Source organism: Paraglaciecola sp., from assembly GCF_030730205.1.
Classification (GTDB): Bacteria; Pseudomonadota; Gammaproteobacteria; order Enterobacterales; family Alteromonadaceae; genus Paraglaciecola.
In genome coordinates this window covers 1-57,671 of record NZ_JANQVQ010000316.1, presented here as the reverse complement: position 1 = coordinate 57,671, position 57,671 = coordinate 1, and the positions used below count along the sequence as shown (strand labels likewise).

Below are 57,671 nucleotides of genomic sequence, written 5' to 3'. Positions count from 1 at the left end.
ATTGCCTATAAAGCCTTGGTGCGTCATTTGGAGCCGGGTCAAACGGGCATTTTCTTAGGAACGGCTCACCCTGCTAAATTCCGTGAGACAGTTGAAAATGTATTAGGACAGCCTATTAGTTTACCGCAACCTTTAGCGGAGTGTGCTGGCAAAGAGAGCTTCTCTGTTGATTTAGCGAACGACTACGAGGCTTTAAAAGCACATCTCTTTGCACTTTTAGGCTAAGTTACATGGCGACATGGGAAGCGTTATTAGCAGCAGAAAAGCAGCACGCTTATTTTCAGCATATAATCACCTATGTCGCTGCGCAACGAGCAGCTGGAAAGTGCATTTTTCCAGCGCAAGCTGATGTATTTAACGCATTTAAAGTCACTGAAATTAACAAGGTCAAAGTCGTTATACTAGGACAAGATCCTTATCACGGTCCCAAACAAGCACATGGTTTAAGTTTTTCAGTTTTACCTGGCGTTAAGCCACCTCCTTCCTTAGCGAATATCTATAAAGAATTGCTCAACGACGTAACAGGTTTTGCTTTACCATCTCATGGTTATTTGCAGTCTTGGGCAGAACAAGGAGTGCTGTTATTAAATACGGTCCTAACAGTAGAGCAGGGTAAGGCGCATTCACACAGTAAAATTGGTTGGGAAAGGTTTACCGATAAAGTGATTGAGCTACTCAATGAGCACACTTGTGGTACGGTATTTTTATTGTGGGGCAGTCATGCTCAGAAAAAAGGGGCAGCGATAGATGCGAACAAACATCATGTACTGCATGCCCCGCATCCTTCACCCTTGTCAGCGTATCGCGGTTTTTTTGGCTGCAAACACTTCTCACAGACCAATCAACTGCTGCTTGAACAAGGTAAATCAGCCATTAATTGGCAAGTATAACGGCTACAGATTTTAAAGTTCTGCTTAACGTTTGTGAATAATCACCGCGGTACGTAAACGCTCTTTTCCAAAACAAGACATGCTATAGAAATCTTGTTTCGCAATGGGAATATGTTGACAATCTAAAGACTCAACGTCGTGATCATCAGGGTCAGGATCATGAACATACAAATAGTCTTCATCAATTTCTGTGACACATACCCAATGTGGCGCTTTTTTGTCGTCCAATTGATAGGTGCTAATTAAACTAATGACACTGGCCCCTTGTCGAATATGAAATTCAAGATCTTCGGGGCTGACATCTGTAAAACGAACCTCAATATTGGCCTCTTCTACTTGACTACGGAACTGGTGTTCGACGGCTTGCATGATGTCTTTTTTGTGTTGACTGCGTACTCCCCCAATAAATAAGGGACCGGTGAGATTGACGTAAACTAGTACTTCAAAGCCTCTTTTGTTTGCCGCTAAGGCCAGGCCATAAGGATGGCAACCACCGTGGCCTGAGGTCATGTAAATGGTGGTAGCTTCTCGCCAAATATCCAGTTCAAGCGCTTGATTTAAGTTAACTTTCTCATCAATTTTAGCCATGGCCATCATTAGTGAAGACGGACCACAAGTAAACTCTGTGGTTTGTTGATACCAAGGATACGATGTTAGTTGTTGCAACGATTGCTTCTGGCGTACGTTTTTTTGCATGCGCAAGGCATCAGTATTGTCTTCATAATAGGCTTCATAACTACCAAAAATTTTGTAGCCGAGCCCCTTGTACAAATTAATCGCGGTTTCGTTATTTTTTGCCACTTCTAAACGAATAAACAATTTACCGGCTTCTAAGGTTTGTTGTTCCAGGGTAAGCAACAGCCTTTTACCGATGCCTAGTCCTCGAATCTCGCTATCAACCGCAATGGAATACAGACGCGCCAAATGCGTTCCTTTACGCATAATGATCAGGCCATATGCCACCACAACTTGCTTAATCAAGATCACTTGAAACACACAGTTAGGTGCCTTCAGCCAATGTTGAAAACTGCGTTTACTAAGACGGTCGCCGGCAAAACAACGATTTTCCAATGCCATTAATTGAGCCAAGTCCGAGTATTTTGCATCTCGGACTTCTATCGTTTGGGTAGGTGTTACCACCTCAGCCAAATGTTGGTTGAGTGCTTGCAATCTAGCGGCCTCGGTATTCAAGGCGATCTGCAAACTCTTGCATGATGACACGATATAGCTCGTCACCTAAGTACTTGTCTTCAATTTTACTGTCTAGGTTAGGGTTGTCATTGACTTCGATAACGTAAACTTTGTCATTAACTTGTTTTAAGTCAACACCATACAAGCCATTGCCAACAATCTCACAAGACTTAATCGCAGTGGCTAATACTGCTCGAGGGACTTCAAAGGTTGGGATCGTTTCAAAGTTACCGGCATTGTTGCGCTTAGAGCCATGGTTATAAATTTGCCAGTGGTTACGCGCCATAAAATAACGACAAGCATAGATCGCACGACCGTTTAGTACACCAATGCGCCAATCGTATTCGGTATACAAGTACTCTTGAATTAGCACTAAAGCCGATTGCTTAAGCATCATATCTAACTTGCTGGTTAATTCGCTTCTGTCCTTCGCTTTAAAAACACCTAGCGAAAACGAACTCTCTGGCAACTTAAGCACGATAGGGTAACTAAACTCCGTCTCTAAGCGGTCAATGGTCGCAGGGTCAGATTTAGACACAAAGTGCGTTTTAGGTGCAGAAATATTGTGGTAGCTAAAAGCATCGTGCAAAAACACCTTATTGCAGCAACGTAAGATAGACGTAGGATCGTCCATCACCACCATGCCCTCTTTTTCACCTTTGCGGGCTAATTCATAGGTATGGTGCTTGATCGAGGTTGTCTCACGAATAAATAACGCGTCATATTGGTATAACTGAGCACTTTGTGCGGCAGTAAATACTTCGGCATTAATCCCCACTTTATTGGCTGCTTTTATAAACAACTGAATTGCCTTGGCATCGCTTGGCGGTGTTTTTTCATCAGGGTTGACTAATATGCCCATATCCCAGCGAGCGCGCTTCCGACCTGGAGGGTTACGCCACACTTTTAAAGTGAAATGTTCTAAGCTGGCAGTAAATTGGTCCCAAAGTTCAGGGGCAATTTCATTCACGCCAATCGCACTACAAATAAGTTGAGTTTGATGCGCATCGCGAGCAACAGACAGCTTTAAAATAGGCGCCGGAAACTTTTCAAAAGCGAATTTAGCTAACTTGCGTAGCGATTCGTTTTTTGTCCAGCCAAAAAATACCAAGAATTCTTTTTCGTCAGCACTGATCACCGCAGGTATTTGACTTTTGCTTAAGGGAATTTCGACCCATTCTTGATCTTTAGGCGGCATTAACGACAAGTCATTAATGGTATTTACGCTGGGTAATACTTTATGTTGGCGAGCTTCGGCCAGTAAGGAGCAGTAATAGCCTTGGCTTAAGTATTTTTCCGTATCGCACAAGTTAATAATACGAATTTTAGGCTCGCCGGCTTTTGGATATTCAGCCAGATATTGCTCAAAATTAACAATGGTTAATTCGCTATCAGGTAAGTTGAGTGGATGGTCGACAACAACTAAGGTTTTAAACATGTTTTACCTTTTTTAGAAGCAGATTAGAGGCTGCAAATAGAACAACAGAAATTTGCGCGAATACTACTCTTATTAAGCGTAGCAATATGCAGGTAGTTGAACAAAATTTTTTCATCATGACGTTCAATTTATTTCACTTTGCTTTTACGCACAGTGTTTTAGAATCAAGTGGTGTTAGCAACCTTTGATAAATGTTATGGGCAAAGATAATCGCGTTAGTTTAGACGAATTTGATGAAGATGATTTTGATGCTTCAGCAAAAGATAAAAAATCCGCTAAAGTTCGAGCAGAGCTTGAGAAAAAACAGCGGGAAAAAAGACAAAAGAATATTGAGTCAAAAAATAAACACCTCACAGCCGAGTAGCAATTAAACGTTTCACCGTTTTTTCTATTTGATTGTTTTGGTGAGTTTTGAGTGCTCGGTTATAAGGCGCATCAACAGGTAACTGTTTGATGCGCCTTTTGTGTAAATGGCCAAAATTTTTGGCTTATTTGGTGTTTTTTTATTGCGGAGAAAGCATGAAAACTGTTGCATTATTGTTTGTAGGGTTATTAAGTTTTTCTTTGTATGCCGACGAAAAACCAGCGGCCGACGAAGCATTGTTGAAAGAGTTAAAGCAGTTCTGTACAGAAATGGCAGAAGACGATGGTATTGCGGCAGATAAACTAGCTGCTTATCTACTCAGCTGCGTTAACGAAGAACTGGAGTCAGAAGGTTATGCTCCAGTGAAGAAGTTGTAAGACTGATTCTAAAATACTGAACAATACTTAACGTGAGCAGAGTAATTCAGCATGTTAAGTATTGTATTTCAGGCCTATTCAAGGTATGAATTACTTATCAACTCAGCAACAAGCTTTATCTATGGACGTGCGTTTCCTTGTTACCTTTCTTGAAGTGGTGAAAACACGCCATTTTGGTAAGACAGCAGAAAATCTTTATCTTACTCCTTCCGCGGTCAGTGCTCGAATTAAGCAGTTAGAAGAGTACTTCAACAGTCCTCTATTTATTCGCAATCGTAATAGTATCCAACTGACGGTAGCAGGCCAAAAGTTAGTGCCTTTTGCTGAAAATTTAGCCGCGACCTTAAATGATGCTGTTAAAGCTATCAATAATTTTAATGTACAACACATTGCATTAGCCGGCACACCTAATGCGTGGGAGTTGTACCTAAGCAACGCCTTAACCTGCATCAGTGAATACTTTCCGGCATTGACCGTGCGAGCTGAAATCATGACCAATGATTTATTGTTGCGCCAATTGCATAACCGCACTATTGATTTAGCCGTGGTAAGTGAGCCCCTCAAGTCTGAGCAGATCGAAACGTTACCCTTATTAAACGTGCCGCTTGCTCTTTATGTTAAGCAGTTTGGTGAAGAGGACCTTGAGTCTATGGCCAAACGTTATATTAGTCTAGATTGGCACGGTAAGGCTCGTGAAGAGGTTGAAAAGCTTTTTCCTAAAGCCAAAGAGGCGAAATTTAATACCAGTTCCATTCGAATCGCCTTGGATTTATTGTTAACTCAAGGGGGCATGGCCTTATTACCAGTTACCATTGCTGAAGAGTATGTGCTCAAGGGTCTTTTGACTAAGTTAGACGATTGCGGTGAGTTTAATTGCTCACTCCAAATTGCTTTTTTGAAAGAAGTTAATCATGTTGGTTTGGCCGAGTTCATTGAATTTTTATTGAACCTTCCAAAACAAGAAGAGGTCATTGCGCTAAATCACTAGCACTCATGCTGGCATTACTGCATTTTAGCGCTTGTTAAGAGAGGAATACCTAATGCGTGTGGTATTTTTATGCCTATTGCTCGTATTGATCTGGGGCTGCCAATCAACGAACGGCCAGGTCGCTCAAGAAAAAATAGTAGTGGGTGAACTAAGTTCTGCCGAATTATTGTCTGCCTATCCCGCTTTTGAGGCTGAATACCACGCTTACCAACCCACTGCTGCAGAGCTATCAGCAGCGGCGAAGTTAAACGGCTTAAAAGTAGTGGTGTTGTTTGGTACTTGGTGTCATGACAGCGAGCGAGAAGTACCTCGCTTACTTAAATTGTTTGATCTTGTCGGGCTAAGCCAAGACAATCTGCAGCTTATAGGCGTTAATCAAAATAAACAGGAGCCCAGCGGTCTGTATCGACGTTTGGATTTACGCTTCACTCCCACCATTATCCTATTTGATGGGGACAAAGAATTAGGCCGTATTATTGAGAAACCAGATAACAATATTGCTCAGGACTTAGCCGCCATCCTCGCTAAGTAAGGGCTTGATTCGGGACACGAGCGTTATATATTTAAAAGGAAATCTACGCTCCAGCAAAGCTAACATTCATGCATTGAACCTAAGCTTCTGATACATAGACGATAGACGTCACGCGACTTGCTTATTTTACTATTTCGGTGCGCGTTAAGAAATGCCTCAGTACCGTGTACAGTTCTTCTAATTGAGTGGGCTTACCCAGTACTTGATCGGCGCCTATCGAAAGATAGTGACTCACATCGCGTTGACTCACATTTGCGGTTAGCATCACGATGGGCTGGTCCATTCCTTGTGCTCTTAGTTGTTGTATTGCCGTGACGCCGTCCATTATTGGCATTTGTACATCCATCAAAATGAGGTCGGGCAGGAAGGTTTGGTAAGCTTCTAGGGCTTCTTCTCCATTATTAACCAAACAAATCTTTGCTTGGGTGTCTTCTAGCATTAGTTTGATTATTTCTTGGTTAATCATATTGTCTTCAGCGATCAAAATGCGTTTGTCTTGCAAGTTAGGAGGCCTTTCATCTTTTATTTGAACGCTTGGTTCAGGGTGTGTGACGACCACCTGTTGAAGCTCAACATTAAAGGTAAAACATGAACCAACACCAGGCTCACTGACCACCGAAAATTCGCCGTGCATAAGCTCCACAAGTTTTTTACAAATAACGAGCCCTAAGCCTGTTCCGCCAAACTCTCTGGTGGTTGAAGCATCAGCCTGTTTAAACGGGGTAAACAACAATTTAAGTTGCGATGGGCTAATGCCAATACCTTGATCGCTGATACTGCATTGCAGAAGATGACGGCCTTCTTTAAGACAATAGTGTGCCTCAAATGAAATGCATCCTTTGGCAGTAAATTTAACGGCGTTAGAGAGCAAATTATACAAGATTTGGCTTATTCTAAGGCTGTCGCTCGACCACAGCATATTAAGTTGTTCGTCAATACGCACATTAAACACGAGGCCTTTTTCTTGACAGTTTGCGCGGCTTAAATCACACACATCTTCTATTAATAGTTTTGGATTGAATGCTACGTGTTCGATTTCCAGTTGCTCGGCTTCAATTTTTGATAAATCAAGAATATCGTTGAGGATACGCATTAAATTGCCACCTGACGTAATTGCCGTATCCAGCATTTTAGCTTGTCGAGGATCAGTTATTTGCTGCTCTAATAATTGCAAAACGCCAAGGACCCCGTTCATAGGTGTGCGTATTTCGTGACTCATGTTGGCCAAAAACTGCGATTTTAATTTGTCTGAACTTTCGGCTTTGAGCCGCGCTTCTTGCAAATCAAATATTTGATTACTGATCTGCAGCGCCATTTTTTTTAATGCGTCGTGAATCTGGTGAAACTCTATAAAAGGATTCTGTTCGGCAGGAAGCTTGTAATTCCCTTTTGCGATTTGATGGCTAAGTTGCACCATTTCTCGAATAGGCGTATTAAGTTTTTGCATCCAAACCCGTAAAAAATAATAAGTCACAACAAAGATAATCAATAGCGCTAACAATGTGACGGCGATATTCTGATAAACGGCTAAGAAGTAATTGGACGTTTGGTGATAATTAATGACACTAAGTGGCATTGGCCGATCGTTTATCCAAATAGGTAGCTCGAGTAAAAACGGATTGTTGGCATAGGTTTTTGTTTCAACATCAATGGTTGAGAGAGTCTGTTCTCGACTACTCAGTACGTTGTATTCTTGTGATGATAAATCCGTACTTTTTGTCGAAGATACCTGTAACAACTGTTCTTGTGATAGCACCACAAATAGCATTGAGTTGGTTTCCATCGGGTTAATAATGGATTCGGTCTCTCTTTGTAAACGGGTGATAAATACAAGATGCCCAGTATCAAGGCTGGTGGAAGTCTGTTGCAGATTGAGCATTGCAACATCAAAATAATGCAGTTCAGGAAGGTTAGAGGCATGGTGTGTATTCGCCAATTTCCGTTGCACAATTTGCTGAAGTTCGGGGGATTTAGCGCGCAGTGTTACTAGGGGATAACCTGATACAACAAAGCCTTTTTCATCCATAATGAAGGCACTTTCTATACCATCATAGTGCTGTACAAATTGTTGTAAGCTTTTATCAACAAACTGCGAATACAAAATATTTTTTGCTACTTCAGCGAGCCCTTTATTCTGGCTTAGCTCGATAGTTGCGTATTGATAGCGGGTTAACTTTCCGTTGATATCTGAAGCGACGGCATACCCCCTTGACTGAATCGCATTTTTCATCAAGGTGGTTTCAGCTCGGTAAGCCATTATTAAAGAGTAAGAGATCACCAAAATAATAGGGATCAGAATAAACAAGCCAACTTGCCTAAATAACAATTGGATGAAGGGAATCTGTTTCATCGTGCATCACTCGCCGTCGTTTGAGTCGACTCTTCGGCTAGATGCTGCATAAGCTCTGTTGCTTGTTTGGCATCAACAACACCCGCAGCATACCGTTTAAATCCGATGGATATCGCTTCCCATACTACGGCCATCTTAAAATTATTGGGCATTGGCTCTGATTGGTTAAGCAAATCAATAACAATTTGAACATTGCTACTGGCTTGCATTTCAATCTTGTTCAATACCAAGGAATTGACCGGTAGAGCATTGAGCTGATGCCACAACGCTTGTTGCACTTGCTCTGTTTGCATAAAATTTGCTAATGCCAATAGGGCTTCGCGCTTATTACCTGTTAACGAATGGTTTAGAAAAGCCAATACATGTGAGGTGAAGTAAGATCGCATAGGCTGGCCGTTAATGGCTGGCAACGGTGCAATCCCCAACTTACTGCCAAGACGCGTGCTAAGTTGTCGAAAGGACCAAAATCCGGAAATTAAATAGGCATTTTGCTCTCGCTCAAATTTGTCGATACCACATTGATAGTCACATTGTTCATCAACGACACCTGTAACAGCCAAGTTCCAATAAAATTGAATAGCCCTCTGCATTTCGGGGGTGTTGAGCTGAATCTGTTCCCCAATTAAGGGCAGTGTTTGCATGGCAGTAATAGTGGGGATCAACCAATACATTTCGTTAAAGCTCCACGCTATAATGCTATTACCTTGCTTTATGGCTTGCTGCTGCGAACGTAATTCGGGCCAATGAGTGGCCGGGGATGTGACCATACTTTTGTTATAATACAGTACGAGGTGATTGCCTGCGATAATGGGGATACCAAGATACTTTCCATCTACCATAGCGCTTTTTTTGAATCGCTCGCCAATATTTTTGTTTAATACACTCGGTTTAATTTCACTTAGTTGCAAATAAGGAAGACCAAGAAAATCACCTGGAATCAAGGCTACATCAGGTAAATCTGTATTTGCATGCTTTAATAACTGTGCCTTTAGGTCCGCGTTGTCAAAAATACGGGTGTTGATCTCGTATCCTGTTTGTTGGGTAAAGGTGTTCAATATGTCGAGTAGGGCGGTGTTTTCATGTCCGATAACAATCGATATGGTTTGCTTGGAAGCGGCAAAGGTATGAGTTGACGACAACACCGTGACCATTGATATGATGAGTAAGGGGAGGCAATACAAACGCATGTTTATCTTTCAACTTCGCAATAAGATGGCCCTAGCCTAACACAAAATTTCTTAGCGCTGTGTAGAGGAGAAGATTGCACAAGCCGCGCCTAGGTTAATGCGTCAGCATAAGCAAAAAGGGCGGGGTTACCGCCAGTATGCCAAAAGAGGACCTTAGCTGATGCGGGTATCTGGCCACTCCGAACAAGATGGATTAGACCCGCCATAGCGCGGCCAGTATATACGGGATCAAGTAAAATCCCCTCACTTTGGGCTAGTAGACTAATGGCTTCTTGTTCTGCGCTGCCTACCACGCCATAACCTTGACCGATATAATCATCGCGTAGGTCGAGGTCATGCAAGTCAAATCGCTCGGTTAAATCGAGCTGCTGTGCCGTTTCATTCGCAATATCGACAATAACTTGTTTGAAAGGTTTGTTGGCATTTTCGTCTTTGTCTATATTAATTCCCACGATTTGGTAATCTTGTTGCACTAGGCTCTTGCCAACCATCATGCCAGCGTGGGTTGCACCAGAAGATGAGGCAAATACGATGTGGCTAATAGAGGTGTTTGCCAACTGCTGTTGTAATTCTTGCATGGCGTTAACATAACCCAGGGCGCCTACTTTATTTGAGCCACCATAAGGCACCACATAAGGTGTTAAGCCTTGCTGTTTTAGGCGTGCAACGAGGTCAGGGATGCCTTCTCCTTTTCGGTTTTCACCTTGCCAATGAATGGTACTGCCTAGCAAATAATCCAGCAATAAGTTGCCATTTACCTTGGAAGGTTTGTGGCCACCTAACAATAAATGACAGGGTAATGAAAGTAAGGCTGCTGCGGCCGCTGTTTGACGACAATGATTGGACTGTATTGCGCCAGCGGTAATAATGCAGTCGCAGCCTTGGCTGACTGCCTCTGCTAATAAATATTCTAGCTTACGGGTTTTATTGCCGCCCATGGCAAGTCCAGTCAAATCGTCACGCTTAATGTAAATGTCAACTGCGCCTAACGCAGCGCTAAAATTGGGTAGAGCATGAAAAGGCGTGGGGAAAAAACCTAGTGCTTGTCGATTAAACCGTTGCATAAGCGCTCTCATTTAGCATTAGTACGCTACTCTATAGCGGATTATTATTGGATATGGGTTTAGCCATTTGCTCGGCATTTAGAATTGTCACCTCACGTTGCGGGAATGGCATATGTATATCATGGGCTTTGAGGGTTTCCAAAATACTGAGCATTAAATCTCCCCCCACCCGGTTTTTGCCGTCATCGACACCTTGCATCCAAAATTCTACAAACATATTGATGCCAGAATCGCCGAAACTGTCAATTTCACAGTCTGGACGTTCTTCAAAAGGCACGTCCTCACCGCTAATCACTTGTGGGTGCTCCGCAACGACGACTTTGATTATTTCCACCATCGCTCGCACGTCGGTTGCATAGGGTACTGAGAAGTCAACTCGATAGCGCTGTTTGGGATCTTTGTGAGTCCAATTAATAAATTGAGACGAGATAAACATTTCATTGGGTACCACGATATCTTTACCATCGTAGGTCTCTAATACGGCGTAGCGCATACGAAACTCTCTGACAAACCCCTTGGTGTTATCATCCAATTGCACATAATCACCTACCGTCAATGACCGGTCTAATAAGATGATGATCCCTGAAATGAAGTTTGAGGCAATCGATTGCAAGCCGAGGCCAAGGCCCACGCCCACCGCGCCGCCAAATACTGCCAATGTGGTCAGGTTTATGCCCATTACGTTGAGTAAAAGCAAAAATACGACACAAAATAGGGCGACCTCAAAAAGTTTAGAAAACACCTCTCGAGTCGGAACATCAAGATGTTCTTGTTTGCGAATAATGTCCTTACCCAGGCTACTTGATGCTCGGCCCAACCAAAAAAGTAAGGTGCCAAAAATTAGCACACGTAAGACCCCATAAGCTGAAACACTTACGTTGCCCACATTTAGCGAGACATCTTCAAGCTCAGCAATAAAAATTGGTAAATAGCCTAATAAGTGCAAGATCAGCGTTGGTAAACCTACCCATCTAAATAAATTTGCGGCAAATCGATGGGTAACAAAGGCCTGAATGCAAAAGTGGAAAAACAGGATGACCGCAATAAAATAAGCGGTATTAATGACCCACGCGGTGTGCGCAGTGTGGCCGCTAATTTCAGTGGATACCCGTAACATGATGATGGATAACAAAGGATAAATAATGCCGCCTAAACGAAAGGCCAGTTTATGTAAAGGGTGGGCGGTCTCTGGCGGTTGATGATTTGTGACACCAATGTGATTGCGGATTTTTTTTGCTAACAAAAAGGCCAAAAGGTAAACCAATAAGACGATAGCAATTTGTAAGTAAGTAAATGGCGTGCTGAGGGTTTGTTGCACTAATAACAAGCTGTGCTCAAAATATTGTTTAATCAGATCAGTGTTCATCTTTTCGCTTACTTTGACATCTTTACACCATATTACTACGTCATTGAGGCATAATCATGTTTAGAATACTCAGTGATACATTGAGTAAACGCATTCACCCAATAATCCACAGGAGTCATTATGACCAAGGCTAGTTTACGTGTACTTTACCCTCATCCCACCGACGCAGAAAAATTTGACCAAGACTATCAGCAACATCTTGCCTTATTTCATGAAAAGACCAAGATACCTAAAGATAAACCGCCGTATACCGTGAGTAAATTCCATGCTACTCCTTTGGGAAATGCGGCGTATTATCAAATGTTTAGCTTACCATTTGATTCGATGGAGGCCTTACAACAAACAATGATGAGTGCAGAGATGCAATCAGTGGCTGCTGATGCGGTTAAAATTTCCACAGGTGGTCAACCAGTTGTACTTATTGCAAGTGATCAGTAATTATTGAAGGTAAGCTGGGTGAAAGATTCTGTAGGTGTCTTGCGCAGCATCGCGATTCTGGAAGGAACGAAGGGCTGCTTAGCTTTTATGGTTGCTATTGGCTTACACACCTTAGCGGGTGAAAACGTGCAAAGTATTGCAGAAAGCTTAGTGCGCCACCTCCACCTGAATCCCGCAAGTCACTATCCACATATTTTGATTGAAGCTTCCAGTCAGGTTACGTCCAGTAATATTCGTCTGATTGCTGCTGGTGTACTGTTGTATACCCTTATCCGGTTTATAGAAGCGTATGGTTTATGGCATCAAAAGCGGTGGACTGAGTGGTTTGCTTTAGTTAGTGGTGGAATTTACATTCCGTTTGAAATTCGAGAAATGTACCTGCATGTTAACCTTTTCACGCTCGGCGCATTTAGCCTAAATGTGCTTGTGGTGTCATACCTTGTGTGGCTTATATTTAAGCCACACAAAGAAAAAGATTAACTATGATGAAATGAACAGTCGGTGTTAGGCGACAGAACTCATGTCGTTTACCGATTTTAATTTTAGCAAGGAAGTAAATGAGTCGTGATAGGATAATAAAGCCAGCTTCTCTTTGTCCGTCATCCAGTTTAATGCTTCCAGTTGAGATTGCGCATCAGCAATTTTATATTCAGCGCTAATTTTATCGATAGGCGGATATCCGCGTTTTGGTGCCGGTGGTACTTGCGTCATTGAAAAATGCGACGCCCACAATGGTTGTTGTTGTAACAGTTGCTCAAAACTTAACTCGTGAGTGACTTTAGAAAAGTCGTCCACGTATTCGTCACGTTTATGCATTATTTCCGGTACATCAACTTCTTCTGGGATAGACAGCAAGCCACAAAATCTCAAAAATTTGGCTAACCACTTACTGCCACTTAAGGCAGAAAGTGGGATCGAAAATACCAGTCCTACCAGCGTTGGTGCCAACCAAAGTAATAAGGGGGGCGAGTAATAGTACAATACTGCAGTCATGACCAAGCCAATGAGCGTATGCCAAATATGTTGGCCAAATAATTGAGCCCACGGTAGACCGTTATATTGCCTTTGTTGGGTCGACCAACCTGAATCCCTACCTCTGAAAATATCAAGAATGTGCTTACTGTGGATCAGCATAAAAATAGGCGCATACAAGACTGAAAATATGATTTCAACACAGGCGCCCAGAATCAGCCTGATGACCCCTAAGGGGCGACGTAAAGAGGGAGTAAATATCGCGCGGGTAATACCTAAAATTTTCGGTACTAATAAGATCCCCATAGTAAAAACAAACAGTTGCACCATGCGTTCAGAATCAAAGACCGGCCAATGGGGAAACAAGCTCATTTCATCGGAAAAATATTCGACGTTAATGTAGTGAATTTGAATAGCCATCACAATACCAATCATGATTAAGGCAAACCAAATAGGCGAGGCCATATAGCCCATAATCCCGGTTAACATATGAAAACGATTTGGCCAGCGTAATCCTTTAGCCGACAAAACAGCCAAATGCTGAATATTACCTTGTGCCCAACGTCTATCGCGGATTGCCACATCAGATAAACTAGGTGGACTTTCTTCCCATGAGCCTTTCAGTAAAGGCAACATGCGCACAGACCACCCCGCTCTGCGGATAAGCGCGGCTTCAACAAAATCATGAGATAAAATGTCGCCGCTGAAGGGTTTTTGCCCACCTAAAGTTGGTAAACCTGCAGCTTGAGAAAATGCACTGACTCGGATAATGGCATTGTGACCCCAATAGTTGCCGTCATCGCCTTGCCAAGCTGTTATGCCGTTAGCCACGATAGGGCCATAAATTGTGCCAGCAAACTGCTGAAGGCGAGCAAATAGTGTATCGCCGCGATACAAACAAGGCAGCGTTTGAATAATGCCACTACGCTCATCTGCGGCCATCTCTTTCATTAACTGAACTAGAGTGTTTGCACACAATAAACTATCGGCATCAAGCACTAACATATAATCATAACGACCGCCCCAGCGACTCACAAACTCATGCACGTTACCGGCTTTTTTAGCTTTGTTGTCAAAGCGGCGGCGATACCAAACCTGCATCTGGCCTTGGAGAGCTTGTTGAAGTTTTTTTACTGCAGCGGTCTCTTTAAGCCATACATCAGGTTTATTAGAATCAGAAATAATAAAAATTTCAAATTGTTCACCGAAACCTTGTGCAGCTAAGGCTTTGCCCATACTCAATAGTGCTGCGCAAGTTTGCGCGGCGTCTTCATTGTAAATAGGCATAAGCAAGGCCGTTTTTTTGCCGCTCAGATCACTGTCTATTTTACTGTAGTCTTTGATAGGGCAAATAAACCCTGCGATTGCACCGCAAGCGGCCAGCGCAATCCACACGAAGGTTAGAGCAAAAAAGCCAACCATTAACCACTGCAAAAAGGTTACGTCGACTTGAGACACGATCAATATCATCTGATACGTAGCAAATATCGTGAGAGCGCTTGCACCACCAAAGGTGATTAATCGCGCTAGCCAAGTTGACCAAGACTGCGCTGCATATTTCACCTTTTTATGCTGAGAAAAATCTTGTGGTGGCATATGCAAGGGGCATTCAGTCGGGATGGCTCCTTGGGGTTCTTTGTTGGCTTCATCCACGGTTATCGGTTCCATCTGTAAAGCCATGTTTCACCCCATGCTTTGTCTTTTGATGATAATGATACGCGCAGTTCTGAAAGATCTTCTCTGCCTGGTTCAAACTTAACAACCACACGGTATAAACCAGTTTTATCCATAAATTTCTGAATTGTACCCACTATTTTGCCGGTACTGGCTGAGGCGCTTACCACCACATCATCGGGTAAATTCAACGAGCTGTAGTCGATAACAAAATCTCTGACGGTCTCACTGCCTAGCGCTTTACCGGTAGCGGTAGATAAGATGCGCCCCCCCTTATCTTCCACAGCAAAAACTGAGCCCCAAGAAATTTTGTATTGAAACGAATAAGCACGATTTGCTTTCATCGGTTCAGAGGGTTGCCAAAAAGCGACAATGTTGTCGTGAATTTCTGAGTTGGTAGGAATTTCGACTAATTCAACGTGGCCTGGACCCCAATTGCCAATAGGCTCAACCCAGGCAGAAGGTCGCGCTTCATAATGGGCTTCCATATCCTCAAAATCTGTAAACTTGCGGTGACGTTGGAACAAACCAAACCCTTTCAGTGTTTTATCACCAAAAGCTGAAACTTGTAATTTGCGTGGATTAGTTAATGGACGCCAAATACGTTCATTTTGACTATTGATCATGAACAAGCCGTCTGAATCATGCACTGCTGGTCTGGTGTCGTCAAAACGAGTGCGGTTAACCCCATTGTATAAAAACATCGAAGTTAAGGGGCCAATGCCAAAAGAATCAATTTGTTTTCTTGGATACAAGGCACTGTTCACTTCGATTTCGGTATTTTCGCCAGGCGTGGCTTTAAAGGTAAATGCACCAGTGAGTGACGCGCTTTCTAACAGAGCATGGATCACGATAGACTGACCTTGTTCTTTAGGCCGTTCAATCCAAAACTCGGTAAATACTGGAAATTCTTCACCAGTGGGCTTTGCCGTGTTTACTGCCAACCCTCGGGCTGATAAGCCATACCAATTGTCTTTACCTAAGCCTCTAAAATAGGTGCCGCCTTGGTACACCAAAAACTCATCCCATACATCTGGTTTATTGATGGGCGTGGTCAATTTAAAACCAGAATACCCTTCAGCTTGCGTTTCTTTGGCCGCTTTTTGTTCTTTGTCGTAGTTAAAAATATCACTGGTGTACAAAATGCGCCGAGATGTGCCGCCCACCACTAAATTCAATTTAACCGGTGTTTTGAACAAGAAGCCTGGATGCATAGGGCTGAGACGAAAATTACGATCTTCATTTTTCCACACGCTTGCACCACGTTGAAATTGGATTTTTCGATAGTCATCATAATTTAAATTATTGAGTGGGCTGTCTGGTGCTAATTTAGGCTCAACAAATTCTTTAGCAGCAAGCTCTTTGGCTTTTTCTTCAAGCCACTGGCGGTTAAATTTATGAGTGGGTCTGTCGTCTTGCGCAAAAGTCAGGGTCGATGTAAGTAAAACAAAGACGCAAAGAAGCACTGTTTGAATGGATTTGCTGATCAAAATAAAGGTTCCTAAATTATGATTGTGAGTAATCTGCGTGAGTGATGGTGATCTTTACCTCTAAGGCACAAAACCAACACAGGTATCTTTAGCTTTGCTAAGCACAAGCTATACCACTTTTTATATTTCTTTTTTAACGGTTTAACACTGCGTCGCTAAGCAGCAACGTAATGGGGCTGTCCAATAGGGCGTTAGAGGGGACAATGTCAATAAGACTGAAAAATAACGCTTTTTTAGATTCTCGCTGCCATAAAAATAGTACACTTTGTCTCTAATTGGCTACATAGAATCGTCGCAAAACGTCAACGTTTAACAGGCCACACACCTGCTTTTAACACTTTAAATTGCTTTGAGTTTATTCGCGGGTAAATCTTACTGAGTGACTCTCCTGTCATAAGTAAAATTTACCCAACGAAGCTAGGACAATTTATTTTTGAAGTCCTCGTAGGTGAATTTACGCACTAATTCAAAGCTACCGTTTTTGCGTAAAATGCCAATAGAGGGATGTTCAACACCGTTAAAAAAGGTTGTTTTAACCATGGTGTAATGGATCATGTCTTCAAAGATTATTCGTTCACCAATTTGCAGCTCATGGTCGAAACTGTATAGGTCGATTGCATCACCGGTTAAACAAGAGTTTCCGCCAAAGCGATAAGTATGGGCTTTTTCTCCGGCTTTACCCGCCCCACGAACTTCAGGACGATAAGGCATTTCGAGTACATCAGGCATGTGTGCCGTCGCTGACATATCGACAATGGCAATTTTGTCGCGGTTTTCGACTATATCAATCACTTCACACACTAATGGACCCGTTTGCCACGCCACAGCTGAGCCAGGCTCTAAGATCACGTTTAAGTGTGGATAACGAGCCTTAAAAGCTTTTAATACGCCGATAAGATGTTCAACATCGTAGCCTTTCTTCGTCATCAAATGACCGCCACCAAAGTTGATCCATTTTAACTGGCCAAAGTACTGAGAGAATTTCTTTTCAACTGCAAGAATAGTCCGTTCGGTAGCAAAGGAGTCACATTCACATAAGTTGTGTATATGAAAACCTTCTATACCAGTTAAATCTGCACCAACGAGATCTTTAGCAAGAATACCAAAACGTGAACCCGGCGCGCTGGGGTCGTACAATTCGGTTTCGGCTTCGCGGTGCTCTGCGTTTAAACGAATACCTGGCGATACATCAGAGGCCAAAATTTGTTGTTTATAACGCTGCCACTGACCAAGGCTATTAAATGAGATGTGGTCAACTAAGTCTACTAACTGATCAATATCTGCAGGTTTAAAGGCCGGCGAAAAAGCATGCACTTGTTTGCCTATGGTTTCTTTACCTAATCGTGCTTCCCACACCGCACTGGCAGTTGAACCTTGTAGATATTGTTTGACTAAATCGAAGGTAGACCACATGGAAAAGCCCTTAAGTGCCAAAATGATTTCGACACCACTTTCGTCCTGTACTCGTTGCATTAATTGTAAATTGGCTTCGAGTTTAGCTTCTTCACACACATAGCAGGGCGAGGGGATCGCAGGGTTTAACATCGGGTCGGCGGCATCAACAGTCATTTATATGTCCACTTTAATGGTGTAATTCATTAAAAATCAAAGGGCAGGGTCACTGAATGACGCTGCCCTAATTGCTTTTGCAAAAAAGCGTTAACTTACTTTTTAAACGGGCTCTGTTCTACTTCAATGACATGCCATGGTAGGCCGTGTACATTGAGTAATTCCATAAAGGGATCAGGATCGAATTGCTCCATGTTCCACACACCTGCTTTTTTCCAAGTACCATTTAACATTAAAGCCGCGCCTATCATAGCAGGTACGCCTGTAGTGTAAGATACGGCTTGAGCGCCTACTTCTTCATAACAAGCAGCGTGGTCACAGTTGTTATAAATAAAGATAGTCTTTTCTTTGCCATCTTTGATACCGGTAATATAAGTACCGATACAGGTCATGCCTGAGTAGCCTTCGGCTAAGGTGCCAGGGTTAGGCAATACCGCTTTCAAAAACTCTAAAGGTACGATTTGCTGACCTTGGAAATCGATAGGCGCAATACTGGTCATGCCTATGCCTTCTAATACACGTAAGTGAGTTAGATAAGCTTCGCCAAAAGTCATCCAGAAACGGGCACGTTTCAGCGTTGGAAAGTGTTTAACGATAGATTCTAATTCTTCATGAAACATCAAATATGAAGCGCGTACACCGATGTTTTGATAATCCAGGTCTTCACGTACGCTCAGTGGATCGGTTTCTTTCCACTCACCATTTTCCCAAAAACGACCACGTTGGGTAATTTCACGAATATTGATTTCAGGATTGAAGTTAGTGGCGAAAGCTTTGCCGTGATCACCCCCGTTACAATCGACGATATCTAAATAATGGATTTCATCAAAATAGTGTTTGGCTGCATAAGCGGTATAAACGTTAGTCACACCGGGATCAAAACCGCTGCCCAATAAAGCCATTAAACCAGCTTTTTCGAACTTTTCTTGGTAAGCCCACTGCCAAGAATATTCAAATTTAGCCACATCTTTAGGTTCGTAATTGGCTGTATCTAAATAATGTACGCCAGTTTCTAAACAGGCATCCATGATGGCTAAATCTTGGTAAGGTAAGGCTAAGTTTACCACTAAGTCAGGTTTGACTTGCTCAATTACCTTAACCACTTCACTGGCGTGATCTGCGTCAACAGCAAAGACCCCTTTGATGCGGTCTGCGCCAATTTCTTTTTGTAGCGCTTCGCATTTTGACACGGTGCGACTTGCTAAGTAAATTTCGTCAAAAAACTCAGGTAAACGCGCACATTTTTTGACAGTTACAGCAGCAACGCCGCCAGCACCAATGATCAATACACGAGACATAAGATGATCCTTTTAGTTTTTAAGATATAAAAAACGCGCATGCTATCAGTAAATTTGTAGCATGCAATAGCTGCAATAAAATAGGTGGTTTTATTGGCTATTTCCAGTTTAACCACGGGATTGTTGTAGTGCTTGATTATGACATAGTGATGTCATCACTGCATTGATTCTCTGCTCTACCGAGCCCGATACGATAATATGTGGGATGTGTTTTTCTATTAAATAGGCTTTGATAAAGGCTTGAAATTCATGTCTGTTAGCGTCCCCAGAGCGTTCCCACGTATCGTCGTAGGGAATTTCATCACCGCATAGCACAACGAGGTCGTAACGCTGCCATGATGCTTGCGCAAGTTGCTCAAGTTCAGGCAAGGCGTCGCCATGATAATGCAGGGCAAAGTGCCAAGTCGTAAACGCATTGGTATCACACAATAACACGTCATTGGCCTTGTCGAGCGCTTCGTCTTCCCAGCGAACTTGAGTTTGCGCAATATGCAATAATTGCTCAGGACTTAGGCGTCGGTCTACCTGATGTTCTAACCAATACTCTCGACCATATTCTGCCACGGTGAGGGTGTGAAGCTTTTTGGCTAGCGCTTCACACAGGGTGGTTTTTCCGGTGGATGGTCCGCCGAGGAAAACGATTTTTTTTATCATGACTCTACTTTATGGTTGAAAAGTGTGATGGCTCTAGCGTTCATTAAATCATTGAATACCAGTGGTGACAAAAAGTCCTGATACCTCGGCAGATTATCTCTGATCATGCTTGCGCTAATGGGGACCTGTAATCTGTTGCAATCGACTTGGACATTCCTACAGCTAAAAGCTTTACTAATGTGCTCACCATAAGGTTCACTACTGAAAAAACTATCGAAGCGGTATTCCGCCAGTAGTCCCAATAAGTATTGCTCTTGGCTGGCGATTATCTCGGGGGTATATCCGGTTTCTTTTGGGCCATTAGAAGCCAAAACTAGATCCACCTGCGGATAAAGCCGTGCAATCCACGATGCTCTTGTCCTTACATCACATTGCGGTAATTCATCACAGGCATAGATCACCACTACTAACCTATCAACGTTAGCTAGGGCTGACTCGATGAGAAACTGATGACCCTTATGTAAGGGGGCAAATTTGCCGAGGGTAAAGCCTGCTGTCATTTATGCTGGCGCTGCATTCGATACGGTATTGGTGGTATTTCGCCAAGATGTATACCATTGTATTTGCCCAATAATCGCCATGACTAAAAAGCACAAATACAGCAGCGAGGTTGGGTACAATTGCTTTTGCCAATATATGCCTATGGCAACAATATCAACAACAATCCAAAAGGCCCAATTCAATAATTTTTTATGTGACAGCAACCACTGTGCGGCCAAACTTGCACATGTTGTAAAAGCATCAGGGTAGGGAAGACTCGCATCGGTATTATTGTTCATGAAGTAACCCACTATTATTGTTCCAATAATTACCGCACCCATCCACGATGTATATTCAACGGTACTTCCGCGATTGACGATAACCTCTCCATGCTCTTGTTGTGAACGACGCCAGATAAACCAGCCATAAAACTGAAAGCCGATATAAAACAGCTGCAGTGCCATATCAGAATACAGTTTCACATCGTAAAAAATCCACGTGTAAATTGAAACTTGAACAAGGCCAAAGGCAAAGCTCCATATACTGCGTTGAATAAGTAAATAAACACACAAAAAGCCTGCAACCGTCGCTATCCACTCAAGTTCTGAGGCGCCGGCAAAACCTTGAAACCATTCAGTAAAATTCATCAGTTTTCATTCACAGGAAATATTTGGATTGTATCTAAAAAAGGTCCATTAGAACCTATTGTTCCCCCTAGCACATAGATGTTTCCATTCAAAATGGTGGCTGCATTGTGACGACTCGCCTCCAAGGTAAAAGGAGCGAGTTGCCAAGTGCTGGACGTCGCATCAAAAACGTAAGCACTATTTAAGTTTGTGTAATCGCCAAAGGTGTAGATTTTACTTTTGCTGGCGACGGCTGAATGGGCGCTCAAAGGCTGAGGAAGCTCAGCAAGTTCAGTCCAACTATCGAGTGCTAAATCATAACGGTAAAAATGACTAGAGGGCGTTTTACCGTTAAAACCGCCAACGGTATAAATATGTTCACCTAGTACAACAGCTCTAGTACTTTCTTTGTCAGGTAGGTCTGCGCCTTTTTTCCAACTATCATTGTTAATATCGTAAATGGCTACCGTATTGGTAGGGACAAGTTTGTTGCGCGTTTGACGAGACCAGACCCCGCCACCGCTGACTATTATTTTTCCATCAAGAAGAACCGCACTGCCAAAGCGCCGTGGAACGGGCATCTCACCAATTATCTTCACTTCTTGAGTGCGAATGTTATACACCTCGACTAGAGGTTGGAGTCTGCTACGATTTTTCCAATTAGAGACGCCGCCAAGCACATAAATTAAGTCAGCACCATCCCACACCGCTGAATGATAACGCCTAGGTAACAGTTTATCTTTTAATTGCGTAACAATTTGTGTAGCAGGTTCAATAATCACGATATCTCTTGAAAACCCCTCTTTATTTGCCCCACCAAGGACAAATATATGTTTACCATTGTTGGCAACAGCATGGCCGTAAAGTGGCGTAGGTAAACGCAATGTAGTGTTTGTTGGTGATGGGGCTTGAGACGCGCAGGCTGTTATTACTAAGGTTAAGACGAATAATATAATGGCGTGAAATCGCTGACGTTTGAGCATGATGTCTTCCCTGAACGGTTTTAAGAAGTAGGTGGTTAGCTTACAAGGACAAAGGCAAATTTAGCAAGTCACAAAATTGATGCACGCTGCCCAATTGCGCGGCTACCTTGCAATCCGCCAGTATGCAAAATTAACAAGCGACTGCCTTTGTTGAAATAATTTCTGTTGATTAAGTCTTTCACCGCATACATCAGCTTACCACTATAGATAGGTTCAATTTCAATGCGTGTTTGGCGATAAAAATCGTTGCAAAAATCCACGAGTTCGTTAGAACGTTTAGCATAGCCACCAAAATGATAGTCATGGCATATGGCCCAATGTTGATAGGTTTGTGGTAACAAAGCCTGCACATGTTCTTCCAAATAACCTTGACCTTTTAACGCGGCAATACCCAGAATATGAGTTGCGCTGTGTGCGGTGGCTTTGATTAGCCCTGCCAATGTACCGCCACTGGCAACTGGCGCGATAATATAATCATAATGTTGGTCTAATTCGCTGATAATCTCAGCCACACCTTGCAAAGCCAATTTATTTGAACCGCCCTCTGGAATGATCAAAGCATTTGGGTACTGTTGCTGCAACAGAGTCAAATAGGCAGGGGACTCGCGCTGTTGATAGGTAATTTTATTGACATATTGAATATCAGTTTGCCACATTTGTAGATCGTGCAACATAGGGCTGGGATTAGCCGAGTAGTCGCCTCGCACAATCGCAGTAAAACGTATGTTGAGCCGGTGACAACAAAAGCCTAATGCATGCAGATGATTAGAAAAGCCACCACCAAAACTGACGATGTGGAGTGTTTTGCTACCCAATATTTGCGCTAGCGAATATTTCAGTTTTCGCCATTTATTGCCTGAAATAATAGGGTGTAGCAAGTCATCTCGCTTGATAGAAACGCTAATGTTATGTGAGTTTGGCCAAGCTAAATCTAGACTGTATTGAGGTGATGCCTCTTTGACCTCTAACGTGGCGAAAAGCTGGGCTAAGTTTCTGGTGGATGTGATCAATGTTTTTCTTTCCACTAATGCACCAACATATACCCTAACATGCCTAGTAAAAAGCCAAACACCGCTCCCATGGGAGGAAACCAATGTTTTTCCAGTTTTACTTGGGGAGCAATGTCTTGAAATATGGAATACAAAATGCCGCCAGAGGCAAATAACATGATGGCTGAGACAATATGGTGGTAATCGGTTAACCACACATAACCACTTACGCCTGCAATAGGCCCTAATAAGGCGAGTAAGGTAAACACAATTAAAATCTTTGCTGGACTAAACTGAGGTGAGGAGCGCAACTCGCGGTAGGCATTAAATCCTTCAGGAATGTTTTGTAGGGTGATTAAACCTGCCAGCAGATAACTGCTAGGGCTATCAAGTGCGATGGCAGCACCAAGCGCAATAGATTCTGGAATAAAGTCAGCTAACATCGCGGCCAATTGGCTGGCAGGCGTATTGGTTTTTCTTAACCAAATATCTAAGCCCATAAAAGCGAAGCTCCCCCCTAAAAAATAGAGTGTTGCCTGTGTCATAGATACGTATTCGATGCTTTCAGGCACTAACACTAAGCCAACCGCTGATAGCAAAGCGCCGCCACCAAATGCCATGACACCGTGGCGAAACTCTTGCGCTAGCCAATCAGATTGAAAATGTTCAAGTTTGGCCAACAGTCCGCCCAAGGGCATGCCTAAGCCGGCCAACGATGTGACTAAAATAACCATTAATAATGAAGACATTGTTTGACTACCTTTAACAAGTCAGTGTTTTTGCTCTTAGGTTACGCAAATTTTTGCAGCAGGGCATGGAGCATGTCTTGCTCAATGGGTTTGCTCAAATAATCACTCATTCCACAGGCGAGGCATTTTTCTTTTTCACCAGTAAGGGCATTTGCGGTAAGCGCTACAATAGGCAAGCTGGCAAGAGGTTCGGGTAATTGTCGAATTTGCTTTGTGGCTTCATAGCCATCCATGTTGGGCATTTGACAATCCATCAACACTAAGGAATAAAACCGGCTTTGTTTTGCTTCATGCTGCAAAATGGCTAAGGCTTCAAGGCCATCAGCAGCAATGTCAAATTCGATTTTATGTTGCTTCAACATCTCACCCACCACAACTTGGTTAATTTCGTTATCTTCAACCACTAATACTTTCAATTGGCTTAGCGTTTTTGTTTGGTGGATAAGGCTAGCTTTAGTCTTATTGATCTGATTTGTTTGTGGCAAGGTGACTTCAATCGATGCTTGAAACACACTGCCACCATCAACAGCGCTTTGCACGGTCACATCGCCATTCATTAATTGGCATAAGTTTTTGGTGATAGACAAACCCAGACCAGTGCCACCAAATTTTCGAGTCGTTGACACATCTGCCTGATTAAAAGGTTGAAATAAGGTGGCGAGTTGCGCTTCGCTTATGCCAATGCCGCTGTCTTTAACGGTAAGCGTTAAACGGGCCTTTTCAGTATTTAATGGCGTTAGTTGAACATGGATATCAATACCACCTTGATGCGTAAACTTGATGGCATTAGAGACTAAATTAGAACATATCTGCCTCAAACGAGTTGGATCGCTGAGGATGATCATATCATCGCTAATGTTAAAGTCTTTGCTCACCTTGATAGATTTATCCCCTGCTCTTGGCATAAAAACATCAATGCAGCTATTGAGTAAGGAATGTAGCTTAATTGGAATAATTTCTAAATTTAGCTTACCTGAGTCGACCTTTGTAAAATCTAATATGTCGTTAACGATGCCAAGTAAAGACAAGCCGCTGTCTTTGGCCAAATTCAAAAAATGTTGTTGTTTTTCGGTCAGTGGTGAGTCTTGTAATATCTGTAACATGCCTAGCACCCCATTGATAGGCGTGCGAATTTCGTGACTCATATTGGCTAAAAACAAGCCTCGTGCTTCTAGTGCTAAGCTTAATTCTTTATGCCGATTTTCGAGTTGTTCACGATAATAAACCTGCTCGGTAATATCTTGAAATGCGCCAATAAGCCTCACACATTGGCCATTTTCTAATTCAGCCCTACCTTTGCTCGCTACCCATTTTGTATTGCCCTTGTGTGTGATAATTTCAAATTCGCCAGAAAAGTGCCCGCCTTTTTCAATCGCCCTATTGACTAAATTACTGAGGCGTTGACGATTCTCTCCTTCTTTGTAGAAATTGATTGCCGAGCTTAATTGCGGTTCATAATCTGAGGGTACTTCATGAATTTGTTTGGTCACTTGTGACCAATACGCTTTGTTAGTAATTAAATCCACTTCCCATGCGCCAACGCCAGCCAGTTGGCCCATTTGTTCGAGTATATGTTGCTGACGGGCCATCTTTTTCTGCTGAGCCTGCAATAGGGTGATTTTTTCATGGCGGGCTATTTCATTACCAGCCCAATGAGCTAATAGTTCGATAAAATCATGCTCTTCTTCACTAAAAGGGGAGGTGCGAGGGGTGCTTGAAGAAAAATTAATGGTGCCAAAACGTTCTCCTTCAACTAGCAGTGGGACGCCTATATAACTCTCTAAGCCAAAATTTTGATAGCAAGGATGTTGGGCAATGCGACTTTTGCCAGCGTGATGAAACGACAGGGCCTCATTAGTTGCAAGGGTATGAATACAATAGGTATCGCATACTGGAAACGTCGTACCTAGAAGCAGGGCATTGTCCGGTGAAACAGCATGACACACAGTGTAGAGCTCACCGCTTATTTCACTAATGATACCGAGCTCTAATTTATAATAGCTACTGCCTAGTTGCAGTAAAGATTGCATTTTTTGCGAGAAAGATAAGCTATTGTCTGAGGTGATTTGATACAAACGTTTCAAATTCAGCATGTTACTTTCATTCCTTTCATTCTTACCTTAAGTCTCGCTGTTTGCGACGAATAATAGCGCTTGTTTCAAAGACTTGGGACTATAACGTTTTATCAATATGCAGGAAAGCGACGGTCTTGGGTAAATGGCGTGAATACAAATTTGCTTTCAATTCTGCTTGGGCTAATTCATCATGGGTTTTTACCATTTTCGGAATGCTGGAGGACCATTATGACCCTCATCTTAACTTGCTTGCTCATTGCGACCATCATGCCTATTTTAGCTAAAGCCCCTTTAGCGTTGGCGCAAAATAAGCAACAAGGCGGCTATGATAACCGCCATCCTCGTAGTCAACAAAATGCTTTGCTTGGTTTTGGTGCTCGGGCTAAAGCCGCCCATGAAAATTGTTTTGAAGCCTTGATCATGTTTATGCCTGGTGCGTTGGCATTAATCGCACTCAATCAAGTTGGGCCCATCGCACAATATTTGTGTGTAGCCTTTGTCGTGGCGCGCATCGCCTATTTATTATGCTACTGGTTTAACTATCACCTTGTTCGCAGCATCTGTTGGAGCGTCGGTTTTTTCTGCTCTGTAGGGCTGTTGATACTGGCTTTAATTTGATTCCCGCTCCTACAAAGTTGAATGCGTTAGGGTTTGATTGATCAGTCGTTTTGCTTCTGAGTAGGGCCAAAAATATTGTACTTCTCTGGTTTTGGCCTTTTCTTGGGCGCCTAACCAAAACGCTTGTGTCATCAAATCCCCGTGTAACTCTTTGAGTAATAGTTTAAGGTGTTTTTTACCCACAATAAAATGTTCAAATTGTTCGGGGAAGACGTCTGTTGGTCCTACAGATAAGGTGTCGAGTGCATATGGGTCGTCAGAGCGGGGCAATAATCGAAACTCTCTTTCGTGCATGTAACAAATCTCATCGTAATCATAAAATATTACTCGGCCATGGCGGGTAATTCCAAAATTTTTGTGTAGCATGTCACCAGCAAAGATGTTGGCTGCGGCGATTTGTTTAATGCACAAACCCAGTTCATCAATGGCGTGGCGTATTTTATCGGGGTCGGTCTCTTGCTCTAAGTACAGATTCAGCGGGGTCATCTTACGTTCTATATACAAATGTTTGATGATCACAGCCTCTGAGGTGACTTCGATGCTACCCGCGCATTCTTCTTGGAGTTCTTGCAATAAGGCAGGATCCATCCGATTTAAGGGTAAACGAAAATTCATATATTCGTGTGTGTCGGCCATGCGGCCCACCCGATCTGTCATTTTGACCAGTCGATAGCATTCCTTAACCCGCTCACGAGTGACTTTTTTGCTTTCGGGAAAGTGGTCTTTAATAATTTTAAATACCACCCCGTAAGATGGCAGATGAAACACTGACATCACTAATCCTCGTATGCCAGGTGCAAAAGTAAACTGATCGTCGCTGTGTTCCATGTGTTGTAAAAAGTTACGATAAAAAACGGTTTTGCCGTGTTTGTATAATCCAAGGGATATATATAATTCGAAGTGTTTTTTGTTAGGAAGAAGCTCATGCAAAAATGCGACAACTTCTGCAGGATGTTGAGTATCGGCCATAAAATACGCGCGGGCAAAACCAAAAATAACACTGAGATCTGCAGGCTCTAACAAAATAGCGTCAATTTGCAGTTGCTTTTGTTGGTCTAACATTAAGGCAATAACAAAAGGGATCGTTTGCTCAGGCATGCAGATTCGGCCCACCAAATAAGCAGATTTACTGCGATAAAATACCGGCTTTAACATCTCAATAGTATGAATGCTGGCAAGTTGTTGGCGGCTTAAATGTTGTCGAATCACTTGCTCTACTAAAGCAAGATCATGTTCTTTGTGAGCAAAATCAAGGTTAAATCGATACGTCTTAAAAATATCGTCTAACAGGTTTCTAACCGTGCCGGTGGTATCAAAACTGTTAACCACTTTTGCACGATAATGACCGGCTAAAAAACAGCGGCTAGGCAAGATAAACATCACAGAATTATCGATAACTTGATGTTTGAAAATCCGCCCAATTACAGAGTTATAAAAGGTTTCCGCTAATTCAAATTGAGGATGTTCATCGAGCAGCTTCAAATAAGCACTTTTGAGCCCTTGCCAAAACGCATGGTTTTGTTGCAAGGGGAAGACATGGTGGTAGATATCACTCACTGCAGCTGACAAACTTTGTTCGTAGATAGTGATACGTTCTTTTACTGCTTGCTGAGTGGCCTGCCATTCGCCTTGCTCGAACCGTTGCTGAGCACCGCCGGTGATTCGACAATACCAACGAAAACTTTTATCAAAACCAGTGAGTATTTGATACGCCACCGTGGCGGTTAGGGTGTTTAAATCGGTTTTGTTGGTGACTTCAAGCATGTCGTTAACCTTATTATTGTGCACTTGGCGATTTGACTAACCAAAGGCAGTGGCTACTGTGTGCCAGTTTTTAGCCGACAATGCTTGTTGGTTGACATAACCATATAGTAATTCAAGGTATTGTCTAACTGTGTGCATTAATTGTTATATTCACTATCATCATGACCTTATATAAGGGCTAACAGCTCATTCGGAGGCGTTGATTTGCCTAGCGTCGTGTAAGGTCCTAGTACATCAGGCTCTGATAGATTATCGAAAAGCCTAGTTAAACACCGCAGATAAAATAGCGTGAGTAAATTCTTTACGTAAATAAAACCCGCGAGGTCGCGTTTGGATCACCGAGCCATGTGGACCAATGGCATCGGTTAAGGCTTTGCCATCTGCAGCCTTGGGTCTCAGTTGCAGATATTGCCCATGACGTGCGGTAATTTTTTCGATTTTACCCAGGGCGATATACTCCATTAATTCTTCCCAGTCTTGGCGTAACTGTTGCTCTTGTTGCGCATTAGCCGTCCACAAAAAAGGCGTGGCGATCATGCGATCTTTAGGGGCGACATCTCGTCGGCCATCAATCGGCACCCACAGCACTTGGCTAAGCTTATTTTTAACGTTGCAATTGTGCCATTCTATACCGGCTATTTGGGTTAAATGGGCATAACAAACGTAGGTGGTTTCTAAGGGTTTGCCTTGTAAATCGATGGGGATGGTTTTAAGTTCAATCCCAAGGGAGGCAAAATCTTGTTGGCTTTTAGAGCCCGCGTTGGCGCCTAAATAGAGTTCAAGTAATTGACCTGTCCAGCCCTTTTCCCTTTTAAAATTACTTGGCACTTTGACATTCACCATACTTGCCAACTCGCCTAAGGTTAGTCCCGCTATCTGTTGGGCACGTTCTAATAACTCCTCACGGTCTCGAGGTGGTGAACTACTAAATAACATGAGTTTTCTCTTGTTTCATGCAGCCAGTAAATAAGCAGTATTGCGCCACATAGTAGGTTGACATAACTAGCAAGTGTTCTGCTGGCAGGGCGATGACAAACTTATTTAGAGCGATCAAACTGTCTGAAATAACAAACAAATAAGCACCGCTTAGCAAATATAAACCGTGGGTTTGGGCAAAAATGGCCAATAATGCCATTGCACTAATAATAAGCATATACACTATGACAGGTAGTTTGAGTTGTGCGGTTTGGGGCAACACAACATACAGAATAATAACCAATATCCCTATCAAAGGAAGCGTCCTTAGCAGGTTTCGTTGAGTAATTTTGGCCCATGGAATAAAACCAATGGCGTAGCACAGGTGAGCGATAGCGAACGCCATTAAGCCAAAAATAAAACGGTTATGCAGGGCACTCGCTAATAATATATCCCCAGTAGCACTAGCAATAAGTGCCAGTGTTAACCACAGACGTATTCTTCTTTTGGGTCCTTTTATTGTCATGATGGCTAAAAACAGGATAGGTGCTGCTTTGTGTATGGCTTGCAAAGGATAATGATAAAACGACGCTGCAATTATGTAGCATAGGGCCAATAGCCAATAAAATAGCGGGATGAGACGGATATGGCTGATATTCATTTATATCTCTTAGCTAACAAGTTTGCAGAAATAATCATCTAGTGTCTGTTTGACGCGTTTTATTCCTTTGAAAGCCAAGTAGTTTATGGAAGAATGCCAGACATTAAAAGAATAGAGTTCTTGGGAGTCTAAGTGATTGATGCCGAAGGATTCCGCGCCAATGTTGGCATAGTAATTTGCAATGAACTAGGACAAGTATTTTGGGCAAGGCGCTATGGACAACATTCTTGGCAGTTTCCGCAAGGCGGAATCGATGAAAATGAAACTGCCGAACAAACGATGTATCGCGAACTCCATGAAGAAGTGGGCTTAAAACCAGAAGACGTAAAAATCCTGGCGGTAACCAAGAATTGGTTACGATACAAATTACCGAAACGACTAGTAAGACAGGGGAGTAATCCAGTCTGTATTGGGCAAAAACAAAAGTGGTTTTTGTTACAATTGACCTGTAAAGAAGAAGACGTAGATCTACTACATTCAAGCCATCCTGAGTTTGATAATTGGCGCTGGGTGAGTTTTTGGTATCCCGTCAGAAACGTGGTGTCGTTTAAACGGGAAGTGTATCGACGTGTGATGAAAGAGTTTGCCCCAACGGCAATGCCAGAGACAGCGAGTATTGGCCAAACCCCAACGAGTAAACCTAAGCGTCGACGCAAGGCATAATAGACTATGTTGAAAACGTTAAAGCGAATTGTACAGGAAGTTAATCAAGCGCCTAACTTAGATGAGGCGTTGACGTGTCTTGCAAATCGTTTAATCGAAGCGCTTAAAGTCGATTCTTGTAGTATTTATCTTGCAAATTACGACCAACAACATTTTTTACTCGTTGCGACCCAAGGCCTAGCCAAAGAGGCTATTGGTCAAGTTACCATTGGCTTTTCTGAAGGTTTAATTGGTTTTATTGGGCAACGTGAAGAGCCCATAAACCTCAAAGATGCGCCTTCCCATCCTCGTTTTAAATATTATGCTGAAGTACAAGAAGATCATTTTCATGCTTTTCTTGGCGCGCCCATTATTCATCAGCGTAAGGTGCTCGGGGTTATTACCTTGCAGCAGAAAAAGAAACGACGTTTTAGTGAAGACGAAGAAGCGTTTCTGGTTACCCTAGCCACCCAACTCGCGGTGCAAATTGCCAATGCAAAAGCGCGAGGCTCGGTACATCTACTCGAGCAAAATGTGCCTAAAGATTGGCAAAAATCGCTTAAAGGGGTGCCTGGTTCCTCGGGCTTAGCAGTCGGTATTGGCTATGTCAGTAACCTACTAGTAAATATTCGCAACCATGTGCCCACTCGCAACATGGATGCAGCTAAGCAAATATTGCTGTATCGCAACGCGGTAAAACAAACACGAGAAGATGTCAGTGTGCTGTCACAGCGCATTCAAGGGGAAGTGCCCGATGATGTGCAGGCCATCTTCCAGCTCTATCATCATTTATTGGATGCCAACAGCCTAGGCCGTGAAGTAGAGCAAAAAATCAATGCAGGTTGGGACGCCCCTAGTTCGTTAAAAATGGTGGTTGAAACCTATATTAGTCAGTTTCAAACCATGTCTGATCCTTATATGCGTGAGCGCGCAGTGGATGTTGAAGACATGGGAAATCGTGTATTGGCGAATATTCTTGGCATCGCAAGCGGCAAGGTCATTGAACGTCAATACCCTGAGCAGGCCATTTTGATTGCAGAGGAAGTGACGGCGTCAATGCTGGCCGAGTTTCCAAGCGAAAAACTGGTGGGTATTATATCCATGCGTGGCTCAACCAACTCTCATGCTGCTATCATGGCCAGAGCAATGGGTGTGCCGGCCGTTATGGGCTTGTCTAATGTGCCTTTTTCCTTACTCAATGAAAAGGACATACTATTAGACGGTTATACCGGTGATGTGATTGTGTCGCCCAGTGCCACCATTCGTCACGAGTTTGGATTGTTAATTCAAGAAGAGGCAGCGCTCACAGAGCGAATTCACTCACAAGATAGTTTACCGGCGATTACCGTGGATAACTGTTCAATGAGTCTGTTGGTCAACGCTGGCTTATCACTTGAAGCAGAAAAAAACGATAATCCCTACTCAGATGGCGTAGGCTTATTCCGCACTGAAATTCCTTTTATGATGCGTGAACGATTCCCCACCGAACAAGAACAAGTAAAACTTTACCGGACGTTATTACAAAGCCAACCTTCGAAACCTTTTACCATGCGAACGTTGGACGTGGGGGGAGATAAACCCTTACCCTATTTTCCAATTAGTGAAGAAAACCCTTTCTTAGGTTGGCGTGGTATTCGCTTAACCCTTGACCATCCCGAAATATTTTTAGTGCAAATTCGGGCTATGTTGCGTGCAAGTATTGGTCTAGATAACCTCAACATTATGTTGCCGATGATCACTTCGGTAAATGAAGTGAAAGAGGCAAAAAGATTGTTGGCCCAAGCTTTATTTGAAGTGTCGGAAGAAGCTGCCGAATTGGGTGAGAAAATTATAAAACCCAAAATAGGCGTGATGCTTGAAGTCCCTGCAGTGATTTATCAGCTACCCCAATTGGCCAAACACGTGGACTTTTTCTCGGTCGGAAGTAACGATTTAACACAGTATTTATTGGCGGTGGACCGCAATAATGCACGAGTCGCCGATCTATATGACAGTTATCACCCTGCAGTGCTCACTGCTCTATATCATATTGTGCAACAAGCAAATGCTTTGAACGTACCGGTTACGGTGTGTGGCGAACTTGCAGGCGAGCCTGCGGGTGCCGTACTGTTGTTGGGCATGGGATATCGTAAACTCAGTATGAACAACCATAATTTACTTAAAGTTAAATGGGTTGTGCGTAATGTCAGTTTGCAGCAATCTGAGTTGTTATTACACAGAGTATTGACCCTTGATAATCCCAAGGAAGTGCGTCAAGAAGTGAATCTTTATTTAGAAACAATTGGTCTGGGCGGCCTCGTACGAGCTGGCATATAATGCAGATAAAATATAAGTATGCAGGTCAATAATTGGACGTAGTAATCACTATATTTTTCTGGTGTTTAGCGATGGGGGCGGGGGTTGGATTTCTGGCTGGCCTTTTAGGCATAGGCGGTGGTCTTATTATGGTGCCTGCCCTCGTTTATTTATTCATGAATAAACTAGGGCTTGATATTTCATTTGCCATGCCAATGGCCATTGCGACTTCACTTTCAACCATCATGTTTACCGGTTTGTCCGCGTCGTTCGCGCATTATAAATTGGGTAATTTAGACCGTTACATACTCAGCTACAGCGGTGTGAGTATGGCCATAGGGGCTATCGTTGGCGCTCAATTTGCCAGTATGATCCCCGGTGAGTTGTTGAAAAAGATATTTGCTGTTTTGGTGATTGCCATAGTTATTTATATGGTTTTTGGTAAACGGAAAGCCTCTGCTCAAGAGGTGAGTAAAGGCATTTTAAGCGGCATTGGCTTGGCTACGGGGAGTTTGTCGGCCTTAATGGGGATAGGCGGTGGTGCCATTCTAGTGCCGTCCTTAGTGTGGTTTAACGTTAATATTAAACACGCTATTGGCTGCGCTGCATTTTGTGGTTTAGTTATCGCAGTATTTGGCTCCTTAAGTTTTGTGCAAGCGGGTTGGCATCATACAGACTTGCCACCATTGTCATTTGGCTATGTTTATTTGCCAGCGAGTTTGGGGATTGTGTTGCTATCGGTGTTTACGGCCTCTTGGGGTGCCAAGGTAGGGCAAAAATTAGATACGCAACTTATAAAGAAAATTTTTGCAGGATTTCTGATACTCGTCAGCCTGCGTATGTTGTTAGGATAAGTAAAAACCAATGAATGATAGTTATTTTGTTTTTCCCCATATTGATCCGGTTATCGTTAGCTTAGGACCCATCAGTTTACGATGGTACGGGCTAATGTATTTAGTGGGTTTTGTTGCTGCATTTTGGCTGGCAAGTAAACGATTATCTCGCACTAACTGGAGTAAAGATCAGCTCAGCGACATGTTATTTTGGGGATTTTTGGGCGTCATCTTAGGCGGTCGTGTCGGCTATGTGTTCTTTTATCAATTCCCTACTTTTTTAGAAGATCCTCTATATTTATTTAAAATCTGGACCGGCGGAATGTCTTTCCACGGGGGCTTGATTGGTGTGATTTGTGCGCTGTGGTTATTTGCTCGCAAAACGCAGAGTCATTTATTAACGGTTGGTGATTTTGTCGCGCCGTTAGTGCCTATCGGTCTGGGCGCTGGACGTGTTGGGAACTTCTTAAATGCTGAGCTTTGGGGGCGCACCACTGACGTTCCATGGGCGGTTATTTTTCCTAATGCAGGCAATTTACCTCGTCATCCATCTCAGCTTTATGAGTTTGCTTTAGAAGGCGTAGCTTTATTTATTATTCTATGGTTATTCTCAAGTAAACCACGCCCGAGGGGCGCTGTAAGTGGGCTGTTTTTATTGGGATATGGTGCCTTTCGTTTCTTTATTGAGTATTTCCGCGAGCCTGACCAACATCTGGGTTTGTATCATGACTTTATTTCCCGTGGGCAAATTTTGTCATTGCCGATGATTATTACCGGACTTGCGCTAATTGTGTGGGCTTATCGATACAATGCCCTTCCAGAGCAAGCCCTACCAAAGACAAAGATAAATAAGAACGTAAAATCTTAGTTCGTTAAAAATGTAGAGACTCAGATATGCAGCAATATTTACAACTAATGCGCCATGTACTTGATACGGGCACAAAAAAAGAAGATCGCACCGGCACCGGCACCCTGAGTGTATTCGGTTATCAAATGCGCTTTGACTTGAGTCGAGGTTTTCCGTTGGTGACGACCAAAAAGTGTCACTTACGGTCTATTATTCATGAGTTGTTATGGTTTCTTAAAGGAGAAACCAATATTGCCTATTTAAGCCAGCACAATGTAAAAATTTGGGATGAATGGGCAACTGAGGAAGGTGAATTAGGCCCTGTTTATGGTAAGCAATGGCGCAGTTGGGAAGGGGTTGACGGCCAAGTTATCGACCAAATTAGTGAGTTAATAGAGCAAATAAAGCATAATCCTGATTCTCGACGCCTGATTGTCAGTGCGTGGAATCCCAGCGTTCTACCTGATACTCAATTTTCACCAAAAGAAAATGCCCAGCAAGGACGACAGGCTCTACCACCCTGTCACACAATGTTTCAGTTTTATGTTCTCAACGGCAAGTTGTCTTGTCAGTTGTATCAACGCTCTGGCGACGTGTTCCTTGGTGTGCCATTTAATATTGCAAGTTATGCCTTACTGACTATGATGATTGCTCAAGTGTGTAATTTGCAGGTAGGCGATTTTATTCACACATTCGGTGATGCACACTTATATGTTAACCACCTTGAGCAAGCGACATTACAACTAAGCCGTGAGCCATTTCCCTTGCCCAATATGGTGATTAACCCTAGTATAAAAAATATTTTTGATTTTACGATTGACGATTTTGAGCTACTAAATTATCAATCGCATGCTCATATTAAAGCACCAATCGCAATTTGATTTTTGTAAAAGGTAATACAGTCATATGACAACACCCGTACTCATTTGTGATGATTCTGGTTTTGCCCGCAGGCAAATGGAAAGATCAATTCCCGATGGTTGGGATGTTGAAATTAGTCATGCTGAAAATGGTTTGCAAGCCTTAGAATTCATCCGTGCTGGTAAAGCCGATGTAATGTTTCTTGACCTCAACATGCCAGTGATGGATGGTTATGAAACCATGCAAGCCATACGTGATGAGGATTTACCAACCCTAGTTATTGTTGTTTCTGGTGATGTGCAACCTGAGGCTCGAGTAAGAATGATGGGTATGGGTGCGATCGATTTTATTCGCAAACCTATCGACAATGGCAAATTAATAGAAATTCTTAACCAATATGGTCTTTATTCGGGTGAAGCGATTGCCAGTCATCGCGCTGAGAGCGTGCCTCAATTTCAGATGGAGTCTCGCGACGAAAGCTTAGACGCTTACAGAGAAATGGCCAATGTCGCAATGGGGCAAGCGGGTGAAAGTTTGGCCAAGATGCTAGGCGAGTTTATCAACTTACCCATCCCCAATGTTAACTTAATCACTAATAATGAATTGCATATGGCCATTACCGATATTCAGCGTAATGAGCAGGTATCAGCGGTTTCTAAAGGGTTTATCGGCTCAGGTATCAATGGCGAAGCCCTAGTTATTTTCAATGAATCTAATTTTGCCAATATGGTGAAATTACTCAAATATGATAAAGGCACCAGTACCGAAAAGTTAGAACTCGAAGCGCTTATGGACGTATCAAATATTTTGATTGGAGCATGTCTTAATGCGCTTTCTGAGCAACTGCATGTCACCTTCAGCCATAATCACCCGATCATATTGGGGCGGCACTGTGATTTAGACGACATTCTCAAAAGTAATATGAAAAAACAAGACAAGATATTGGCGATTGAAATTGCTTATTCAATAAAAAGCCAAGATATAAACTTTGATTTACTCTTACTATTTCCAAATCATTCGATTGATTTGATTCTAGATAAATTAGTTAAAATTTAATACTGAGGAGCAGTGATGGCCATTGATTCAAGCTTAGCAGAAATGCATTGGAAACATGACCTGCTAGGTTCTATTGAAGTCGGTATTGTTGTACTTAATAAAAATTTTGAAGTGCAGGTATGGAACCAGTTTATGGAAAACCACAGTAATATTGTGCCTGGCTTCATATTAGATAAAAGTATTTTCGAGTTTTTTCCTGAGATAGATGAACAGTGGTTCAAGCGCAAAGCAGAGCCTGCTTTTAAATTACGCTGTCCGGTTTTTGTGATTTGGGAGCAACGTCCCTATTTGTTTAAATTTGGTACCATTCGACCCATTACTTCACAAAGTGACTACATGTACCAAAATATCACTATTTTTCCACTCGCGTCACTCAGTGGTCAAGTAGAGCAAATTTGTATACTGGTTTATGACGTAACGGATGAAGCGGTAAATCGTCAAGGTATTCAAACACTCAACAAAGAACTAGAAAAAATCAGCCGAGTGGATGGTTTAACTGGTTTGTACAATAGGCGGTATTGGGAAGAACAGTTTGATTTAGAGTTTAAACGTGAAAAACGTAATGACCATCCCTCTAGTGTAGTGATGATCGATATCGACCACTTTAAGAGAGTAAACGATACCTATGGTCATCCTGCTGGTGACGATGTCATTCGCTCATTAGCGCACATCATTAAAAAAGCAACAAGAGAAACCGATGTGTGTGGGCGTTATGGCGGTGAAGAGTTTGCTATTTTGTTACCTGATACGCCAGTGGCGAATGTAGAATTTTTGACTGAACGGATCCGTCGCTTAGTTGAAAAATACACAGTTATCCATGAAGAACATGAAATTAACTTTACTATTAGTATTGGTATTGCAGGTTTTAATGGTGAATTTAAGAGTCATACCCAATGGCTTGAAGCTGCTGACCAAGCGCTTTATCGAGCTAAGGCTTCAGGTAGAAACAAGGTAGTCGTTGCTGGTGAATAAAGCACCAGCTTCACTTTTGCGTAATCGAATAATTGATTGAATATAATCAGTGGACGTGATCCAATAGCCTTATGATTTTTTATAGATTTTTCCTGTGATCCACACCTTTAAATCCACTTTATTGTGCTACAAAGATAAACGTCTCCTTTTCATCTTTTTATTTGGTATAGCCAGTGGTTTTCCTTGGGTTATGATTGGCTCGGCCTTATCGGCTTGGCTGCAAGAATCCGGTTTAAGCCGCTCTTCTATTGGCTTATTTGGCTCCATGTTTATTGCTTATTCGATTAATTTTATGTGGTCGCCATTGTTAGATAGAGTGAAACCGCCGTTTTTAGGACAGCGACGGGGCTGGATACTAAGCACTCAAATCCTTATTATTCTGGCATGTATAGGCTTAGCCGTCATTCCGGTGAAAGAGCAGCTACTGCTTGCTGGACTGATTGGCTTTTCATTGGCCTTATTCTCAGCCACTCAAGATATTTCGATTGATGCCTATCGTATCGACATCATTAAACCAGAAGAAAAAGACACGCTTTCTGCCGCCTCCGCTATGGCTACGGCAGGCTGGTGGACCGGCTTTGGTGGCTTGGGGGCAATTCCTTTTTTTATTGCTGATTTACCTAATTGGCAATGGTCCGAAATTTATTTTGTCTTAGCTGGAATTATGGCGCTTTTAGCCTTGGTGGTATTGGTTTCTGAAGAACCGGTGACAGATCGAGAATATCGGCAGCAGCTTGCGGCTAAAGCTTATTCTGAATGGCAAGCTGCTAGCGGAGCGTTACTCGATACTAGGCAAAAAATGCTTAATTGGTTATTAGTTACCTTGGTTGAACCCTTCCGTGATTTTTTTCAACGGAATACCTTTAAGTTAGCTTTTTCAATTTTGATGTTTATCTTTTTATTTAAAATAGGTGAAGCATTTTTAGGCAGAATGAGTATTGTTTTCTACAAAGAATTAGGCTTTTCTAATAGTGATATTGGTAGCTATTCAAAGCTATTAACCTGGTGGATCACGATCGTATTTTCGGTGATCGGTGGCATGGTGAATATTCGTTATGGGATATATCGAGGTTTAATGGTCAGTGGTATTGCCATGGCTGCAAGTAATCTAATGTTTGCTTTAATGGCCCAAGTTGGCCCTGACAAAGCGCTGTATGCGGCAACGATCTTTGTAGATGGATTCACAGCTGCTTGGAGCTCGGTGGCCTTGGTTGCGTTTATTTCTTTGTTATGTAATCAGGCTTTTTCCGCTTCGCAATATGCCTTGATGGCATCGCTTGGCGTATTAGGCAGGACGTTTATGGCATCAAGCAGTGGTTTCTTAGTAGACTGGATGGACGGCAACTGGAGTGCATTTTTTGTTTTGACCGCAGTGATGGTCGTCCCGAGTCTTATTTTCTTGTGGACCATCCGTGACCATATTGGACGTTTAGAGCGTGGCGAATATCACAATCGCTAAGGGGTTAAGGTCTTATTCCAATGCAATCCATGGGGAAGGGATATTTTTTCTGGCCTAACAAGGCATCTACGCAAGTCATTAATTCATCTCGTAAGAACAAATCAGTGAGCAAGGTTTCTTGCGGCCAATAGTGAATTTGATGCATAAGGTGCCAAAATACGTTTTCATTTTGACCGTATGGCAGGTGTTTACCTTGTTGAATTTGCGCCCATTCTTCCATGGTATCCCAAAAGAATAAATCGAGTTCTTCATAGACAATTTTGTAGTCTAAATACGCATTGACAAAGTAGGCCAATTGCTTAGATTTATTTTTGATGAAGCTGTGGACGGTTTGCACGAGTCTTTTAGTTCAGCTCTTTTGAGTTAGATGCGAGTAATTATAGTTAAGATTCTAAAGGTTTGTCGAAGTTTGACAGTGTAAAGATTGTGTAAACTTTATGTATTTGAAATTTAATAGCATTTTTTGATAAATATTGCTCACCAGCCCATGTGACTTAACCAACCGTAAATTTCTTTACTAATATAAGGTGCAGCGCTATCCATTGCGTTAAGACCAATGATTTTTCTCTGTCGATAGTGCAATTTTAGCGATCTAATGGTTGCGACTTTGCGTTTTTGAACGGTAGAGGCACTCCAGACGTTGTCCCCATCACTGTAAAAATCTAAAACCGGCATAGATGTACTCGCTAATTGTATGGCGAGTTTTTGATTGGTTAGTCTATCAGGCCAATACGGCTCGATGACGACCATCGCGTCGGGTGAGGGGAGGCTTTGCTCTGCGTATAGATGGATGAGACTGGCTGCACTAGTCCCCTGAGCAATAACCAGAATAAACCCTGGATATTCTTTGGCTTTTTCAATTGCCGCTAGCATGGTTACCGATAAACGTTGTAAATGTTCATCCAAGGTTTGTTGAGAGAGGTATTTGCCAGAATCTTTAATCGAAGGAAGGGAAGACGGACTGTCTGTCACGGGCTCGATATTTTCTCGCGGTGTAAGAAACTGCGTGGGGGGGCTAGGCACTAACATAGTTACCCAACCAAGTTCATTTAGTTCTGATACCAAAGGGCTTAAGCCGTGTTTGCTCGTTAAGGTGGTATGACTCTGCGTAACTAAAATAGCGACTCCTCTAGCAATAGCATTGGTGTTTTCTTGCAGCATCACCAGAACATCTTCATCGCCCACTTTTAGCTTTATATATCGATCGCTAAAAAATTCTCTTTCTAAGTCTAGGGTGGCTAACACGGATGGGTTAACTGCGGCTGTCACAGGCACACACATCAAGCAAGCTAAGAGAATTACTACTGTTTGATTAAATGCCACACGTGTTCGCCCTGACTAACCTTACACTTATATCGTACCCCATAGCACCAGACTTTAACTTAAAATGGAACTGGGCTGAAAAAGCGTTGTTTTATTCCATTGCTTGGGTGATTAAAGCTTAGATATTTGGCATGTAAGTGAAGACGTGAGGCCAGCGAAAGAGCAGTAGGGTGTGCGTACAAGCGATCGCCAATAATAGGGTGACCAAGACTCAACATGTGCACTCTAAGCTGGTGGGAACGCCCAGTAATAGGAAACAGTTCAATCCTTGATGTGTCCTTGCCCTTACTGAGTACTTGCCAACGAGTCAGTGCTTTTTTGCCTCGTTCATGATCCACCATTTGCTTAGGGCGATTCGGCCAGTCACAGATGAGGGGAAGATTCACCTCCCCGGATTCTTCTGATGGCCAGCCGTACACAATAGCTTCGTAACTTTTTTCTGTTTGTCTTAATTCAAATTGGCGAGACAAGTGCCGGTGCGCAGCTTTATTCATGGCCATAAGCATAATGCCAGATGTGGCCATGTCTAAACGATGAACAATACTTGCGCTTGGAAATACACGCTGCACACGAGCTTGCAGTGAATCAGCATGTTCAGGCGCTTTACCGGGTACACTCAGCAGCCCTGAAGGTTTATCAAGTATCACGATATCGTCATCTTGATAAATTATCCTTAAATAGGGCGACAGTGGTGGTTGGTAGTTTAGTAGCGCCATTAGGGGTTATTGACGACCAAGCGTACGGCTTCTAAATTCAGTTTAGCACTTGTAATTAAGTGAGTCAGGCTGCCTATCTGTTCTTCTAGATGGCTTATTTCTTCAGGCCTAATCGCTGGATTCACTTCACATAAACTTTGTAAGCGCGCTAATTCATCGCCAAGTAAGGTTTGCATTTGCTGTTGACGTTCAGTCTTAATTTCTCCTGCCAATTGCTCTGCTTGTACTTGGGCCGTTTCTAATGCACTAACAACCTGTGTGCGGAGAGCATTAATCAGTTGCACACCCATTTTAGGCCGTACAGACTCAATTTTAAAAAACGACTTATCTTCGTTTTCTAGTTTGGTATTAATACAAACTTTAATGGGAGTTGGTGGTAAAAAACGCGCTAACTGCATGGTTTTTTCTGCCTTGGCCGAGAGGACAAACAAACATTCAAGCCAATATGCACCAGCGGGTAGCGATCTATCTTGGCACAAGCCAACAGAACTTTTACCAATGACTTCGGTAGTTAACATGTCCATCGCATGAGTGATCATGGGATGATCCCAGCTGAGAAAATGGGCGTTTTCGATCCGAGTAGCCGTAGTGCGCTCGTACGTAACGGTCATTCCCTCCTCATCTAAACCGGGAAGTGGACTTAACATGGTTTCCGTCGGGCGAAGTAAATAGCAACTTTCGTCTTTTTCTTCTTGTAATACACCAATTGCATCAAACAACTTTGTCATAAATAACTCAAGAGTTGGAGACTCTTCGGCATTTAAGATGCGAGCCAAAAACTGTTCTACACGACCCTGGCCAGAAGAATTAAGCTCTAGTAATTTGTCACGTCCTTGCTCCATTTTTAACTTAAGTGTTCTATGCAGTTCGGCGGTTTGATTAATCAAGTGATGACATTGCGTTTCATCCTCAGGGTTTTGCAAGCAATTCAACAAGGCTTCTTGGGTTTCTTCGTAAACTATCATGCCGCTGGGACAAGTTTGTTCAAAGGCATTTAAGCCTTGATGATACCAATCAAGTAAGACTTGCTGAGCGCTTTCTTTAAAATACGGCACATGGATGCACACATCGAACTTTTGTCCTATTCGATCTAAGCGTCCAATTCGTTGTTCTAATAAATCGGGAACGCGTGGCAGGTCAAATAAGACCAAATGATGAGCGAACTGGAAGTTACGACCTTCGCTACCAATTTCACTGCATATCAGTACCTGTGCGCCTTCTTCACTTTGAGAAAAATAAACGGCCGCTTTGTCTCGTTCAACAATACTCATGCCTTCATGAAAAACCGTTGAGCGTATGCCCGTTTTAATGCGCAAAGCCTCAGATAACTGCATGGCAGTGGCAGCATTCGCACAGATTGTCAGGACTTTTTCGCCCTTTAATTCTTTGAGTTTATCGGCAAACCATACAACGCGCGGATCAACATCCACCCAACTGTTCACTACATTAGGGTGACGCTCTGGAGTGAGGTGCAACTGCAGATTATTGGGTTCAAGCGCTAATAGCATTTGATATTCGAGTGGCTGACTTAAGCCATAAGACAGAAGTTTTCTGCCAGGAAAGCCAGCAACTCCTGCGCGACTATTTCTAAACAACATTCGCCCAGTACCATGGCGGTCGAGCAGGGTATGCAGTAATTTGGTTCTTTGCTGGCGATCCGCTTGATTGATGTTTTCAAGCATGCTGCTATCAGCAAACTGGCTGATAGCCGCTATGTCATTAGCGCTTAAACTCTCACCACTTAGTAAGGGCGTGATGGCTTGCGCTAACTGGCTATATTGCTGTTCTTCATGAACAAAACGTTGATAGTCATGAAAACGCGCAGGGTCAAGCAGGCGTAAACGAGCGAAGTGGCTTTCATGTCCAAGCTGGTCTGGCGTCGCGGTTAATAGCAAAACACCTGCAGTGGCTTGAGCTAATTCTTCGATGACTTGATACTCTTGTGACGGTTGCCCCTGTGACCATTTAAGATGGTGCGCCTCATCGACTACCATTAAATCCCATTGAGCCGCTAAGGCTTGTTGATAATAGCGGCTGTTATGGGTTAAAAAATCCAAGCTGCAAATGACTAATTGCTCTGCATCGAAGGGGTTACTTGCATCTTCTGACATCGCCTCGCAACGTTCTTCGTCAAACACTGAAAACGCTAAATTGACCCGACGTAACATCTCGACCAACCATTGATGCACCAAACTTGATGGCACGACTATTAACACTCGTTGTGCTCGTGCTGTGAGTAATTGTTGGTGAATGATCAGGGCAGCTTCAATAGTTTTACCTAACCCTACTTCGTCAGCAAGCAGGACTCGTGGGGCATGTCTACGCCCCACTTCTGAAGCGATGTGCAACTGATGAGGAATTAAATCCACACGAGCGCCAACAAAGCCTAATAAGTCCGATACGCTATGATTAAATTGATGTTGTAAGCATTGCTCACGTAAGTTAAACCATTTTGGATGATCAAATTGACCATTAAACAAACGCTGCTCAGGCTGGCTTAATTGAAAATGATGGTCGATAAATGTTTCTTTCAGCGCAGCAGCGTGTTTGTTATCGAGACGAGTTCCATAATAGGTAAGTTGGCCATCTTGCTCGGTGATGCGTTCAACTAATAGTTCCCAGCCTTCATGGCATTTAACGGTATCACCCGCTTCAAATTGAATACGAGTAAGAGGGGCTGACTGCGCTGCATATACTCTTGTTTCACCCGTTGCAGGGAAAAGTACCGTAAGGGTGCGATTGTCGAGCAGAATGATCGTGCCTAACCCCAGATCTGACTCAGTGTCGCTCAACCAACGTTGTCCCAAAGCAAATAGTTGTTGTTTCGCCATCGTTATTACGGTTTCCTGTCTAAATGAATTTTCTGTATTGTTATGAATATGATTATGGCAGCAGTATGGCAGATTTGCTTAAGCAAGATGCACGACGCCCATTTTGTCACGCACTGCGCCGAGTGCAGCGTCATATTGTATCAAATTAAAATCGACTTACGTGCTGATCCGTTATTTTTTCCTAAAAATTAATAGGACGATGGGTGGAAAAGTTGATGAATATGGAGAAAAAGTGGTTTATTGTTGATTTACAGCTGAGCAATAAATCAAAAATTGTTCAGACTGTAGACTAGTCTGTGAGTGAGGTTTGCGAGGTTCACGGTTAGACTTTTGTCCGATCAAATCTGCAGCCAACCATGCCTACCACAGATATTCAGGCCTCATTGATGTGGAGATACGGATGCCAAAAAAAGCAGCACTAGATTCAAAAATTTATGTGTTAGATACCAATATACTCCTTCACGAACCACTCGCCTTTTTATCCTTTAAAGAAAATGACGTTGTTGTACCCATGACGGTGCTCGAAGAGCTAGATTATATTAAAGATAGTAAAAAAGACGTTGCGCGAGATGCTCGCGTATCAATTCGCGCGATGGAAGATTTGCTACACGATGCCACGCCAGAGCAAATGGTCGATGGCGTGTCAATGAAAGGCCTAGGAGCAGGCGACACGGCGCCTTCGGGTAGCCTTTCAATCTTTGTTGATCATGGTCTGCCTATCGACAAACACGTGTTTACCAGTAATGAAAATGACAATCGCATCATCAATAGTGCCCTGCATTTACAGGCGGAGTTTGCACCTCGTCAAGTGGTCTTAGTTACCAAAGACATCAATATGCGACTCAAAGCAAAAGGTGCAGGTTTGGCTTTAGTTGAGGATTACCGTACCGACCAACTGATTAGTGACATTAAGTATCTGTCAAAAGGCTACCATACCTTCTCCGGTCAATTCTGGAATCAAGTCAAGTCGGTCGATAGTCGTACCGAAGGGCGCGATACCATCCATACCATTGAGCGAAAAGTATTACCTGAAGCGTATGTCAATGAATTCTTAATTGATGAAGAAGGTAAGTTTGCAGGCATAGTTGAGTCGATGACTGACGAGCATCTTGAAGTATTGGACCTCGGAGTTGACCGTTTGATGGGACGCAGAGCTTGGGGCATTACACCGAAAAATATAGGCCAAGCGATGAGCTTACATGCCTTGCTCGATCCGCATATCGATTTGGTGATTCTAACGGGTCCTGCAGGTAGCGGTAAAACCCTGCTGGCATTGGCTGCCGCCTTGGAGATGGTGGTAGAGAAAAACATGTACGATAAGATTATTGTCACGCGTAGCACACCAGAAATTGCCGAATCTATTGGTTTTTTACCGGGTACCGAAGAAGAAAAAATGGCACCTTGGCTTGCAGCTATCACTGACAGCTTAGAAGTGCTGCATAAACATGATGAAAATGTAAAAGGCTCCATGAGTTACATTATGGAAAAAGCCAATATTCAGTTTAAGTCAGTCAACTTTATGCGCGGGCGAAGCATTCAAAACGCCATCGTGATTTTGGATGAGTCGCAAAATTTAACTGCCTCTCAACTCAAAACCATCATTACCCGATGCGGTGAAGGGACCAAGCTTATTTGCTCTGGTAATTTAGCTCAGATAGACAGTAACTACTTGAGCGCTGTTACATCTGGATTGACGTATTTAGTCGAGAAATTTAAGAATTTTTCGGGTAGCTCCACCATTAACCTAGATGGCGTAGTGCGTAGCCGCTTAGCTGAGTTTGCCGAAGAACAAATGTAAGTGTTAAGTGGATGGGATATACGAATCACTATTACTAGGTCGGGGTGCATTAAGTGAGATTTACAAAGGGTCTGATACTTTAAACACGTATCAGACCCTTTTATTAGGGCTACCTAAAATATGTAGTTAATGGCAAAACGAACGGCCGTTGCATCTCTAGTATCATCCAAATCATCACTACGTTTGCTCACATCCGCTTTTAATGCCACATTCGTGTCTAAGTCATAACGCACACCAACTGACGTAACACTATATTCTTCCATTGAGCCAAGTTGCAACCCTACACCAATCTGAGTTGCTATTGCCAATGGTTCGGCAGGGAGCCCAATAAGCCTATCGGTAAACTTAGGCTGATTAGCACTATCCTTTTTCTCGTAAGTCACCGAGGGCGTCCATTTACCAGCACGCATTCCTGCTGAAAGATAATAACTAACCGTTTTTGGCACAAAGGTCTCTTTAGCTTCTGTTATCGTGTATTCTGCCATAATAAACCAATCAAATTTATCGACTTCCATACCGACACCTGTAAATGTACCCGTATCTTTGTCAGAAGCTAAATCATTCGCGAACTCCGGTAAACCTAGACTTCGGATAACATCTAGCGCCATCGTTAGTTCAGGCCCAGTCGTGGATACTTTTGTAACGCCATACACCCCTCGTACTTTAAACCAGTCTCTGGATAATTCTGCGCTCGCTATCAGCAAGTTATCGGCTGCAAGCTTGTTACCTAAAAAGTCGCCAGAAAAACTGCCGAGACCCAATTGCATGTTATATTCCCAGTCACCAGAGTAACCGCTGTAATCAAAGCGCACACCATCCATATTCTGAGTAGGTACATCATAAATCACTCTTGGACTATTTACCCAGTGATAGGAATACCCTACATCACTAGAAGTAGAATAACGAAACAAAGGCTGACGTATACGCCCTGCAGAGACAGATAAATTATCCGTTGCTTGGTAAGTGATATAAGCCCATTCAAAATCAGGTTCATAATCATTCTTTCCTCGAGCGACTATTTGCCCTGTGGCCGTCATCTTACTGTTGATGTCGCCACTCACTTGTACGGCAAATAAGCTTTCTGAGGTAAAAGAAAAATCATCATCATAACCATACATACTGTCATCAGAGCTAGTAATACCACCAATTAGGTTGGCAAAACCGTTTATACGAAGTTCAGCTTGAACGCTTGTTGCAAGTAAAGAAAGAGAACCTATTAGTATTAATTTTTTCATTTTTGATGCTCCTGAGATTAGTTAAGTGGAATTGCTTTAACATTGCCGGTTACAGCAGCGCTGTCCACATAGCCAATGGCATCTTGGTTGTCAGCTACCAACGCGATGACCTCTGCATCATTTTGCACTTCTTTCGGAGGGATCCCTTTGCCAGTAAATACCAACTTGGACCAATAGGCTGAAACTTGAGCAGAGCTTCGTCCTAATACTGTTGTATCAAAATCTGTACGACTAGGGGAATCTGCGATTTGGTTGACGGGAATGGCTTCTTTGCCATTTGAAAATTTACCTTCTTTACCCAAAAAAATGCGTTGTGCAACTTTTGCGTCTATTACAGAGTCATTATTGGGATTGACGATAATAACGGTTTCAGAAAGAGCGGAAAAACTAACAGACAGAAAAACACTTGAACTGAGTATAGCCTTAATTAAAGCTTGTTTTTTTAACATGTCACGACCTTATAAGATTTGTGAATTCGCATCCATGCTAAGGAGTTGTTTTTAAATCTTAGTCGATTAAGTTAAATTAGCGAATTGTAAGAAATAACGTCAGTATAGAGCTCGGTACGTAGGTATTTAAATTCATACTATATGGCTATGTTCTTGGTTATTTTGCGCAAGGGACAGGGATAAAATACAAGCTAAATGCAGGTTAGGGTACTTGCTCGTAACTAAATAACCTACTATTGATCGCTCGTTCACTCGATGCAGCGACAGTGCCTAGGGGCATGAGAGCGGGACCCGTTGGCTCCATAAGTAAGTAGTCAGAGCCACCAAAATTGAAGGTTTGTTCGTTGCTTCTGTGAGGAAGGCTGATACCTAATAAAGCGTGTTGTGGCAAATACACCATAACTAATTTTATTTCTGGCAATAGAGAACGAATCAAGCCTGCTGTGAGAACGGACTTACTATCGCAGTCGCCAATATTTTCTCTAATAAGAGCAAGCGGCGGCAAAAAACCTGCACCATTTGAGCTCATTCTGTCTTCTAATTCGTTATAGGGAATGCTTTGAACCCAGCTTAAAAGTAAGTTTACATATATTCTACTTTCACTATTAGGCGGGAGTTTTTCATATATCGCTTGTGCAATCGGTAATAAAGGGGCTTTATTTTCGTTTATGTATCGTAAGTGATCGGCTTTCACCGCTTCTTGACCAAGATGGGAGTAAAAACGGGTGTAGTAATGGTCATGTAAATACTTGTCAAACGCTCTCTCCTGGCTTTTCGCCATGGATCCTTGCCATTTTGTTAAAAGCTTAGGTGAGCGACTGCTGACTTTAACGTTAATATCTTGAGTGCTTCGTTGAATTTCAATGCGAGCCTCGCGTGGGTCGATTAACCGTGCAGCTTTATGTAGCTCTATAAAGACGTATTGTTGCGCTAATTCGGGCACGTATCGTTTATGAACTTGTTTGGCGTTTTGTTTGTTCGCTAAATCAAAGGTGAGGTTTTGTGTTTGAGAAAAGCTATCAATCCATTGATAACTAAACATTGTTTTTTGATTTTCTTTGGCTTTTTTAAAACTTACTTGCTCAGCAAACACCTGATAATGGACAGTAAAGAATAGGATGGCGCTTATTTTTGCAATCCACCGAACACAGCAAAATGAGCTTGTAGTAGGCGTCAAAAAAAAGCGCGTAAACGCATTATTCTCTCGGTTTTTGCGTTGGGCTGCTGCGGTGGTTTGTTTGTTCAATTTCCAACATATCATGTTTATTCGTCGCCAGGCCTTCATCCGCGGGTTGATGTTCACTTGCCTTAGGAATAACTAAACTATCGGTAATTTTACCTAAGGCATTAAGTTTTCTGTCTGGGTTAACAAAAACCGGACGGGCTAATAATAAATTATTAGGATAGACCACATGCTCATTAGTGCTGGTGGTGAGTTTGGTATTGAGTAAACCCAACTCTGCAATATAGCCTTCTATATAGTTATCTGCATCAATCACACGAATATAATTGCCACGGCGAAAGGAGGTATGAAACAACAGGATAAAAAAGGATGTTACGTTACTTAAGATAGACCAACTAGCAAAGAGGGCGACCCCTAACAGGGTTATGATCGAAGTAGAAAATATTAAAAGGCCACTAAAATCAATTCCCCAAATGAGTAAAACGACCGCGATAGTCACAGTGGCACATACTAGTCTGACCATGTGATAGGCTTTTGCTACTTGCTCACTTTTAAAGCCGCTGTCATCGGTTGATTTAGTCAAGCGAGGCAGGGTGATACGAGTGACCAAGACATAACCAACCAGCGCTAAGCATGTTGCCAACAGATTGGTTCTGTAAGATGCGACCCAGTTAAGGAAGTCGACTAATATGGTTTCAAATTGCATTAAGGACTACAGATAAATTTACTTGAGGCTAGTTTAATACATAACGCAGGCTAGCAACTAATTGAATTGTTTTTGCCGTAAAAGTCCAAGATTGTATTCCACATCAATTACAGGAATAAAACCTGCTGGCGTTGCAAGGTTGACGTAGCCCTGTACGGTTTCAACTAATAAATCACCAAAAGTTGCAGTTCGAAGCAAAGGTTGGTTGAGCACTTCAGGCAAGTTGTCAGCCATAACCCAAGGAGATATGCCGCCTGCGGCAGCAAAAGCGAGGTCCAACTCAAAACTGTCTATTTTAGTGGCAAAGTCATACAGGGCTATTTCTTTAGTGACGAGTTTGAGTAATTCACGCTCGCCGTTCACTTGAGTTAACCGGGTTTGAAGTTCAGGCGGGGCGTAATACATTGCGATCATAGTAAAGAAATAGCCTTGTTTATTGGTACGCAAGCGAATTGAGCATCAAAGTAACACTGGGTGGCACTATCATGCTACTCGCTGTCAGTCATAGCAAGAATATTAAACTGATCATGTCTCCCAAGGGTCACGGTTATTTCGATGGGACTACAACAAATTTGACAATCTACAATTTGTTGTTGGTTGAGATCGTTATCGGGATCAACCTCTATATCATTGATTTCCATACAATAGGGACAGCTAAACTCTGCATTAGTGGTCAAACTCATTTTATATCCTTTAAATTTGAGACGTCTTTGCCGATATTATTACGGCACAAACTCAAACATAGACCAAAAATACGGATAAATTTAATTTATTTCTGTGTAATTAACTCAGGCTCGCAATATATTCTTTAAAGGCAATATTGCCTGCTTTGCGCTCTTCGGCAATTTTTTGGACATGTGGATTTTCGGTCAACAAAGCCATCAATTCGTGGGCGCCTGGCGCAAGCGCTAACAAGTCAAAATCAAAACACTTTTTAGCTACCACCGAAGCAAGGTCTGCACTGTATAAAAACATGATATCAGCAGCGCTAAACTCACTTCCGGCAATATAAGGGCTAAATTTTGCTGTTCTGGCTAAGCCTTCCATGCCTTTATATAGTGCGCGTTTTACTTCTTTTTTAGTGGCGTCACTCACCACCTGCCCAAAAAACACTTCTGGGTGGCAACGCCGAGCAGGTAATTCGAGATACAGTTCGCACATTTTAACTAGCTCTTTTACTTTTGATTTCGCAAAAGGTTCAGCAGGGTAAAGTGCTGGAAGGGGAAAAGTTTCTTCTAAATATTCGAGAATAACATTCGTTTCACATAAGGTGCCTTGATGTGTTTCTAAAGCAGGTACCTTGCCCATAGGACTCAGCCTCAGAAAGTCGCTCGATTGATTTGGATAGACAGTGTTTTTCGTGTATTCAACATCTTTATAAGCCAAAGCTAATTTAATCATGTTGAAGTAGTTACTTACATCAAAGCCATGCAGGGTTAACATTCTATGCTCCTATTATTATACTGCGTTTTAGCATGGGATAATTTAGGCCTAGTAACAAGATTATTTCATTTATAGATGTTTATAATTTGAACAACACAACAAACAAAAACGCCCGCAGTGAGCGGGCGTTTACATGTCGTTGTTAAGCGAGATTAATCAAACATATATTTAACTGAAAGTACGGTAGTACGTCCGTTAAGTGGGCGAGCACGAATGATGTCGCCTGCGTTTGCCGTTGCTTCTTCAGATTCAGTAATGACAAATTCATCGGTTGCGTTGTTTACGTTAAGTGCAACTGAGAAACGGTCACTGATCCAATAGGTCGCAAACAGGTTAACTAAGTTGTAACCATCCTGTTTAAGTTCATTTGAATCTTGAACATAAAATTCAGTAGAACCTTGGATAGAAGCACCAACTGACCAGTCATCTTGCACGTATTCAGGGGTGATGGTGTAGATCCAATCAGCTTGACGACGTGGTGTTTTGCCTTCTAGGGCAGGGTTGAAAGCATCTTTACTGATTTCAGCGTCAGTCCAAGTCAAGTTACCAGTAACCCGGATGTCATCTGTTGCATTCCATCTGCCTTCGAACTCAAGACCTGTCGCTTTATATTCACGAATGAAGGTTAGGCCACTAGTAAGCTCTGCTTGCGTATCTTCAGTTACAGTGTCAAATAACGTCGCGTTTAACATTAAGTCACGCGTTCCGTATTTAAAGCCTATTTCTAATTGCGTCGTTTCATCAAAACCTGAGGTTGTGCTAGTCAAGCTGCCATCAGAATTTAATGTACCAGCAATTTGTAATAAGCGGTCGGCAATTGCTCGGCTACCTTTACTGTAACGGGCGAAAATTGTTTTTGTATCGTCAAGTAAGTAAGAACCACCTAACGAGTAAGAAACATTGCTTGCTGTGTAGTCAACAATTTGTGAGCTTGCGCCAGCACGATTTAAGTTGATAACACCACCAGCAATAAATCCACTGTTAACTGCTGAAGCGTCTTCGATTTGCTCGATGGTACCGTTGCCGTTTAAGTCAAAGTCAGTATTGCCACCACAACATGAGCTAATAAGTTCGCCAGAAGCAGTCACTTCGTCGTAACGAACAGAGGCATCTACTAAGATATTGTCTGACAATTCGAAGCCGATGTTCATGTAAGGTGCTTTAGTAACGTAGTTTAAATCCCAATCCCAAGACAAGAAGCTGGCTGATAATAAGCCATCAGCAACGAGTTGTGTGCCATCGCCATCGGTGATGTTAAGCATCTGAGAGTTACTGCCATCCAAGGTTTGGATAAAAGTCTGCCAGCTAGCCCAGCTTGTAGCGATGTTTTGATTTGAGTAGTAATAACCCGCCGTTACAGACACGCCATTATCAAATTCTTTACGTAGGCTCATGTCGTTGATCATGTTGCCTAAGTCGTTAATGCGAGTATCAAACAACAAGTTAGTAAATGCTAAGCCATTATATGCATCACCGGCGTTTGGTCCATTTGCTAACGTAACAGACGTTGAATCACAGTTTAGTGCACTGCCGTCACCAGCTGTTGCGCCTGAACATAAAGCGGCAGCAAAACCATCAGCACTTTGAGGGCCTACAGGAAATCCGTCTGTGAACGGTGCAATAAAGCCACCAGAGATATCAGACATACGGAATTTATTTAAAAAGAACACGTTGTCCGCTACTTCTAAGTCAACTTCCATTCCGAAAGACGTTACTTTTGATTCAATGCCATCACGAAGATCACGGTTTTGCGCGTTACCGTAGCTATCAAAAGTGGAAATATTAGTGTTGTAAGCTGAGTTAAGCGCTTGTGAGCTAGCATCGTAGTTGTCTACTGGACCAAATTCGCCATTGCCGTTGAAACGCACAGGAGACGGCAAGTAAGTTGAGACTTTGTCATCTAAGTTTTTGAAGTAAAAACGAAGATGGCCTTTATCAAGTACCTTGGTGATGTTTAGTTTGATTTGACCACCTTGGTCACCATTGTAACCCGTCTCACGAGGGCCTTCACCGTTGCGGGCAAAACCAGCGACATGGTAAAACAAGTCATCAGCAAGCTCTCCGCCGTAGCGAAAATCTAAGCGAAACTCATCATAGTCAACACCAAAAGATGTTCCGATAGCACCACCACCTGATTCACCGGTGTTACTGATAAGGTTGATTACACCACCTGGAGAGTTACTTGCAAACGTCGAGGCAGAACCACCACGAACAGATTCTACTGTAGCTACAGACCAATCGTAACGTAGAAAGTTATCGGCATTACCGAAGTTGATATCACCGTATTCTAATACTGGCAGGCCATCTTCATGTATTTGCAGGAATTTAGAACCACCAGTAGCTAGAGGAATACCACGAATAGTAATGTTCGCGTTACCACCACCGCCAGACGATTCAGCGCGTATACCAGGGATAGCACGAAAAACTTCTGCGGTAGAACGCGGAGCAAGTTTAAGTATGTCATCTTCGCCTAAGGCACTAACTGAAACGCTCGCCTCTTGCATGGTGGCGCCAGCAGGAGAAGCGGTGACTACGATTTGTTCATAAGTCTCTTTGGCCTTTTGCGCCTCCGGTGCTTGGGTTTCCTGTGCGAATGCTTGGACGCTTAGACTTAAAGTTGCAATAGCGATCGCGGCACTAATTTTGTTCTTGTTAAAAACGGAATTAGTCATTGTGAACCTCATTTAGTTTTAGTGTGTTTGTGTAACCAAAGTAATTAAGCGCTATTCAAAACAGCTAGAAACCGGCTTAATCGTTTAAGATGTTGCGCAAATGATAGTGCTTAAAATCTGACTTGTAAATAAATTATAACAATAAAATAACAATGAATTTTAAAAAAGCCTGCTTATTCACACCAATAAAACTCTATGTGCATGATAAATATAGCTTATTTTTTTTACGATTTTTTGAACTTTTATTGTTAAATTAGTGTCTGTCAGTTGTTGTTTTAATCTTTATTAATCGGTTAAGCAATTTAGGTGTTTTGTAATTTGTTGTTTAGATGTTGCTGACGCAAAGCCTTGAGAGTGTTGTTTAGTTAACATTGATTAGAAAAAGCACTGAGGGATTATTACAAAATTTCATCGCGTAAATTAGCGCTGATTAGGTTGACATGCCGCGATAATTAGAACAAATCACTGTTAGGTTTCACTAGTAGATTCCGGTAGTATTGCAAGATGCACAAAGTAAAAAAGTCAGGAAATAGTTATTAAAAAGAAACTCAATTTGAAACAAGTTGCAGCGCAGTTAGGTGTTTCGACAGCGACGGTTTCTAACGCATATAACAGACCAGATCAGTTGTCAGAAAAGTTAAGAGAGCGAATTTTACGAGAGTCCGCTGAACTAGGTTACTACGGTCCTAATTTGGCTGCGCGCTCGTTACGACGGGGAGAGTCGGGCGTTATTGGTGTTATGTTGGCCGACTCAATCAGCTATAGCTTCTCTGATCCTGTGGCAAATCAACTGATGCAAGGAATCGCAGAAGTTTTAGTTGAAAACAAAAAGCAATTATTGCTGTTGTCTAGCGGTATGACATCTGCAGAGCAAAGTAGTGCAGAGTCCTTACCCGACGGTTTTATTCTTTATGGCGCTTTGCAAGGCAACGGATTTGAACATATCAAACGCACCGGTAAACCAGTGGTTGTGGTAGATTTTGAATTTGCCGATAGTGGCTCAGTAAATATAGATAACGAGCAGGGCGCCTATAACATTGCTGAACATGCGCTGCAAAAAGAAGACAACAGCCAAGTGGCGGTTTTGGGCCTTCGTCTGATTGACTCCTCTCGAATCTGTCGCCTAAGTCAAGAGGATCTAAGCATGCCCAGCCAAGAGATTTCTCGATTAAGGTTAGCGGGTTATATGCGAGCCGCCGAAGCGAATAAAGTCAGTATACCGGTCGATAAAATATGGCATATACCAATCAATTCTCCTGAAAAAGCAGAAGTAGCTGCCAGAGAGGCGTTGACCTCTTCACCGTTACCCACTGTGTTACTGTGTATGAGCGACGTAATTGCTTTAGCAGCCTTAAGGGTGGCGAATGAATTGAATATCGCCGTGCCAGGGCAAGTACAAGTAACAGGCTTTGATGACATACCCGAGGCATCCCGCAGCACGCCACCGTTATCTACTGTCTGTCAGCAAAATTTGGAAAAAGGTAGATTAGCTGCCACTATGTTACTTGAGGGAAATTCAAAGGAAAAAGTCATTCTTGAAACTCGTTTGGTCGTCCGTCAAACTTGTAAATAAAAAAGCTGCTGACATTCATTTACCGTCAGCAGCTTGTCTTAATATTACTTTAGGCCAACCACATCACTTGATAAGCTTGAAGTGCAATTTGCCCCTGATTAGATGACACAGACTGTTGGGTGATTAAATCATGACCCAGTGAGCTGTAGAGTTGATCGACAATTTTACTGTCTACGTGTTGTTCAAATTCACTGAAGTTGCACAATACTAATAATGTTTTACCTTCGTTGTCGTGTCTGGCAAAAGCAAATATATGACCGTTATTTGTTTCAAGTATCTGAGTCTCTGCTTGTCCAAAGATACTGTTTTGTTGCCTTATTTGAATTAATGTTTTCAAACCTTGCGATATTTTGTATTGCGCTGATTGTGGAATATTTGCCTGATCAATGGCGGAATCGGTTACAGCAATCCTATTTACCCAACGGTCATCGTGCTTTTTACTGTCGTCATGTTGATAAGAGTAATCGTTCAACAACCCTAATTCATCACCCGAATACAGCAGAGGTACGCCACCAATGCTCAAAATAATACTATGAACCAGTAAGATACGTTTGATCGCGTGGTCGATATTTTGAGAGTCATTATGCTCAATAGCGCTTTCTAAGCCTGCTAAGGATGCCAACGAGCCGCATACTCGACAGTCTCCTGTGCTGGGGTTTTCCCCAAAAGCAACGCCGCTGGCAAAAGAACCTTCAAAGCGACCAGTATAAAACTGATTGAGAAAGTAACGGTGGTCGTTACCATTGATGCCAAGTTGTTGCGCAACATCATCGTCAAACGTCCAGCCAATATCGTCATGGCAACGAATATAGTTGACCCATGCACACTGGTTTGAAATAGCAAAGCTCTTGCGCATAGATTGCGTTAACAATTGTGTTTTACGCGTTGCTAAACTCTCCCACACTAAAGCCATTAATAAGGGATTATAGGATAACTGGCACTCTTGTTTATCGATATATTTAAGCACTTCGTCAGGATGAACAATGGCTTCTGACTTAAAGACGACAGCTGGAGCACTGATTTGTAGGCAACTATTAAATGCTTGAATCAAAGTATGGGCTTTGTCTTGATTTTCACAAGTCGTGCCCATTTCTTTCCAAATAAACGCTAGGGCATCAAGGCGTAGTGCTTCACAACCTAAGTTCGCTAAAAATAGCATCTCGTCTGTAATACCGTTAAATACAGCGGGGTTAGAGTAATTTAAATCCCACTGAAAGCTATTAAATGTTGTCCACACCCATTTTTTAGCCTGCTCATTCCAGGTAAAGTTTCCTCTTCTAACTTGAGGAAATATTTCTCGAAGTGTGTGTTCGTACTGATCAGGCAGGGTGCGATCATCAAACATATGATAGAAATCGGTGTACTCACTGTCACCCTCTTTGGCTGCCATGGCCCAACGGTGTTCATCAGATGTATGGTTAAATACAAAATCCAGTACCAAACTGATACCAGATTTTTCTAATGCTTTGGCTAGCGTTTTAAGGTCGTCTATATCCCCTAATTTTTCATTTACCTTCCGATAATCAGATACGGCATAACCACCGTCACTATCGCCTTTGGGCGAGTCATAAAGAGGCATTAGATGCAGATAAGTAATGCCTAGTTCCTTTAAGTAGGGGATCTTAGCCTGCAGATTAGTTAGGTCACCCGCGAATAAATCTACATAACATGCCATACCTAGCATGTTTTCCGATTGATACCAGTTAGGATCATTCAAACGTTTTTTGTCTTTGCTCTTTAGGGCTCTAGATCGCTGACTAAAGCCTTGCGCCAAGGTATCGACTAATTGCTGTAAATAGTAATAGAAATCGTAACGGTGACCATAAAGTTGGAATAATAGTTCAAACAACCTTGGAAACTCTGCATTTAGCCTAGCTTCAAATACGGCCATATCACTTTTCGACAACTGAGAACGATCGAGACTGATTAGGATGCGATTCAATGAGCGTTGACTTTCTTGTAATAAGTTCATAATTAATTAATCTTCTGATACGTTTAAGTTAAAAGCGTGTGTGCTAATTATTATTGATTCTACCGCATAAAGTAAATACTTTGCTAGGTTATTTTTACAAGGTATTTACAAATAAATTCTGATTTGTTAATGTTAATTCATTGATGCTTAATCGATTAAGTGTTTATTTTAGTATGACATAAAGAAAGATATTCGCTTAAGATTAGCTGTTGATAACATATTTTACGTAAAAACGTTAACCGAATTGAATTGATTAAAGGGTAATAGGCAATGACAAAAGATCAAATAGGAAGCAGTACTACGCTTATTCGTTGGCTTACTTACCTCATGTTTATGATGTTTGCCATGACATCAGATTCTGTTGGTGAAATTATTAAAGAGGTCAAACGTGAATTTGATGTAAGTAACACGGAAGCCAGTTTGTTACATTCATTGTTTATGATAGGTATTGCATTTTCTGGACTTTTTCTGGGTTTCTTAGCGGATAAATTTGGTAGAAAAATCACCATAATCTTGGGTTTAAGTTTATTCGCTCTTTCTTGTTATTTTTTCCTCGCAGCTAATAGTTTTGGCTTCATTCTAGGCCTTATCACCTTATCGGGTATTGCGGTTGGTGTATTTAAAACGGCAGCATTGGCGTTGATAGGTGATATATCGACATCGACTAAAGAGCATACTGGTACAATGAATGGGGCTGAAGCTTTTTTTGGTATAGGCGCTATTATCGGGCCCTTGATTGTAGCCTGGATGGTTAGAGAGGGCGTGGATTGGAAATTACTGTATGTGCTTGCTGGTGGTATGTGCACGTTACTTATTCTGTTAGCTTGGAAAGCTGACTATCCAACTCACAAAAAGCAAACCTCAAACAAAGAACCCATAAACTTTATGAGTAGCTTAAAACTACTTAAGAACCCCTATGCAATGGGTTTTTCAGTGGGGGCATTTTTGTATGTTGCAGCCGAAAGTGCGATTTACGTATGGATGCCAAGTTACTTAGTGTGTGATGCTGCGAGCCTTAGTGATACCTTTGCTTGTTATACAGATGGCCCCGATAAAATGTTAGCGATGTATGCGGTATCTGTCTTTTTCTCCTTACGCGCAGC

Annotated in this window: 53 protein-coding genes (1 of these 53 running past the window's edge); 20 read left to right on the top strand and 33 right to left on the bottom strand. The window is 42.4% G+C overall.

What is annotated here, in order from left to right; translation table 11 throughout:
• Together thrC and ung are read left to right on the top strand one after the other, a co-directional pair.
• Positions 1 to 225 carry the end of a threonine synthase gene (gene thrC / locus NWQ57_RS21060; protein ID WP_306024159.1) on the top strand. The gene continues 1,059 nt to the left of window position 1, outside the view, so the window shows 225 of its 1,284 coding nt (coding positions 1,060-1,284); its start codon lies off the left edge, out of view; the stop codon is at positions 223 to 225.
• Positions 226 to 230: 5 nt separating this feature from the next.
• Positions 231 to 890, top strand: a complete 660-nt coding sequence (gene ung / locus NWQ57_RS21055) for a uracil-DNA glycosylase (RefSeq protein WP_306024158.1) — start codon at positions 231 to 233, stop codon at positions 888 to 890.
• Positions 891 to 914: 24 nt separating this feature from the next.
• On the opposite strand, the gene NWQ57_RS21050 is transcribed toward ung, so the two are convergent.
• Together NWQ57_RS21050 and NWQ57_RS21045 are read right to left on the bottom strand one after the other, a co-directional pair.
• Complete coding sequence (locus NWQ57_RS21050) at positions 915 to 2,060, bottom strand: GNAT family N-acetyltransferase/peptidase C39 family protein (RefSeq protein WP_372340960.1); 1,146 nt, start codon at positions 2,058 to 2,060, stop codon at positions 915 to 917.
• Position 2,061: 1 nt separating this feature from the next.
• Positions 2,062 to 3,519, bottom strand: coding sequence for a RimK family protein (locus NWQ57_RS21045; protein ID WP_306024157.1), 1,458 nt, complete (start codon positions 3,517 to 3,519; stop codon positions 2,062 to 2,064).
• A gap of 184 nt (positions 3,520 to 3,703) precedes the next feature.
• Between NWQ57_RS21045 and NWQ57_RS21040 the strand changes: the two genes are divergently transcribed.
• The 4 genes from NWQ57_RS21040 (at position 3,704) to NWQ57_RS21025 (ending at position 5,780) form a co-directional block, all read left to right on the top strand.
• A complete protein-coding gene (locus tag NWQ57_RS21040) occupies positions 3,704 to 3,883 on the top strand; it encodes a hypothetical protein (RefSeq protein ID WP_306024156.1) in 180 nt (59 codons plus the stop codon).
• Positions 3,884 to 4,038: 155 nt separating this feature from the next.
• Positions 4,039 to 4,260: a hypothetical protein gene (locus tag NWQ57_RS21035; RefSeq protein ID WP_306024155.1), complete on the top strand. Its 222-nt coding sequence runs from the start codon at positions 4,039 to 4,041 to the stop codon at positions 4,258 to 4,260.
• An 85-nt stretch (positions 4,261 to 4,345) separates the two neighbouring features.
• Positions 4,346 to 5,248 (top strand): LysR family transcriptional regulator, encoded by a 903-nt coding sequence (locus tag NWQ57_RS21030; protein ID WP_306024154.1) that lies wholly within the window; start codon positions 4,346 to 4,348, stop codon positions 5,246 to 5,248.
• A gap of 52 nt (positions 5,249 to 5,300) precedes the next feature.
• Positions 5,301 to 5,780 (top strand): thioredoxin family protein, encoded by a 480-nt coding sequence (locus NWQ57_RS21025; protein WP_306024153.1) that lies wholly within the window; start codon positions 5,301 to 5,303, stop codon positions 5,778 to 5,780.
• 121 nt (positions 5,781 to 5,901) lie between these two features.
• Here the strand turns inward: NWQ57_RS21025 and NWQ57_RS21020 are convergent, their stop codons facing one another.
• The 4 genes from NWQ57_RS21020 to NWQ57_RS21005 all read right to left on the bottom strand — a co-directional run bounded on the left by NWQ57_RS21020 (position 5,902) and on the right by NWQ57_RS21005 (position 11,747).
• Entirely contained in the window at positions 5,902 to 8,130 is a 2,229-nt protein-coding gene (locus tag NWQ57_RS21020) for an ATP-binding protein (RefSeq protein ID WP_306024152.1), read from the bottom strand.
• Positions 8,127 to 9,317 carry an extracellular solute-binding protein gene (locus NWQ57_RS21015; RefSeq protein ID WP_306024151.1) on the bottom strand — a complete coding sequence of 397 codons (1,191 nt, stop codon included), beginning with the start codon at positions 9,315 to 9,317 and terminating at the stop codon, positions 8,127 to 8,129. The genes NWQ57_RS21020 and NWQ57_RS21015 overlap by 4 nt, the downstream gene beginning before the upstream one ends.
• 89 nt (positions 9,318 to 9,406) lie before the next feature.
• Positions 9,407 to 10,381: a D-cysteine desulfhydrase family protein gene (locus tag NWQ57_RS21010; RefSeq protein ID WP_306024150.1), complete on the bottom strand. Its 975-nt coding sequence runs from the start codon at positions 10,379 to 10,381 to the stop codon at positions 9,407 to 9,409.
• A gap of 31 nt (positions 10,382 to 10,412) precedes the next feature.
• The gene (locus tag NWQ57_RS21005) at positions 10,413 to 11,747 is read right to left on the bottom strand and encodes a mechanosensitive ion channel family protein (protein WP_306024149.1); all 1,335 of its coding nucleotides are present in this window, start codon (positions 11,745 to 11,747) and stop codon (positions 10,413 to 10,415) included.
• Positions 11,748 to 11,867: 120 nt separating this feature from the next.
• Here NWQ57_RS21005 and NWQ57_RS21000 point away from each other — a divergent pair, with 120 nt between their 5' ends.
• Positions 11,868 to 12,185 (top strand): EthD family reductase, encoded by a 318-nt coding sequence (locus NWQ57_RS21000; RefSeq protein ID WP_306024148.1) that lies wholly within the window; start codon positions 11,868 to 11,870, stop codon positions 12,183 to 12,185.
• A gap of 18 nt (positions 12,186 to 12,203) precedes the next feature.
• The gene (locus NWQ57_RS20995; protein WP_306024147.1) at positions 12,204 to 12,665 is read left to right on the top strand and encodes a DUF2127 domain-containing protein; all 462 of its coding nucleotides are present in this window, start codon (positions 12,204 to 12,206) and stop codon (positions 12,663 to 12,665) included.
• Positions 12,666 to 12,689: 24 nt separating this feature from the next.
• On the opposite strand, the gene mdoH is transcribed toward NWQ57_RS20995, so the two are convergent.
• From mdoH to NWQ57_RS20940, 11 genes are all read right to left on the bottom strand, one after another.
• A complete protein-coding gene (mdoH, locus tag NWQ57_RS20990) occupies positions 12,690 to 14,837 on the bottom strand; it encodes a glucans biosynthesis glucosyltransferase MdoH (protein ID WP_306024146.1) in 2,148 nt (715 codons plus the stop codon).
• On the bottom strand, positions 14,813 to 16,321 hold the full coding sequence (locus NWQ57_RS20985; RefSeq protein ID WP_306024145.1) for a glucan biosynthesis protein: 1,509 nt from the start codon (positions 16,319 to 16,321) through the stop codon (positions 14,813 to 14,815). The genes mdoH and NWQ57_RS20985 overlap by 25 nt, the downstream gene beginning before the upstream one ends.
• Before the next feature lie 417 nt (positions 16,322 to 16,738).
• Positions 16,739 to 17,890, bottom strand: coding sequence for a carboxynorspermidine decarboxylase (gene nspC / locus NWQ57_RS20980; RefSeq protein WP_306024144.1), 1,152 nt, complete (start codon positions 17,888 to 17,890; stop codon positions 16,739 to 16,741).
• A 95-nt stretch (positions 17,891 to 17,985) separates the two neighbouring features.
• On the bottom strand, positions 17,986 to 19,188 hold the full coding sequence (locus tag NWQ57_RS20975; protein ID WP_306024143.1) for a saccharopine dehydrogenase family protein: 1,203 nt from the start codon (positions 19,186 to 19,188) through the stop codon (positions 17,986 to 17,988).
• A 108-nt stretch (positions 19,189 to 19,296) separates the two neighbouring features.
• On the bottom strand, positions 19,297 to 19,842 hold the full coding sequence (locus tag NWQ57_RS20970) for an ATP-binding protein (RefSeq protein WP_306024142.1): 546 nt from the start codon (positions 19,840 to 19,842) through the stop codon (positions 19,297 to 19,299).
• On the bottom strand, positions 19,839 to 20,342 hold the full coding sequence (locus tag NWQ57_RS20965) for an adenylyltransferase/cytidyltransferase family protein (RefSeq protein ID WP_306024141.1): 504 nt from the start codon (positions 20,340 to 20,342) through the stop codon (positions 19,839 to 19,841). The genes NWQ57_RS20970 and NWQ57_RS20965 overlap by 4 nt, the downstream gene beginning before the upstream one ends.
• Complete coding sequence (pnuC, locus tag NWQ57_RS20960) at positions 20,343 to 20,969, bottom strand: nicotinamide riboside transporter PnuC (protein WP_306024140.1); 627 nt, start codon at positions 20,967 to 20,969, stop codon at positions 20,343 to 20,345. It lies immediately after the preceding gene.
• The gene (locus NWQ57_RS20955; protein WP_306024139.1) at positions 20,969 to 21,931 is read right to left on the bottom strand and encodes a kelch repeat-containing protein; all 963 of its coding nucleotides are present in this window, start codon (positions 21,929 to 21,931) and stop codon (positions 20,969 to 20,971) included. The genes pnuC and NWQ57_RS20955 overlap by 1 nt, the downstream gene beginning before the upstream one ends.
• Positions 21,932 to 21,999: 68 nt before the next feature.
• Positions 22,000 to 22,956 (bottom strand): 1-aminocyclopropane-1-carboxylate deaminase/D-cysteine desulfhydrase, encoded by a 957-nt coding sequence (locus NWQ57_RS20950; RefSeq protein WP_306024138.1) that lies wholly within the window; start codon positions 22,954 to 22,956, stop codon positions 22,000 to 22,002.
• A complete protein-coding gene (locus tag NWQ57_RS20945) occupies positions 22,956 to 23,669 on the bottom strand; it encodes a ZIP family metal transporter (protein ID WP_306024137.1) in 714 nt (237 codons plus the stop codon). The genes NWQ57_RS20950 and NWQ57_RS20945 overlap by 1 nt, the downstream gene beginning before the upstream one ends.
• A 41-nt stretch (positions 23,670 to 23,710) precedes the next feature.
• Positions 23,711 to 25,762 carry an ATP-binding protein gene (locus NWQ57_RS20940; RefSeq protein ID WP_306024136.1) on the bottom strand — a complete coding sequence of 684 codons (2,052 nt, stop codon included), beginning with the start codon at positions 25,760 to 25,762 and terminating at the stop codon, positions 23,711 to 23,713.
• 210 nt (positions 25,763 to 25,972) lie between these two features.
• On the opposite strand from NWQ57_RS20940, the gene NWQ57_RS20935 reads away from it, so the two are divergent.
• Positions 25,973 to 26,362, top strand: a complete 390-nt coding sequence (locus tag NWQ57_RS20935) for an MAPEG family protein (RefSeq protein WP_306024135.1) — start codon at positions 25,973 to 25,975, stop codon at positions 26,360 to 26,362.
• Between the two features lie 9 nt (positions 26,363 to 26,371).
• Here NWQ57_RS20935 and aceK read toward each other — a convergent pair whose 3' ends face one another.
• From aceK to NWQ57_RS20920, 3 genes are all read right to left on the bottom strand, one after another.
• Positions 26,372 to 28,126 carry a bifunctional isocitrate dehydrogenase kinase/phosphatase gene (aceK, locus tag NWQ57_RS20930; protein WP_306024134.1) on the bottom strand — a complete coding sequence of 585 codons (1,755 nt, stop codon included), beginning with the start codon at positions 28,124 to 28,126 and terminating at the stop codon, positions 26,372 to 26,374.
• Positions 28,127 to 28,387: 261 nt separating this feature from the next.
• Positions 28,388 to 29,062, bottom strand: coding sequence for a DNA mismatch repair endonuclease MutH (gene mutH / locus NWQ57_RS20925; RefSeq protein WP_306024133.1), 675 nt, complete (start codon positions 29,060 to 29,062; stop codon positions 28,388 to 28,390).
• On the bottom strand, positions 29,052 to 29,702 hold the full coding sequence (locus NWQ57_RS20920; protein WP_306024132.1) for a lysoplasmalogenase: 651 nt from the start codon (positions 29,700 to 29,702) through the stop codon (positions 29,052 to 29,054). The genes mutH and NWQ57_RS20920 overlap by 11 nt, the downstream gene beginning before the upstream one ends.
• A 132-nt stretch (positions 29,703 to 29,834) precedes the next feature.
• Here NWQ57_RS20920 and rppH point away from each other — a divergent pair, with 132 nt between their 5' ends.
• The 8 genes from rppH (at position 29,835) to NWQ57_RS20880 (ending at position 38,667) form a co-directional block, all read left to right on the top strand.
• On the top strand, positions 29,835 to 30,365 hold the full coding sequence (gene rppH, locus NWQ57_RS20915; RefSeq protein WP_306024131.1) for an RNA pyrophosphohydrolase: 531 nt from the start codon (positions 29,835 to 29,837) through the stop codon (positions 30,363 to 30,365).
• A gap of 6 nt (positions 30,366 to 30,371) precedes the next feature.
• Positions 30,372 to 32,660 carry a phosphoenolpyruvate--protein phosphotransferase gene (gene ptsP, locus NWQ57_RS20910; RefSeq protein WP_306024130.1) on the top strand — a complete coding sequence of 763 codons (2,289 nt, stop codon included), beginning with the start codon at positions 30,372 to 30,374 and terminating at the stop codon, positions 32,658 to 32,660.
• A gap of 32 nt (positions 32,661 to 32,692) precedes the next feature.
• A complete protein-coding gene (locus NWQ57_RS20905) occupies positions 32,693 to 33,493 on the top strand; it encodes a sulfite exporter TauE/SafE family protein (RefSeq protein ID WP_306024129.1) in 801 nt (266 codons plus the stop codon).
• Between the two features lie 10 nt (positions 33,494 to 33,503).
• Positions 33,504 to 34,340 carry a prolipoprotein diacylglyceryl transferase gene (gene lgt / locus NWQ57_RS20900; protein WP_306024128.1) on the top strand — a complete coding sequence of 279 codons (837 nt, stop codon included), beginning with the start codon at positions 33,504 to 33,506 and terminating at the stop codon, positions 34,338 to 34,340.
• A 26-nt stretch (positions 34,341 to 34,366) separates the two neighbouring features.
• Positions 34,367 to 35,200 carry a thymidylate synthase gene (locus NWQ57_RS20895; protein WP_306024127.1) on the top strand — a complete coding sequence of 278 codons (834 nt, stop codon included), beginning with the start codon at positions 34,367 to 34,369 and terminating at the stop codon, positions 35,198 to 35,200.
• A gap of 25 nt (positions 35,201 to 35,225) precedes the next feature.
• Positions 35,226 to 36,236, top strand: a complete 1,011-nt coding sequence (locus tag NWQ57_RS20890; RefSeq protein WP_306024126.1) for a response regulator — start codon at positions 35,226 to 35,228, stop codon at positions 36,234 to 36,236.
• Between the two features lie 15 nt (positions 36,237 to 36,251).
• Positions 36,252 to 37,208 (top strand): sensor domain-containing diguanylate cyclase, encoded by a 957-nt coding sequence (locus NWQ57_RS20885; RefSeq protein ID WP_306024125.1) that lies wholly within the window; start codon positions 36,252 to 36,254, stop codon positions 37,206 to 37,208.
• A 94-nt stretch (positions 37,209 to 37,302) separates the two neighbouring features.
• Positions 37,303 to 38,667 (top strand): MFS transporter, encoded by a 1,365-nt coding sequence (locus NWQ57_RS20880; RefSeq protein ID WP_306024124.1) that lies wholly within the window; start codon positions 37,303 to 37,305, stop codon positions 38,665 to 38,667.
• A 4-nt stretch (positions 38,668 to 38,671) separates the two neighbouring features.
• On the opposite strand, the gene NWQ57_RS20875 is transcribed toward NWQ57_RS20880, so the two are convergent.
• The 4 genes from NWQ57_RS20875 to rapA form a co-directional block, all read right to left on the bottom strand.
• Positions 38,672 to 39,004, bottom strand: a complete 333-nt coding sequence (locus NWQ57_RS20875; protein WP_306024123.1) for a hypothetical protein — start codon at positions 39,002 to 39,004, stop codon at positions 38,672 to 38,674.
• A gap of 140 nt (positions 39,005 to 39,144) precedes the next feature.
• Positions 39,145 to 39,990 carry a DUF3530 family protein gene (locus tag NWQ57_RS20870; RefSeq protein WP_306024122.1) on the bottom strand — a complete coding sequence of 282 codons (846 nt, stop codon included), beginning with the start codon at positions 39,988 to 39,990 and terminating at the stop codon, positions 39,145 to 39,147.
• A gap of 59 nt (positions 39,991 to 40,049) precedes the next feature.
• Complete coding sequence (locus NWQ57_RS20865; protein WP_306024121.1) at positions 40,050 to 40,706, bottom strand: pseudouridine synthase; 657 nt, start codon at positions 40,704 to 40,706, stop codon at positions 40,050 to 40,052.
• Complete coding sequence (gene rapA, locus NWQ57_RS20860; protein WP_306024120.1) at positions 40,706 to 43,537, bottom strand: RNA polymerase-associated protein RapA; 2,832 nt, start codon at positions 43,535 to 43,537, stop codon at positions 40,706 to 40,708. The genes NWQ57_RS20865 and rapA overlap by 1 nt, the downstream gene beginning before the upstream one ends.
• A 400-nt stretch (positions 43,538 to 43,937) precedes the next feature.
• Between rapA and NWQ57_RS20855 the strand changes: the two genes are divergently transcribed.
• The gene (locus tag NWQ57_RS20855) at positions 43,938 to 45,335 is read left to right on the top strand and encodes a PhoH family protein (RefSeq protein ID WP_306024119.1); all 1,398 of its coding nucleotides are present in this window, start codon (positions 43,938 to 43,940) and stop codon (positions 45,333 to 45,335) included.
• A gap of 113 nt (positions 45,336 to 45,448) precedes the next feature.
• On the opposite strand, the gene NWQ57_RS20850 is transcribed toward NWQ57_RS20855, so the two are convergent.
• The 8 genes from NWQ57_RS20850 to NWQ57_RS20815 all read right to left on the bottom strand — a co-directional run bounded on the left by NWQ57_RS20850 (position 45,449) and on the right by NWQ57_RS20815 (position 53,023).
• Positions 45,449 to 46,570: a topoisomerase IV gene (locus tag NWQ57_RS20850; RefSeq protein WP_306024118.1), complete on the bottom strand. Its 1,122-nt coding sequence runs from the start codon at positions 46,568 to 46,570 to the stop codon at positions 45,449 to 45,451.
• Positions 46,571 to 46,587: 17 nt separating this feature from the next.
• Positions 46,588 to 47,019, bottom strand: coding sequence for a phosphate ABC transporter substrate-binding protein (locus NWQ57_RS20845; protein WP_306024117.1), 432 nt, complete (start codon positions 47,017 to 47,019; stop codon positions 46,588 to 46,590).
• 202 nt (positions 47,020 to 47,221) lie between these two features.
• Positions 47,222 to 48,280, bottom strand: coding sequence for a hypothetical protein (locus tag NWQ57_RS20840; RefSeq protein ID WP_306024116.1), 1,059 nt, complete (start codon positions 48,278 to 48,280; stop codon positions 47,222 to 47,224).
• Positions 48,216 to 48,908, bottom strand: a complete 693-nt coding sequence (locus NWQ57_RS20835) for a mechanosensitive ion channel domain-containing protein (protein ID WP_306024115.1) — start codon at positions 48,906 to 48,908, stop codon at positions 48,216 to 48,218. Before NWQ57_RS20835 ends, NWQ57_RS20840 begins: the two co-directional genes overlap by 65 nt.
• Positions 48,909 to 48,965: 57 nt before the next feature.
• Positions 48,966 to 49,322 (bottom strand): hypothetical protein, encoded by a 357-nt coding sequence (locus NWQ57_RS20830; RefSeq protein ID WP_306024114.1) that lies wholly within the window; start codon positions 49,320 to 49,322, stop codon positions 48,966 to 48,968.
• A gap of 74 nt (positions 49,323 to 49,396) precedes the next feature.
• Positions 49,397 to 49,591, bottom strand: coding sequence for a CPXCG motif-containing cysteine-rich protein (locus NWQ57_RS20825; RefSeq protein WP_306024113.1), 195 nt, complete (start codon positions 49,589 to 49,591; stop codon positions 49,397 to 49,399).
• A 100-nt stretch (positions 49,592 to 49,691) separates the two neighbouring features.
• On the bottom strand, positions 49,692 to 50,351 hold the full coding sequence (locus NWQ57_RS20820; protein ID WP_306024112.1) for a glutathione S-transferase family protein: 660 nt from the start codon (positions 50,349 to 50,351) through the stop codon (positions 49,692 to 49,694).
• A 152-nt stretch (positions 50,352 to 50,503) separates the two neighbouring features.
• A complete protein-coding gene (locus NWQ57_RS20815) occupies positions 50,504 to 53,023 on the bottom strand; it encodes a TonB-dependent receptor domain-containing protein (protein ID WP_306024111.1) in 2,520 nt (839 codons plus the stop codon).
• Between the two features lie 553 nt (positions 53,024 to 53,576).
• Here NWQ57_RS20815 and NWQ57_RS20810 point away from each other — a divergent pair.
• The gene (locus tag NWQ57_RS20810; protein WP_306024110.1) at positions 53,577 to 54,596 is read left to right on the top strand and encodes a LacI family DNA-binding transcriptional regulator; all 1,020 of its coding nucleotides are present in this window, start codon (positions 53,577 to 53,579) and stop codon (positions 54,594 to 54,596) included.
• Positions 54,597 to 54,645: 49 nt separating this feature from the next.
• On the opposite strand, the gene NWQ57_RS20805 is transcribed toward NWQ57_RS20810, so the two are convergent.
• The gene (locus NWQ57_RS20805) at positions 54,646 to 56,568 is read right to left on the bottom strand and encodes an alpha-amylase family protein (protein ID WP_306024109.1); all 1,923 of its coding nucleotides are present in this window, start codon (positions 56,566 to 56,568) and stop codon (positions 54,646 to 54,648) included.
• Between the two features lie 327 nt (positions 56,569 to 56,895).
• Here NWQ57_RS20805 and NWQ57_RS20800 point away from each other — a divergent pair.
• The coding region (locus NWQ57_RS20800; RefSeq protein WP_306024178.1) for a sugar MFS transporter at positions 56,896 to 57,671 on the top strand (776 nt) is incomplete at its 3' end.

Excerpts from the sequence above, each read along its gene's own strand:
- NWQ57_RS20865 (WP_306024121.1), bottom strand. The coding sequence starts at position 40,706 with ATGGCGCTACTAAACTACCAACCACCACTGTCGCCCTATTTAAGGATA.
- NWQ57_RS21045 (WP_306024157.1), bottom strand. The coding sequence starts at position 3,519 with ATGTTTAAAACCTTAGTTGTTGTCGACCATCCACTCAACTTACCTGAT.
- ung (WP_306024158.1), top strand. The coding sequence starts at position 231 with ATGGCGACATGGGAAGCGTTATTAGCAGCAGAAAAGCAGCACGCTTAT.
- pnuC (WP_306024140.1), bottom strand. The coding sequence starts at position 20,969 with ATGAATTTTACTGAATGGTTTCAAGGTTTTGCCGGCGCCTCAGAACTT.
- NWQ57_RS20890 (WP_306024126.1), top strand. The coding sequence starts at position 35,226 with ATGACAACACCCGTACTCATTTGTGATGATTCTGGTTTTGCCCGCAGG.
- NWQ57_RS20975 (WP_306024143.1), bottom strand. The coding sequence starts at position 19,188 with ATGTCTCGTGTATTGATCATTGGTGCTGGCGGCGTTGCTGCTGTAACT.
- NWQ57_RS20955 (WP_306024139.1), bottom strand. The coding sequence starts at position 21,931 with ATGCTCAAACGTCAGCGATTTCACGCCATTATATTATTCGTCTTAACC.
- NWQ57_RS20840 (WP_306024116.1), bottom strand. The coding sequence starts at position 48,280 with ATGATATGTTGGAAATTGAACAAACAAACCACCGCAGCAGCCCAACGC.
- NWQ57_RS20920 (WP_306024132.1), bottom strand. The coding sequence starts at position 29,702 with ATGAATATCAGCCATATCCGTCTCATCCCGCTATTTTATTGGCTATTG.
- NWQ57_RS20835 (WP_306024115.1), bottom strand. The coding sequence starts at position 48,908 with ATGCAATTTGAAACCATATTAGTCGACTTCCTTAACTGGGTCGCATCT.
- NWQ57_RS20830 (WP_306024114.1), bottom strand. The coding sequence starts at position 49,322 with ATGATCGCAATGTATTACGCCCCGCCTGAACTTCAAACCCGGTTAACT.
- aceK (WP_306024134.1), bottom strand. The coding sequence starts at position 28,126 with ATGCTTGAAGTCACCAACAAAACCGATTTAAACACCCTAACCGCCACG.
- NWQ57_RS20940 (WP_306024136.1), bottom strand. The coding sequence starts at position 25,762 with ATGCTGAATTTGAAACGTTTGTATCAAATCACCTCAGACAATAGCTTA.
- NWQ57_RS21000 (WP_306024148.1), top strand. The coding sequence starts at position 11,868 with ATGACCAAGGCTAGTTTACGTGTACTTTACCCTCATCCCACCGACGCA.
- mdoH (WP_306024146.1), bottom strand. The coding sequence starts at position 14,837 with ATGGCTTTACAGATGGAACCGATAACCGTGGATGAAGCCAACAAAGAA.
- NWQ57_RS21030 (WP_306024154.1), top strand. The coding sequence starts at position 4,346 with ATGAATTACTTATCAACTCAGCAACAAGCTTTATCTATGGACGTGCGT.
- nspC (WP_306024144.1), bottom strand. The coding sequence starts at position 17,890 with ATGACTGTTGATGCCGCCGACCCGATGTTAAACCCTGCGATCCCCTCG.
- NWQ57_RS21035 (WP_306024155.1), top strand. The coding sequence starts at position 4,039 with ATGAAAACTGTTGCATTATTGTTTGTAGGGTTATTAAGTTTTTCTTTG.
- NWQ57_RS21020 (WP_306024152.1), bottom strand. The coding sequence starts at position 8,130 with ATGAAACAGATTCCCTTCATCCAATTGTTATTTAGGCAAGTTGGCTTG.
- NWQ57_RS20945 (WP_306024137.1), bottom strand. The coding sequence starts at position 23,669 with ATGTCTTCATTATTAATGGTTATTTTAGTCACATCGTTGGCCGGCTTA.
- NWQ57_RS20895 (WP_306024127.1), top strand. The coding sequence starts at position 34,367 with ATGCAGCAATATTTACAACTAATGCGCCATGTACTTGATACGGGCACA.
- NWQ57_RS21005 (WP_306024149.1), bottom strand. The coding sequence starts at position 11,747 with ATGAACACTGATCTGATTAAACAATATTTTGAGCACAGCTTGTTATTA.
- NWQ57_RS20805 (WP_306024109.1), bottom strand. The coding sequence starts at position 56,568 with ATGAACTTATTACAAGAAAGTCAACGCTCATTGAATCGCATCCTAATC.
- NWQ57_RS20855 (WP_306024119.1), top strand. The coding sequence starts at position 43,938 with ATGCCAAAAAAAGCAGCACTAGATTCAAAAATTTATGTGTTAGATACC.
- NWQ57_RS20845 (WP_306024117.1), bottom strand. The coding sequence starts at position 47,019 with ATGTTAAAAAAACAAGCTTTAATTAAGGCTATACTCAGTTCAAGTGTT.
- mutH (WP_306024133.1), bottom strand. The coding sequence starts at position 29,062 with ATGTTATTTAGTAGTTCACCACCTCGAGACCGTGAGGAGTTATTAGAA.
- NWQ57_RS20815 (WP_306024111.1), bottom strand. The coding sequence starts at position 53,023 with ATGACTAATTCCGTTTTTAACAAGAACAAAATTAGTGCCGCGATCGCT.
- ptsP (WP_306024130.1), top strand. The coding sequence starts at position 30,372 with ATGTTGAAAACGTTAAAGCGAATTGTACAGGAAGTTAATCAAGCGCCT.
- NWQ57_RS20970 (WP_306024142.1), bottom strand. The coding sequence starts at position 19,842 with ATGATAAAAAAAATCGTTTTCCTCGGCGGACCATCCACCGGAAAAACC.
- lgt (WP_306024128.1), top strand. The coding sequence starts at position 33,504 with ATGAATGATAGTTATTTTGTTTTTCCCCATATTGATCCGGTTATCGTT.
- NWQ57_RS20965 (WP_306024141.1), bottom strand. The coding sequence starts at position 20,342 with ATGACAGCAGGCTTTACCCTCGGCAAATTTGCCCCCTTACATAAGGGT.
- NWQ57_RS20935 (WP_306024135.1), top strand. The coding sequence starts at position 25,973 with ATGACCCTCATCTTAACTTGCTTGCTCATTGCGACCATCATGCCTATT.
- NWQ57_RS20820 (WP_306024112.1), bottom strand. The coding sequence starts at position 50,351 with ATGTTAACCCTGCATGGCTTTGATGTAAGTAACTACTTCAACATGATT.
- NWQ57_RS21025 (WP_306024153.1), top strand. The coding sequence starts at position 5,301 with ATGCGTGTGGTATTTTTATGCCTATTGCTCGTATTGATCTGGGGCTGC.
- NWQ57_RS21010 (WP_306024150.1), bottom strand. The coding sequence starts at position 10,381 with ATGCAACGGTTTAATCGACAAGCACTAGGTTTTTTCCCCACGCCTTTT.
- NWQ57_RS20825 (WP_306024113.1), bottom strand. The coding sequence starts at position 49,591 with ATGAGTTTGACCACTAATGCAGAGTTTAGCTGTCCCTATTGTATGGAA.
- NWQ57_RS20850 (WP_306024118.1), bottom strand. The coding sequence starts at position 46,570 with ATGAAAAAATTAATACTAATAGGTTCTCTTTCTTTACTTGCAACAAGC.
- NWQ57_RS20885 (WP_306024125.1), top strand. The coding sequence starts at position 36,252 with ATGGCCATTGATTCAAGCTTAGCAGAAATGCATTGGAAACATGACCTG.
- rapA (WP_306024120.1), bottom strand. The coding sequence starts at position 43,537 with ATGGCGAAACAACAACTATTTGCTTTGGGACAACGTTGGTTGAGCGAC.
- NWQ57_RS21015 (WP_306024151.1), bottom strand. The coding sequence starts at position 9,317 with ATGCGTTTGTATTGCCTCCCCTTACTCATCATATCAATGGTCACGGTG.